The following is a 57,503-nucleotide window of genomic DNA, read 5'->3' as shown; positions in this document are numbered from 1 at the left end:
CTCACTACAATTACGTGAAAAACAAAAAGTACGTCGTATGTACGGTGTTTTAGAGCGTCAATTTAGTAACTACTACAAAGAAGCTGCTCGTGTTAAAGGCGCAACAGGTGAAAACTTGTTGAAACTTCTTGAAAGCCGTCTAGATAACGTTGTTTATCGCATGGGTTTTGGTTCTACACGTGCAGAAGCTCGTCAGCTTGTATCTCACCGTTCAATCACTTTAAATGGTCGTCGTGTTAACATCGCGTCTATCCAAGTTAAAGCTGGTGACGTTGTTGCAGTTCACGAAGGTGCTAAACAACAATTGCGTATCAAAAACGCAGTTGAGTTAGCGACTCAACGTGGCATTCCAGCTTGGATTGAAATTGATCATTCTAAATTGGAAGGTACGTTCAAAGCTGCACCAGATCGTTCTGATTTACCTGCTGAAATCAACGAAAGCTTGATTGTAGAATTGTATTCTAAATAATCCTTGAGGTAGCAATAATGACGCGTACTGCAAATGAGTTTCTAACTCCGCAAGCGATCAAGGTCGAAGCGGCAAGCGGGACCTCGGCAAAAGTTATTCTAGAACCATTAGAGCGTGGCTTTGGTCATACTCTTGGTAATGCTTTACGTCGTATCCTTTTGTCTTCTTTACCTGGCGCAGCCGTGGTTGAAGTAGAGATTGAAGGTGTCGAGCACGAGTACAGTACTTTGGAAGGCTTGCAGCAGGACATCGTCGAGCTCTTGCTGAACCTAAAAGGATTGTCTATTAAGCTGTTCGATCAAAATGAAGCTTATCTGACATTGGAAAAACAAGGTCCTGGCGACGTTACAGCCGCTGACCTTCGTTTACCACACAATGTTGAAGTGGTTAACCCTGAACACTTGATCGGTACTTTAAGTGCTTCTGGCTCATTAAAAATGCGCCTGAAAGTTTCTCAAGGTCGTGGTTATGAGACTTCTGATTCACGCTTCCCTGAAGGCGAAACTCGCCCAGTGGGTCGTTTACAATTAGATGCTTCTTACAGCCCAATCAAACGTGTGTCTTACACAGTGGAAAACGCTCGTGTAGAACAACGTACTGACCTTGATAAATTGATCATTGATCTTGAAACCAACGGTACTGTTGATCCTGAAGAAGCAATCCGCAAAGCGGCAACAATCTTGCAACAACAAATTGCAATTTTTGTTGATCTTCAGAAAGATCAAGCACCAGTTGCTCAAGAACCTCGTGAAGAAGTTGATCCGATTTTGCTTCGTCCAGTAGATGATCTAGAGCTTACTGTTCGTTCTGCTAACTGTTTGAAAGCAGAAAATATTTACTACATTGGCGATCTTGTTCAACGTACTGAAGTTGAGTTGCTTAAAACTCCTAACTTAGGTAAAAAATCGTTGACTGAGATTAAAGATGTTCTGGCATCGAAAGGCTTGCAATTGGGCATGCGTTTAGAGAACTGGCCACCGGCTAGCCTCCGCATGGACGATCGCTTTGCTTATCGTAGCCGTTAATTAAGTAGGACTATCACCATGCGTCATCGTAATAGTGGTGTGAAATTAGGCCGTACAAGCAGTCATCGTAAAGCGATGTTCCAAAACATGGCTAATTCTTTGTTCGAACACGAGTTAATTAAAACTACTGTTCCTAAAGCAAAAGAATTACGTCGTGTTGCTGAGCCTTTAATCACTTTAGCTAAAGTCGATTCTGTAGCAAACCGTCGTTTAGCGTTTGCTCGTACTCGTTCAGCTGCAACTGTTGGTAAATTATTTACCGTTCTTGGCCCTCGTTACAAAGAACGTAACGGCGGTTATCTACGTGTTCTTAAAGCGGGCTTCCGTGCAGGTGATGCTGCACCGATGGCTTACGTTGAGCTAGTAGATCGCGAAGTTAACTAATTTCGTGAAGAGCAGCGTACGTTGTTCTAAAAAAGGTCGGTTTTTAACCGACCTTTTTTAATGCCTGCAGTTTTGTATTGGCTGTATATTGTTAGACAATAATTCAATTTGTCCTTAAAAGATAAAAATAAATCGCCTTTTGCTTAAACTTGACATTGTGCATTGTCAAAAATGTGATTTAATAAATATAAATCTAAGATAGGTTAAAAGAACAACATGGAAAAACAAGTTGATATTCTCATTGTAGGTGCAGGGATCTCTGGTGTAGGTTTGGCTGCTCATCTTTCAAAAAATTGTCCAAATCGTTCATTTGAAATTATTGAACGACGTGAAAGTTTCGGTGGTACATGGGATCTTTTTAAATATCCGGGTATTCGTTCTGATTCGGATATGTCAACTTTTGGCTTCAATTTTAAGCCGTGGAAAAAATCTAGTGTGCTTGCTGATGGGTCTTCGATTAAAGGCTATCTTTCTGAAGTGATTGATGAATATAAGATCAAAGAAAAAATTCATTTTCAACATCGTGTTGTGAGTGCAAATTACGACTCACTGACTCGTAAATGGTCTGTTGTTATTGAAGATGCGAAGAAGAAACAACAAACCTGGGTTGCAAATTTCGTCTTTGGCTGTACGGGTTATTATAATTATGACCAAGGTTTCCAACCTGAGTTTAAAGGGCAGAAAAACTTTAAAGGTACCTTCATTCATCCACAACATTGGCCTGAAAATTTTAATTATGCAGGCAAAAAAGTGGTGATTATTGGCAGTGGAGCAACAGCGATTACATTGGTACCAGCTATGGCAAAAGGCGGTGCAGGGCATGTGACCATGCTACAGCGTTCTCCAACCTATATTGCCTCAGTACCTTCTATTGACATCATTTATGACAAGATGCGTAAAGTATTGCCTGAAGATGTTGCTTATAAACTGACCCGTGCACGAAATATCGGTGTCCAACGGGCTGTTTATGCTGTTGCACAAAAGCAACCTAAATTACTCCGTAAATTTTTATTAAAATCAATTGAGTTGCAGTTGAAAGGTAAAGTGGATATGAAGCACTTTACCCCAGATTACAATCCTTGGGATCAGCGCCTTTGTGTGGTGCCAGATGGTGATTTGTTTAAAATTTTACGCGATGGCCGTGCATCTGTTGAAACCGATCAAATTGAAAGTTTTACTGAAAATGGCATTCAATTGAAATCAGGTAAACATCTTGATGCAGATGTAGTAATTTCTGCTACAGGTCTCAACATTCAAATTTTAGGCGGCATTAGTGCCACAATCGATGGACAGCCACTGAATACCTCAAAACATATGTTATATCGTGGTGTTATGGTCAGTGATGTACCCAATATGGCGATGATTATTGGCTATATTAATGCTTCATGGACTTTAAAAGTGGATATTGCTTCTGAATACATCTGTAAATTGATTAACTATATGGATCAAAATGGTTATAACCAAGTGATTCCACAAGGCGATGCGACCGAGTTGTTAGAAGATACAGTAATGGGAAGCTTGACTTCAGGCTATATTGCACGTGCAGCAGATGTGATGCCAAAACAGGGTAAACATGCACCGTGGAAAGTCAGCAATAACTATTTGGCAGATCGTAAAGAATTAAAGCATGCTTCATTTGAAGATGGGGTGCTGAAATTTGAAAAAAAGTCTGATCAACTAGCGGCTAAACCCAGATTAGTTTCTTAAGTCAGTTACATAAAAAAGGAGCATCATGCTCCTTTTTTTGCTTTAGATATGTGACTTTAGGGTTTTATTTGATGCGTATTATTTGTTGAAAAATATATCATGTTGAAATAAGGAAAAGCACACAGGGTTAATGTGAATATTCAAGAACATTCAGAATTTATAAAATTAAATGCTTATGAGCTATATACCAAAGCTTGGCAGCCTGAAACTACAGATAAAGATGCAACTTTGGCTCCGATTATATTGATGCATGATTCACTAGGCAGTGTTGATTTGTGGCGTGATTTTCCTGCGCAATTGGCTGCTGAGTCTTGCAGAACGGTGATTGCTTATGATCGCTTCGGCTTCGGGAAATCATCAGCGAACTCTGATGCATTAAGTACAGATTTTGTCTATGCCGAAGCACAGCAGGGCTTTAAGGCGCTACTTCAACATTATTCCATTCAACAGTTTATTGTGTTGGGGCATAGTGTCGGCGGGGGAATGTCAGTCGTCATTGCCAGTGAATATACTGAACAATGTCGAGGTCTGATCACCATAGCCGCACAGTACGAAGTGGAAGAACTGACATTATCGGGTATACGTGAAGCTAAAACAGGGTTTGCGCAGCCTGGACAGCTTGAACGCTTGGCTAAATACCATGGGGATAAAGCCCAATGGGTTTTGGATGCTTGGACTGAAACTTGGCTCTCACCGAGTTTTCGTCAATGGAACCTCGAGCATTATGTTGGAAAAGTACAGTGTCCAAGCTTGATCATCCATGGAGAACTGGATGAATACGGGACGACAGCACAAGCTCAGAAACTTTTTTCGGGGATTCAAGGTGATGCTGAACTAGAGATTTTGGAAGGGCTTCATCACATGCCGCACAAAGAGCAACCCGCATTGGTCACTGCAATGATCTGTGATTTTGTGAATGATTTAAGTTGATATCGAAAGAATGTAAAAAGCCCATCATCTGATGGGCTTGTTTGTTATAAAGAACGGGAAATCAGCTCTTTCATAATTTCATTGGTACCGGCATAGATACGATTGGCGCGGTTGTCGATATAAGCCCGTGCAATTGGATATTCAAGCATATAGCCATAGCCGCCATGCAACTGCAGACATTCATCTACGACTTTGGAGAACATCTCTGAAATTTTGTATTTAGCAGCTGCGGCTGCGTCAATACCGAGCTGTTCCTCAAGTTGCAGCTCCATACATCGGTCTAGATAAGTTCGACAAAAATCGATTTCAGTGCGTAGCTCTGCCAATTTAAAACGGGTGTTTTGGAAACTAGATACGGTCTTGCCAAATGCCTTACGCTCTTTGGTGTATTGAACAGTGTGCGCAAAGGCTGCTTCTGCACCGGCTTGGCAAATAATCGCGACCAACATACGTTCCCAAGCCAATTCCTTCATCAGCATCATAAAGCCCATACCTTGCATGCCGAGTAAGTTGCTTTTAGGGACGCGGACATTGTCAAAGAACAGTTCACAGGTATCCTGACCTTTCATGCCAATTTTGTTTAAAGGTTTGCCTTTACTAAAACCGACGCGATCTGCCTCGACGATAATTAGCGATAAATTGGCTGAACCTTTTTCACTATTACCTGTCTTGCAGACCACAATTGCCATGTCAGATAAATAGCCATTGGTGATAAAGATTTTTGAACCATTAATAATATAGTCATCACCATCTTCTGTAGCGGTTGTGCGAACTGCCTGTAGGTCTGAACCTGTGCCCGGTTCGGTCATTGCAATGGCAGTCACAGTTTCGCCAGACGCCATTTTCGGCAGCCAATGCAGCTTTTGTTCTTCATTGCCAAAGTTATGAATATAATTGGCCACAATGTCGGAATGCAGTGAAAAGCCGGTAGAGGAGTCCATGGCATAGGCCTGCTCTTCAATCAGAATCATGCTATAGAGTCGGTCTACACCATAGCCGCCATAAGCTTCGGGCATGGTCGGGCAAAGCAAGCCCATGGCACCAGCTTTATTCCATAAGTCACGGTCTACATGTTGTTGTTTTTCATACTTTTCGATATTGGGCACAACTTCTTTTTCATAAAATTTTCGTACTGTTTCACGAAATGCATCATGTTCTGCATTAAATAATTGACGTGGCAGCATGTTGTTGAGTGGGCGAATCGCTCCAGATTGCATTTTGAATATCCTATTCATTTTTATGGCTTTGTCTCAACTTATAAGATGCAGCGTGTGACTGCAATGTGCAGAACATTCAAAAGCAGTAAATGCGATGAAGCATTCGGTCAATCTTTGAAAACACTCCACTTCAATGCGGTGGATGAGTTACACTAGACGGGTTCAACGATTGGGGAAGACAATGACTGATGAAATCAGCTTAGAAGAGCGTAAAGTGATCTACCGCGCACGTCGTGGTTTAAAAGAGATTGATGTTTATTTTGATCCCTACGTCAAAAATTACTATTTACAAGCCGATGCAGCTGAAAAAGACATGTTTGCAGAACTCGTTGCTGCAGAAGATCCAGATTTGTTGGATTGGTTTATGGAAGTTAGTGAACCGCCACGTCCTGAATTAAAAACGTTTATTCAAAAATTAAAACATTACGTTCATGGATAATCGGCAATTCAAACTGAAACGCAGTTTTTTATCGCATGCGTTTCAGTTTTTTATTTTTGCGGTATTGATGACGCTGCTTTATCAGTTACTAACACCTATGCTTTGGGGGGTATTTTTCCTCATTGGACTAGTGGTTTATGTACTGTTTTTCCGTAAGCATTTACACGTCACCAGTCTAGATTATTTGGATGGAACTGATTGGTCTTTGCAACGGCTCAACCGTCCAGTGCAACGCGTTCAAATTAGCCATATTTTGGATCATCAAATGTATATCGTGGTGTATTTTATGCATGCGCGTGCAAAACCAGTGATTATTTGGCGCGATCAATTGTCATTGAAACAGTGGAAATCACTCAAAGTATTGGCCAAAATGATCTAATTGTTAGACAGCCTTAATTTTTAAAATTCAATAAAATGAAAATATTTCATTATCTTATATTGCAGGTAAAATAATCTTGTCTGACAGGATTGGATTTTATTGGCAAAATATTTAAATTGTCTGACAATTTTAAGCTGTGCGGTGATTCTCTGCCTATATATTAGCCTTACCAACAGCCGTTAAAGGAAATCATCATGATGATGCCAACTTGGATGTTTCTGGTAATAGCGATTGTGTTAGCAATTGTTATAGGACGACTAGGAACAGTGCTGAAGGAACAGTTAACTCAAAAATAAGCAGTCAAACGCTTTCACAGTTAATAAGTAGCATGTGCCGAACCGTCGCTATGCTACTTTTTTTTTGCCTAAAATTTAGTCTTTCTAAAAAATCAGTCAATTGCATTCAGCGTGATTCATGGCACAGTGTGTCGTTCAAATTAGAGCAAATACTCTTTTATTCATTTTTTGCTTCTGATATGTTTGTCGTGATGGACATAAACACAATTATAGAGGACAGGAAAATGTCGAGCGTCCAAAAAATATGCCAGGGTGTGGCAGTTGTAGCAATAACAAGTACATTATTCGCGGGTTGTTCACAGGTTGTAAAAACCGGTGCTAATGTTGCACTCGGATTTACCGAAAAACATATTGTGCCACCAATTTTAGCCATGGAAGATGCTGAAATGGTGTGTAATTCAGGTAATTCATTAACCCCAGCCATTATGGCCACCAAAGATATGGGCGCAGACCCAACACGTGTGGCTGTGTTGATGTATTCAGCAGCAGGGATTTGTGCAGAACAAAAAGCCTTGGATGCAGAGTTACGTTATTTACGTGCATCTAAAGCTAGCCAAGTAACCGAAGCACAGGATGCCCGTGTTGAGCAAAAGCGTTGGGCGGCACTTGCGGCACAGCGTCAATATACCGGCTATCAATTATTTCAAGATCGTTTTGAAAAGAAGTATAAGAAAAGTCTAGGTGAAGGCTGTCCAAAAATGAACAGCGACATTGACCAAACAGTGTATATGTTGGGAATGTTAAGTGGCTTACAGGCCATGACCAATGATATTAACTCAGGTGGGGCGGTAAACGTTCCTAAAGACATTGCTGCGATTGTTGAACGCGGTATGGTGTGTCTGAATAATGAAAAATTCTGGGGCGCACCAAATGCAACCCGCGCTGTGATCTGGACTTTACTGCCGGGTGCTGGAGATGGAAAACCTGATCCATACCAAACCTTAAAACAATCCGCGCAAATTGGTGAGCAAAAAGGCGTGAGACTATCTCATGCGTTATATGCCGTTGCTGCACAGGCCAGTGGCGATGATGCGAAAATCCGTGATGCCTTACGTACCTTTGCACAAGCGCGTAGTGATGAAAAACCTGTTAACCCACAATTTAAACTCATCGATAGTATGGCTGAAAGCATGGTGAAAGGGATTTCAGATCGTTATTGGACTGAACATACAGGCGTTCGTACGGCTGATGATGGTATGGAACATTTCTGGGATGAAAGTGCCAATAGTTCTGAACTCGATGATTTGTTTAGTGGTGATATTGAAACCAGTGGCACAGCTGCAAATTAATCTTTGCAATAGCGTTTAAAAGTGAGGTACAGGAGGAGCGAAAATGAAACTACAATTTTTAATACCGAAAATTGTCTTTCTTGCCGTATTCGTTTCGATCTGTGCCTCGCTACAGGTATTTAAAGATTATTTTATCTATTGGCAAGATGACTTATTTCATGATTTTTGGCGCTTATGGACCGCACATTGGGTTCACGTCGGTTGGATTCATTTTGTTTTAAATATATTGGCCTTTATTTGCTTACCGTTTATTTTCCCACGAGTTTCGACATGGCATTTTGTTGCCATTTTATTGATTTTATCTCCTTTAATCAGTCTAAGTTTCTATTTTTTCTTACCCGATATTGAAGCCTATGCCGGATTATCTGGTGTCTTGCATGGTGCCTATGTCGCGGTCGCTTGTGTGCATTTGATGTATCGACGGGAGCGAAATTTTGCAGCCTTTGTATTGTTGCTGATTTTGGCAAAATTGGTGTGGGAAAATACCGTGGGCAATACGGGAACGGCTGAATTAATTGGAAGCCCCATTTTAGTCGAAGCACATTTATTGGGGGTGATTTGGGGCATTATCATCGCCTTGTTCTATCTTGTTGGCAATTATTTCTGGGATCGTTAGCTCACTTTAGGTGATTGGGTTGACAAAAAAAACCGAAAAGAAAATACATATTGTCATTTTAATGTTTTGAATATTGATGCAAATTTAAACGTAATAATAAAACAGTTAGGTCAGGGAAAGGATCTTCTCGAGCCGCTAAGGAAAAGGATGCTTGGCTCCGCTAGGCTCCAAAATAAAAAATAGGAAGACTCATGCAAAATGATGCACAAAACAGATCCGGCATCGTCGGGCTGTTAAGGTATGTCTGGACAGAATGGATTTCGACTCTAGTCGTGTTGATCTTGCTTCTGCTTACATTGATTATCGGTACAGGGGAGATGATTCATGGTCAGCTTCTGCGTACTGGTGAGCGTTTGTATGGTAATGAAAGCATTGGGATGCAGTATTCATTTTTACGTGCAGAACCGACCAAGCCTGAATGTGACCGTAACCCGAATGTCGATGCGTTGGTGAAAACTCAAATGCAAGCCAATGCAGCAGATGAGTTTGCTGATTTTTTTGGTACGGCATCTGAGAATGACGTTCGTTCGTCTATTTTAGCGAGTGTGCAGCAGTGTGAAGAAAAGTATCAATTTTATGATAAAGCCATGCAACATATGGAGAAGCATCCGAGTATTCGCGCCTATCGTAATTTTGAAACAAGCTTCTTCGGTATCTTTAAATTTGGTACTGAAAATCGCGCCATTTTGTTGATTTTTATGGTGGTTATAGCTGCGATTAGTGCGACATTGAAAATTCATCATATTGGTCTACGCGGTCCTGCAACCAAGAAGGATTATCGTGTTTATAGCCTGATGATGAGCTTCGGTAATGGACTGTTAACCTACTCAAGTATCAGCCAATTCAATTCAGTGAAAAATTCGGGAGTTCCAATGACCACCGAAACTGAACTGATTTATTGGATGTGGATGACGCTGTTCTCAATCCTGACATTGATCAGTGTTTTGCAATTGTTTAGTCCGCCAAAAGATGCCAAAGAGGGCGGTAGTCTTAGTTTCGCGTTCCTAAGCGTGCCTTTATATGCGTATATGGCGTTGATTACAGGTATCGCCTTTATCTTCTTTATGGACTACCCGATGGGGCAAGGCATCTATTTAGGGCAATTGGTCGAGTTTTCAAGTATTTTCCTGAATCTAGCGTTATTCATTTGGGCGGGTATGTTGTTGAAGCAAACCCGTGTCGTAGATTTATTCTTGAATATTTTACGCCCATGGAACTTAGCTCCTGAGACTTTAACATGGCTGATTTTAATCGCAGCAGCATTGCCTACAGCCTATACTGGCGCATCGGGGATCTTTGTCATTGCGGCAGGCGCGATTATTTATAAGGAAGTGTGGAACGCTGGCGGACGCCGTCAATTTGCCTTGGCTGCAACAGCAATGTCCGGTTCGCTTGGGGTGGTTTTACGTCCATGCTTATTGATTGTGGTTGTTGCATCGCTAAATAAAGAAGTGACCACGGATCTGCTTTATCAATATGGTATTTATACGTTCTTGCTGACATCTACGATGTTTTTAATTGTGTCGTTATTTTTTGCAGAACATAAGTTCCGTATTGCTCAAGCCAATGTGGCAGCGCCGCAGTCAGGACGTGCCTTCTTAGCCGTTATTCCTTATATTGTGATTTTCGTGCTGATCTGGATGTTCTATAAATATTTATTGAATACAGATTTAAATGAATTTACTGCACCAGTCATGATGCCTGTTATTCTGCTGATGATCGTTTTAGTGGATAAATTACGTCATCAGCCAGCACCATTGTCAGCAGTTGGGCATTGGGATGAAACACTAACAGCAAATTATAGTGCGAATGCTGAACCTGCTTTAGCCGGCGCACAGGTTGCACATGCAGAATACCGTGAAGGATTACATGGCAATAGCACAGATGATGGGCAGGCTGCGAATCATACAGTGGCTCAATCCAGCTCTATGCAGATTCTACGTCAAGTTGGTTTTTGGAAGTCGATGCATATTTCGACCAGTGAAACCGTTGGACATATCGGTGCTTTGGTTATTTTGATGGCGCTTTCGGTAAGCGTTGGTGGATTGCTAGAGCGTACTGAAGTCATGAGTTTATTCCCAACTGATATCAGCAGTACTTTTTTGGTTATCACATTGATTGTCGGATTGATGGTCTTTGTGGGTATGATTATGGATCCGTTTGGCGCAGTCATTTTAATTTCTGCAACTATTGCTCCTGTAGCCTATCAATACGGTATTCATCCTGTGCATTTTTGGATGATTACACTCATTGGTTTTGAGCTAGGTTATGTTACGCCTCCAGTTGCATTGAACCACCTCTTGGCCCGACAGTCGATAGGGGATGCTGAAGTCAATGAAGCGGATGCTGAAGTTCGTCACTTGTCGTTTTATTACCGTTATGAACGTTGGATTTTTCCGCTGATTGTGCTGTTCCCTGCAATGTTGATTATTGCGTATCTGCCGTATTTCTTTAAGCTGTTTGGTTGGTATCAATAAATTAATTTTGAAGCATTAAAAAAGCACCTTCGGGTGCTTTTTTATTGAATAAGGGGCTGTGCATTTGATGGTAAATGGTTTGAATCTTTATGACTTTTTAAACTTATTTTGTAGGATTGGACTACAGAGCAAAATCGCTAAAAATATAAAAGCAAAGCCGAATAGGCTGTAAATGTCTGGCAGTTCCTGCCAAAGAACAAAGCCCCAAATACCTGCAAAAATAATCGTGATATAGTTCACGGGGCCAATTTGACCTGCGGGTGCGAGCTTATAGGCATTGGACATAAAAATTTGACTGATATTGGCCAAAAGTCCCGCTGTAATCAGAAAAGCTAACTCTTTTAAACTATAGGGACGCCAGAGCCAAAACATTGGGATCATGGAAATAAGTGTGCCAAAAAAGCAGAAATAAAACACAATGCGTTCAGGCGGTTCTGTTGCTGTAAGCGCACGGACAGTGACAAATGCCATGGCTGCCAAGAAGCTTGCGCTCAGTCCGATGAGTGATAACTGATTGAACATTCCTGCATCGGGCTTTGCGACGAAGAGCACGCCGATTAAACCAATGACTGCGGCAATGAGCATACTCAGGGTCATTTTTTCTTTTAAAAATAACCATGCAATTAAGGGGATAAAGATCGGTGAGGAATAGGTGAAGACCATGGCATTGGAGAGTTTTAAGTGTGCAATGGCATAAAAAAAGCCATACATTGCCACCAAGCCTACGATTGAACGCCATGTATGCATCCACAGTTTTTCAGTTCTAAAAAATGTGCTCCCTTTTTGCAGGATCAAAGGGAGAAAGATCAATAAGCCAACCGCATTTCGAAAAAATACGATGGTGGCATTATCTACCGTGTGAGATGCGTAGCGTATACAAACCCCCATGATGGAAAAAAGCAGCGCTGACAGCATGAGAAAGCCAATTGCTTTGGGGATATTCTGTGGTGTAGTAGTGGACATAACAAAAAGGCTAAAAAATCTGATGATATTCTAGCCTATAAGTACGCAGGGTGTAGCAGAAGTCGGTTATTTTGCTTGTTGTGCTAACTGGGCTTCGAGTAATTTAATTTGTTCTTCTTTCAGTTTAATCAGCTCATCTGCATCTGAATGCTGCTGTTTTAAGCTTTGTTCCTGATCATTCAATTGCTGTTGAATGTCATCTAATTTGGCAATTTCTTCTTTGGCTAAAGAGGCATTTTCAGGCACAGCTGCATCTAAAATGTCTTCTTCGACCAATTTAATGGTGTCAGTCTCTGCGGTAGGGACTGATGCTTCAGTTTCAGATTGGACAGGGACTGCAACAGGCGGTTTAGCCGGTGCAGCGACCATTTCTTCTTGAAGTACAGATTTATCAGCTGTACTGCTGCTTAACCATTGATATGCAAAAAAGATAGCAATCAATAACGTTAAGCCCCCAATGATTCCAACTAACAGTTTTGGATTATTTCTTTGATCTACTAGCATTATGTGACCTTAATTTTTATTTAGGCTGACGTGGCTTAAATTGGATCACACCGATATCGTCTGGCACGGCAGGTTGTTCAGGTTGATCGACATGAGTCGGTCGATTTTCACTGTAACCACAATCAATGCATTCGATCCATTCGTCTTCGCCAGAGGTCAGCATGACAACCCGGTCCATCGCTTGGCATTTTGGACATTTTGCACCTGCAATGAAGCGTCGTTTAATGGTCATCATACTTACCTTGAATCTAACTAAGGTCCCTAGTTTAAGCGTTTTTAGATGCGTTCGTCCAACCTTGATGACGCAGCAAAGCATCTATTTTTGGCTCGCGTCCGCGGAAATTGATAAATGCGTCAAGTGCCGTATCTTTTCCGCCAACTGCTAGAATAAATTGTCTAAACGACTTGCCAGTCGAAGTATTAAAAATTCCTTCATTTTCGAATCGGTCGAAGGCATCACTTGCCAAAACCTCTGCCCATTTGTATGAATAATAACCAGCAGCGTAACCACCTGCAAAGATATGACTGAAACCATGTTGGAAACGGTTGTACGAAGTAGTGGGTGCAACTGCATATTTTTGACGAATATCATCTAAGGTTTGTTGGATGCCTGCAGCGTCCAAAGCAGGGTTGGCCTTATGGATATTTAAGTCAAACATGGCAAATTCAATTTGACGTAAAGTTTGCATCCCAGACTGGAAGAAACGTGCATCTTGCAGTGCTTTTAGCAGATCGGCTGGTAAAGTTTGTTTTGATTCGATATGTTCACTGAGTAAATCTAAACTTTCTTGATCCCAAGTCCAAAATTCCATGAATTGACTTGGTAGCTCTACTGCATCCCACGCCACGCCATGGGTACCAGCCACAGCAATATTATCGACTTCAGTGAGCATGTGATGTAAGCCATGACCAAATTCGTGGAACAACGTCGTTACTTCATCATGGGTAAGTAAAGCAGCTTGCTCACCGACAGGTGGGGTAAAGTTGCAGACCATGTAGCAAATTGGTTTTTGCAGACCATTTTCAGTTTGCATGCGTGAACGGAAGCCGCTCATCCATGCGCCGCCACGTTTACCGCTTCGTGCATACAGGTCAAAGTAAAAACCGCCAATCACGCTGCCTTGATCTTCAAGTTCAAAGTAACGTGCATCGGGATGCCAAACAGGCGCTTCACGCTCGATTACATTGATGCCATAGAGACGATTTACAATGCTGAACAAGCCTTGAATAATTTTAGGTGCAGGGAAGTAGGGCTTCAGGTCTTCTTGTGACAAATTAAACTGTTGAACTTTGAGTTTTTCTGAATAGAAAGTGGCATCCCACGGTTGCAACTCAGTGATACCGTCTTGCGCTGCAATGGCTTTCAGTTCAGCGATTTCTTTCTCTGCTGGCGCACGCGCATGTTCTGCCAGTTCAATCAGGAACTGATCTACAGTTGCCACATCGGGTGCCATTTTGCTTGCTAAAGACAATTCGGCATAGTTGTTAAAACCAAGCAGGCTAGCCATTTCCTGACGTAGTTTCAAGATTTCTTCCATGACCGCTGTATTATCAAATTCAGCAGAGTCTGCCTGATCAGAAGCACGTGTGGTATAGGCTTTATAGAGTGCTTCACGCACTTCGCGGTCTTCTGCATAGGTCATAATGGCAATATAAGACGGGAAGTCGAGTGTGGCTACAGCCTGTTCGAGTTCGCGTTGCTGACCATATTGTTTCAGAAGTTCAATACTGCCTTGAGGTAGTCCTTTGAGCTGCGCTTCAGTTAAAGGTTTGAAGTAGGCTTGGGTGGCATCCAATACGTGATTGGAAAAGTCTGATGATAACTGTGAAAGTCGTGCAGATATTTCTGCATAGCGTTTTTTCGCTTCACCTTCTAAGGCTACGCCTGAAAGTTTAAAATCTCGTAACGCAAGTTTAATCGCGCTTTGCTGTGCTGCAGGAAGCGTGTCGAATACACTGTTGTCATGTACATGCTGATACGTTTGATACAACACTGTATGTTGACCTAGCTGCGTATAGTACTCACTCAGGCTGGGTAATAAAGATTGGTAGAGCTCTCGAGTTTCAGCATTATTCATCACGGCGTTCAGATGCGACAGCACGCCCCATGCTTCACTCATGTTATTTTCAAGGGTATCGACGTGTTCGAGTACTTGTAGTTGTGCTTGTACGGATTCGGGTACATCCGTTAATTCTTTTAAAAATGCCTGACCTTGGGCAATGCTCTGTTCAATCTTTTGTTTTAAGTCTGCAAGGGTAATTTGGTCAAATTGTGGAACAGGCAAAGTTGCCTTTTCTAAAGTCATATTTTCTACTTCATATAAATCCTGAGTTATTTATAGATGTAGGGTTTGTTGCGGGTTAAATCAAGACTAAATCAGGAATTATTCATCTTCTGCAGAGGGCGCGAAGTCTTCACTGATCTTAAGAATCAAAAAAGAGCGCCGAAGCGCTCTTGATTTAAACCTTAATCCGCAGATGATTTTGCATTGGATTTTTTCTTTTTCGGTTTAGATTTTTTCTTCACTTTATCTTTAGCCTTCGCTTCAGATTTGCTTGCAGATTTTTTAGCAGGCTTTTTACCGAATGAACTGGGCTTAGATTTCGACTTTTTGCGTCGTATGGGCTGTTCTCCATCTTCAGCAACGTTGGTTTTACGCTCTGAAAAGACTTCTTCTTTGGCTGTGGGTTTTGCAACACGAGGGGCACGCGCGCGAATAGCACGGCCTGCATGGCTCAATTGTTGAATCAATTCAAAGTCGATTTTGCGCTCTTCTAGATTTACACCAGCAACTTTAATTTTCACTTCATCGCCGAGACTGAAAACTTGACCGCGAGATTGACCAATTAAGCTCTGACTTGGTTGGTCATAGACAAAGAAGTCATCACCCAATTGGCTGACGTGGATCATGCCATCAACATATAAGTCTTTGAGCGTTACAAACAGGCCAAATTCAGCAGTTGCACTGATGGTACCGACAAACTCTTCACCCAAATGCTGCTGCATGTAATGGCACTTCAACCATGTAGTGACAGAACGAGAAGCTTCATCTGCACGGCGCTCAGTCGCAGAGAAGTGTTCACCTGCATCATCCAGCGAAGCACCAGAAATTGGGTAAGGCTTTTTCTTCAATTGTGCTTTGATGGCACGGTGAAGTAACAAGTCTGGATAACGACGGATTGGAGATGTGAAATGCGTATACGCTTCATAAGCCAAGCCAAAGTGACCTGCATTGTTCGCGCCATAATAAGCTTGCATCATTGAGCGGAGTAAAACGGCATGAATGCTTGGAGCATCAATACGGTCTTTAGTGGCATCAATCACGGCTTGATAGTCAGCTTGAGTCGGCTGTTCAGGGAATGGCAGCCCCAATAACTTCACAAAATCACGAACCTTTTGAATACGTGAAAACTCAGGTGGCTCATGCACACGGTACAGCATCGGAATTTCATTTTTTAATGCATATTCTGCCGCTGCGACGTTTGCCAACAACATGCATTCTTCAATTAACTTATGTGCATCATTACGGCTACGCGGTAAGATTTCATTAATACCGCCAAGCTCATCAAAAGTCATATAAGTTTCAACGGTTTCAAATTCCATCGCGTGGCGTTCAGCACGTAAGCCTTTCAACACTTGATACAATTGGAATAGGGTATTGACCGATTTACGCACATCACGGTCTTCAGGAATGGCTTGACTATTACCCTCAAAATATTCGGCAACTTGGGTATAGGTCAAACGAGCTTTTGAATGCATCACACCCGGATAGAATTCAAACTTGGTAACACGACCCGCGCGAGATAAGTTTAAATCACAGACCATACATAAGCGGTCTAGGTGTGGGTTCAAAGAACATAAACCATTCGACAGCGCTTCAGGCAACATCGGCAATACAAAATGAGGGAAGTACACCGATGTACCGCGCTCTTGAGCTTCGTCATCGAGTGGTTTACCCGGACGTACATAATGGCTGACATCGGCAATTGCCACCACAACACGATAACCACCACCTGGACGTTTTTCCGCATACACGGCATCATCGAAGTCGCGGGCATCTTCACCATCAATGGTGACAAGCGCTAAATCACGTAAATCGACACGACCTTCACGGTCTTGTTCTGAGGGTTCTTTAAAGCTGTCAGCTTCTTGTTGTACCGCTTCAGGGAATTCGTAAGGTAAACCAAACTCTAAAATGGTTTGCGGAATAATAATTTCAGTGTCTGCTTTATCAGCCATCGACTGAACAATATGGCCTGTCGCAAATTCTTCTTTGGTTGGGTAGCTGTCAATCGCAATACGCACAGAGTCACCGAGTTTGACTTTGGCATGTTCGATTAATTCTTTTTCTAAAGTAATCGGTTGGTGTGCATTGGGATTTGCCGGCTGAATAAAATATTCACCTTCATACTCAGACACTTTACCAATAATTTCTTTGACACGATGCTGTAGAACTTCAGTAATAAAGCCCCATGCCTTGCCTTTACGGTCTACCGACGTTTGGCGGACTTTAACACGGTCACCATTAAACACCTGACGCAACTCACGTTCAGGAAGTAAAAGGTCATCTTCACCACTAATATTGGCTGTGCCTAAACCTTTTGAGTTGATATAAACCGTTGCTTCATGAGTCGGTTGCTCAGCTGCAAGCTGGAACTTAAATCCATCTTTCATCAACTGACCATCTCGAACCATCGCAATCAGACGATGACTCAGTGCATCAATACTTTTTTGATCGGCAATTTCAAAATGTTCTACAAGATCGGCATGCGACATTGCAGTTTTCAGTTGTTCAATCGTCTCTTGAATTAGAGTACGGCTTGGAATTGGATTGTCATAACGTTCGGCTTCAGCTTTTGCTTCAGGGTCGACCCAGTTTTTCATATGTATTTGGCTTCAAATCAGAAGATTAGGATTAGCATAAGTCATGCAAGCAGATACTGCACGCAATTGATTGCAATAAAGTGTTTTATGCCGATATTTTATAATGTTTAAAGCTGAAAAGTAGGGGACAGCAGCGCGTGCTGAACTAATTTTGCACTAATTTTTTGAAAATCGTTTAAAAAATATCTAATTGAGTAAAAAAATGAAAAAAATATAACGACTGTGCTTGCAGTCGTATCATGATCTTTGTATTATGGCGGCACGTTACGGTGAGATGGGTGAGTGGCTGAAACCACATCCCTGCTAAGGATGCATACGGGCAACTGTATCGAGGGTTCGAATCCCTCTCTCACCGCCACGATTTACTTATGTCGCGCTCATAGCTCAGCTGGATAGAGCACTTGGCTACGAACTAAGGGGTCGGGAGTTCGAATCTCTCTGAGCGCACCAATAAGTAAATCTGAAAACGTAGTCTTTTAAGACGACACAAGTTACGCGCTCATAGCTCAGCTGGATAGAGCACTTGGCTACGAACTAAGGGGTCGGGAGTTCGAATCTCTCTGAGCGCACCAACTTGAACAAATTACCGCACATGTTGCGGTTTTTTTGTGCCTGTGATTTATCGTTTTGATGCAGCCTGTCTTTTGTCTTTTGTCTTTTGTCTTTTGTCTTTTGTCTTTTGTCTTTTGTCTTTTGTCTTTTGTCTTTTGTCTTTTGTCTTTTGTCTTTTGTCTTTTGCTTTTATAAAGCGTTCTATTCCATTTGCTTTCTTCAACAGATTAACGCTTATTTCAGATATTCATAGTGATGCAATTTTTTTAAATCAAAGTTTAAAAAAGAATTGAGTGAGTTAAAGCAGTGATTCAATGATGGCGATAGATTTATTATCTATCTTGAGCATTTATACGTGAGTATTGCTAAGTTTAAATTCCAAACTTGTGATGCAAAAGCCATTAAAAAAGTAAATCTAGCTGATTTTTAGCGTGTTTAAAGGGTAATTGTTTATTTGCTGTGCGTTTGGTTAAATTTATATGAAAAAGCTCTTAACAAAAAATAAAAATCACGTATAATGAGCCTCATCAAGACGTCGCGCTCATAGCTCAGCTGGATAGAGCACTTGGCTACGAACTAAGGGGTCGGGAGTTCGAATCTCTCTGAGCGCACCAACTTGATCAAGATTGAAAAAACCGCATATGTTGCGGTTTTTTTGTGTCTGAAATATAGCTAAAAACAATAAATTCAGCTCATCAATCAAGGTTCTAACTTAACTTCTGTTTAACTTTAAGTGCAAAGACCGTATTTCCGCCTAAAGCCGGCAACATGTCGTGATACGGCATACTGCGCATAGCACGAAGTAAAAACGGTGCTTTGTCATCAATCTTCATCGCACTGGTCAATTGTAATAACGACCCTTGTTGTAAGGGGCGAATATGCATGGCACCTCGGACAAACTTTAAGTCCCCACCTGTCGCGGTGTATTGATTTTGCAGTAAGTCTGGGTAGTTAAAACGCATTTTAAAATCAAAGGGAATATTGATCACGCCTAAACCCACCGAAATTTTATAGTCGGCATCCATGAGGTGCGGATTAATTTTCTGCACTTGCATATGTTTAACTTGTCTTGGAAATAAGTGCTTGAACGAAGACACATTAATCCAGCGCTGTAAGCTCGAAGGCTCTTGTGCATAATATTGAAAACTGGTGCTAAAGCGCATCAATTCATAATTTTGCCCAAAGGGAACGCGTTGCGCTGTCAAAATAAAGGACACAGGTTCTTTCGAGCTTTGACTTAATTGAGTGACCTTGTCGATTTGAGAGGCATTTAATTTGAGTTCAGGCAATTGATTTGCAGCGAGAGTTTCACTGCTAAAGGCTTTAAATCGGCGCTGTAATGATTCGAGTAAAAAACCATTGGTTCCCGCAGGAATCCCTAACTTGGCATCGGGTAAGGCATTTAATATTTTGCTAAACAAAAAACCTTTGGGCTGATTTAAATCGCCCCATTGGGTCACACTAATCAAGGTGTGTTGTGCATCGATCTCAAACCATTCAATTTTTCCTGCACCAAAGGGCACCGGTGCTTGCAGAACCAAACTATTAATGCTGTTGTGATCAATTTGGTGCTGCATCACCACGGTTTCTTTAAAGTTTAAAACTGGAATCGGCGTCGGGATGTGGATGCGATATTCAACTTGGCTGGTTGAACCTTGCTGTTGCAAAACCTCAGCAGATTTTAGTGTGGGAAATAAGCCAGCATAGTTTGGATAATTACTGAGTAATCTCGCCACATTTTTGCTGTTGGTTGGGACAACCACGGCGGCACTTTGAAATTTACCAATGACTTTTTGACCTGCTTTCATCGTAGGTAGACTAATTTGCTGTGAGGGATGTGCAAAAATCACGATGTGATCACCGGCAAGATTTGCCAAGGCTTTGGCATTGCCATTAAATAAGTCCAAACTGCTCGGGATCTGGGGTTGCCATTGAACGAATTTGGCCCAACTGGTCGATATGCTCAGTCCACTCAGAAACACTAGCATCATAATTATTTTTGTTATCTGCATGTCACATCCTGCGTATGCAATCTTTTATTTGTTGCTGTTTTTAACGTATTTCTAGATGGAAGGGAAGTAGTGATGTGTTACAACCGACCATTAAAAAGCATGAAGCAAGTTTGAATTGTGGTGTAGTATTTAGCGCAATTCATTTTTAAATATTCATACGCTTATGTCTGAAAATCTACCTGCATTATCGCTGCGCTATTTTTTAAATCTAGAAGAATCACAGGATGGTTTTGCACTAGCAACTTTTGGCAAAAAGCAATTTACGCGTTTTTTAACGCCAGCCATTAGCCTTGGGATTATCATCTGGGGTTTTTACTTAGGTGTAAATGGTGTCGGTGCCTACTATGTTGGTCTGGGTGCTTTCTTTTTACTCCTTCAAGGCATCATGCGTTATTGGTTTTTACCGATGATGTTTAAACGCCAGTTTGTAAAATACCAATTAGGCAAAAGTGAACAAGGTATTGATTTATTTCAAGACTATGCAGAAATTCATGCCAATGGTCGTAAGAATGTCTTTCATTATGCTGAAGTGGCAAATTTTGCTGAAGGCAAATTGACCTATATGCTTGAACTGAAAAATAAAACCGTGATTATTGTGCCGAAAAGTGCATTTAAAAATACTGCGGACCAAGCGATTTTTACCAATACTTTTCAGCACTAAGACAATCTATTCATAACAAAAGAGGGAGTAGTATGCAGTCACGTCCATCTAAAATTGTTTGCGTCGGTCGTAGTTATGCAGATCATGCCAAAGAATTAGGCAATGCAATTCCTGACCGTCCTGTACTTTTTATGAAGCCGCCAAGTGCATTAACCGCATTAGAGCAAGGCATCTCATGGAATCCTGCATGGGGCAGTTGCCACTATGAGTGCGAATTAAGTTTACGTATTGATCGTCCTTTATCGGCTGAAACTGATCCACGCAAAGCCTTAGAAGCAGTCGGAGCTGTGACTTTAGGGCTAGACCTGACCTTGCGTGATCTACAAGATGACTTAAAGAAAAAAGGTCAGCCGTGGGAACGTGCCAAAGCTTATGATGGTTCTTGCATCCTTGCGGATTGGATCGATGTCCAAGAAGTGGTTCAAGATTGGAAAGATGTGCATTACACCTTGCATGTCAATGATGAACTGCGTCAGAACGGTGATACTGCATTGCTGATTTTTGATGTGGGTACATTACTGGCCGATATTAGCCAAGTGTTTAGTCTTGAAGCGGGTGATGTGGTCATGACAGGTACGCCTGCAGGTGTCGCGGCACTACAGTCAGGTGAGCAGTTGAAAATGACCCTAAAAGGAAAAAATCAGGATTATATCTGGACAACCTTTGTCAAATAAACTGTGAACGAAATACAAAAAAGGCTGCTTAATGCAGCCTTTTTTGATTGATCTATTCAGTGCTACTTGATGGCGGTGGCTCATTGGGTTGTAAAGGACCAGTGTCTTTCCATGTTTCATAGGTGTCGGCCATATGCTGTGAGTCGGTGTCTCCCAATGCACCTGCTTTGGCATACCATTGTCGCGCTTTTTCACCATCTCGAATATCATAATGATAATAATGTGCCATTTTCATCGCCGCGTCAGCATCTTGCCCTTGTTCTGCGGCATAGCTTAAATATTCAGCTGCTTTGTCGGGTGTTGACGAAGGATGTTCAGAAAAATAATGTTGATTTCCCAAGACTTTGATCGCTTCGACATTCTTTTGTTTGGCTGCTTTTTCATACCAAATTTGCGCTTGGTGCTTATCTTGAATTAAGCCTTTTCCAGTGTCGTACATCCAACCAACGGTATATTCAGCAGCAGGATCATGAGTCTTTTTTGCAAGGTCTAGCACCCAGTGTGCAAGGAAAATATTGCCATCTTGCTGCATCTTTCGAATCACTTGATCTGCATGTGGGTTGCCTTGATAGGCTTGAGTCATTAACCATGCGAATGCGTCCGTAGTGCCTTGATCCGCAGCAGCTTTGTACCAATGTACACTTTGTTCGATGTTTTGTTCTGTGCCCGTTCCACTGAGGTATAAATCACCCACTTTCATTTGTGCGGTCGCATCGCCCGTTTGAGCGGTTTTGAGTGCAGATTTAAATTCACGCTGTTCTTTGGAACTACAAGCCGTTAAAAATACGGCAGATAAACACAGCGCTAAAATGGTTTTTTTATTCATTCGAAATGGAGTCATTATCATTCTTTGTGGATTTTTTGATCTTAGCGGATTGTTGAATCACTTTATAGAGATACTGTGGGCTAAATTTAAACACATTTAGGGCTTTAAGGTAGATTTCCTAAACTGATCTGGGGTGCAAAGCATCCATTTTTTAAACATATTTATAAACGCCGAGGCATTGGCATAACCAAGTTCTAAGGCAATATTTTCGACGGTTTGGCCTGCGTTGAGCATCGACATGGCTTTCATGACTTTAAGACGTTGTCGCCATTCATGCAGCGACATCCCAAGTTCTTTTTGACAATAACGCGCAAGAGTACGTTCCGTCATATTTATCCGCTGTGCCAATTGCTCAAGCGCGCTCTGATCTGCAGGATGTTGATGTAAATAATCAAGCAGCTGTTTGAGGGCAGGGTGATCCGAATGCGGTAAATAACTACTGACCAGTTTGGCTTGATGCAGTTGATCTAAGATCACATGGAGTAAGCGTTGATATTCGGCCGTATTTTCCATGAGGTCGGCTTGTTGATGCAACAGACGCAAATGGCTGAATATCGCTGTAACTAAAGGTGAGCTGAGTAAAATCCCCGGTTGTTTCGGCAAGTGGGTGCATAGAGATTCATGTACATATAAGGTGCCATGTGAAACTGCAGTACGATTTAAACCACTATGTTCTAAGTGTGGGGGAAGCCAAATGCCATAAGGTGGTGGGGTAATATAGTCTATCTGGTTGATGTTCACTTCCATTACGCCATTAAAGGCATAGACAAACTCGCCCCAAGCATGTCCATGAACGGGATAAACAGACAGTGCAGGATCGTCACGAAAACTGATCCACAGTGCTGCTTGAATTTCATCGTTGGTGGGAAGTTGTTGCAACTGCGTATGATCTGCACGAGCTTTATGACGCATGAGAAATTTTGCCTGAATAAGAAGATCACTTGTCTATTTTGAAGTATATATTTTATTTCTGACAGTTCTATAGTGTTGCTTATCGTATTGTCGAGTAAATAGTGTGGAACAGCGTAAGGCGCTAGATGCAAAAGCTTCTGGTTTGATGATTATTTTGTGCATGATTTTAGGGATTCAACAGGTCATTTTGAAATTGGCCGCGGTTGATATTGCGCCGATCATGCAAATTGCCATCCGATCGGGTTTGGCTGCGCTGTTGGTCTTTCCACTGATTCGTCTTAAGCCGGGGACACATTTATATACTCGAGAATACTTGCTGCCGGGTATCTGGTTGGCGTTTTTATTTTCAGCCGAATTTATTTTAGTGGCAGAATCCCTGCGCTATACCTCTGCATCACATACCGTTGTCTTGCTCTATACCGCACCGATATTCGTGGCACTAGGTTTACATTGGAAGTTGCCTGAAGAAAAGCTTACAGCGATCCAATGGGTCGGTATTTTTATTGCCTTTTCAGGAATAGTACTGTCGTTTATGGGACGTGAAAGTAGTACTACAGTCAACACTCAAGCCCTGTTGGGTGATGCGATGGCATTACTTGCTGGGGTGATGTGGGCCTTGACCACCATTTCATTAAGACTCACCAAACTCTCTGATGCACCTCCGACTCAGACCTTGTTTTATCAGTTGGTTGGTGGTTGCGTGTTTTTATTACCCGTGGCGTGGCTGACAGGACAAATGACCGTGCATTGGACGGTGTTGTCCATCAGCAGTATGATTTTTCATGTGCTCATTATTTCATTTTTTAGCCTGATGCTTTGGTTTTGGCTGTTAAGTAAATATCTGGCCAATGGTCTGGGCGTTTTTTCATTCCTTACCCCAATCTTTGGACTGGTCTTTGGCGTATTGATCTTAAACGAAACGATTGAACTGAATTTTATCTTGGGGACGGCCTTAGTAATGGTCGGAGTGATGACGGTAACCTTGCATCGATGGTTAGCTAAATTGATGGGACGTCAGTGCACAGCGATCTAAGATTATGTATAAATAAAAAAGGAGAGCTACGGCTCTCCTTTTTTATTTACGGTTATTTTTCTTCAAAAATAGTTGCAAGTGGTATCGAGAGTTTGGCCGCGAGATAATCATCCGATTCGACCAGTTGCGGCCCAATTTTTTCCATCCAAACATCATCTGGATCGACGCGACCTAAATCTTGCCGTTTAGGGAGCGGATAGGGCAGCTTACTGTAAAAACTCCAAAAGTCCACTTGGGTTAAATTACGAACTAAAACATAATGATCATCATCTGTACGTTTAATCAGGTGTTGCTCTTCAAACAATAAAATATAGCTTGGCAGGCGGCCGATTTCATCACGCCCTAAGACCTCAAGCGCTTCTTTTTCTGTCACGCTCTGACCGAGTTTTTGCTTTTTATAAAATAATTCAAGCAAATCCATCAACATAATAACAGGATGACGTTTTTGGTCGTTGCCCGAATTGAAAGCTGTCAGTGCATAACTAATTTCTACCCCAATCAGCACGATATTCCATGAAAGGAATATCCAAAGCAGGAAAATTGGCACCGCAGCAAATGCACCATAAACGATTTGATAACTGGTGAAATTTGACATGACAAAGCCAAAGAGGTTTTTGAGCAGTTCAAAGACCACCGCACTAAAGACACCCGCGATCAGCGCCGCCTTAATCGGCACACTGCGGTTGGGAATCGTCCAATACAGAATGAAAAAACCTAAAATGGTCAATGAAAAAGACAAGATCCACAGTAGAAAAGCTCCATCCAGTTCATAGCCGGCAAAATTATTGCTGAGGACATTCATAGAGGCCAAGGTGGATGACACAACAAATGCGCTACCCAGTAAGATTGGGCCTAATGAGATAATAGTCCAATAGCGCATAAAGCCAATAATGCCGCCACGTGTCTCACGCACCCGCCAAATTCGGTTAAATACTGTCTCAATGCTGGTCAGCATCATAACTGTGGTAATGAATAAAAACAGCACACCTATCACGGTCAAGTTACTGGATTTATCGGTGAAGGCATTCAGTGCTTTATCAAAAGCAATTGTCGTTTTTGGTAGGAAATTACTATAAATCAATTGTTGAAGCTGTTGACGAGCAGGTTCTAAAGCTTTAATTGAGGAGATGATGACCAAGAATACGGTCAACATGGGTACCACTGCAAACAAGGTAGTATAGGTTAATGATCCTGCTTGTTCACGGCAGCGATCGGCTTCAAAACGTCGAATGACAAATAAAACAAACTGAAACCATTTCTTGTCGTAAAAGGGAAGTTTTTTTAAAAATGCTTCGATCATGCTTTCAAGTCTCGAGTTATTTTAGTCATGTTTATGCAATTTTCATCACTTAGCTTAACCAAAAAATAGGAAAAATACCGTATAGTTTTCTTTTTTCATTGAATTTATAAAAATGACGCAAGCTTATGTACTGGTGCTGTATTACAGCAAATATGGTTCAACACGTGAGATGGCACATTTGATTGCCAATGGAATTGAAGCTTCTGGGATGGCGGTAAAAATACGTACCGTTCCAAATTTATCCACCGTGGTGACTGACGTACAGCCCAGTATTCCTGCCGAAGGCGATATTTACTGTAGCTTAGATGACTTAGCGCATTGTTCAGGTTTAGCCCTTGGTTCACCGACACGTTTTGGCAATATGGCGTCGGAAATGAAATATTTCTGGGATCAAACCACAGCGCTTTGGCTCAATGGCGCATTACATGGCAAACCTGCCTGTGTGTTTACCAGTTCAGGTTCAATGCATGGGGGACAGGAAAGTACTTTGCTGACCATGCTGCCACCTTTGTTTCATCACGGAATGATGGTTATGGGTTTAAGTAATGCCCATCCTGCATTATCGAATACCAAAACGGGTGGTACACCTTATGGTGCAAGCCATGTCAGTGGTCCGCGCCATGATCAGTCATTGAGTCAAGATGAGCGTAATTTGTGTGAAGAGCTGGGTAAACGCCTAGGCGAAGTCGTCAAAAAGTTGATTTGATACTTACTTGCTCTAGGAAGTTGCGCTAACTTTGTAGCGAGCGGGCAAGAAAAGGCTTAAATATTGCACTTTTCTTGCTTTATTTACGTGTGACGTCTTTTTATTTATGACGTTGTATACCGACCAAAATATAAAAATAAATCTGTCGAACTATTCCTGAAATATTAAAAATAAATGATATCAACAATATATTGAAAGTTTTTAAATACAGCCTGCTCAGTGATGGTTTCGAGTCGAATATTGCTCTCTCTTTGGGCGTTATTTTTATTTTTTGATTATATGATTTGTATTTAAATTTCTTCTTTAGGGTGTGTGATGTCTATTGTTAATTTTCTAATGACTTTCCTGTGTTCCGTATTGGCTGCATCTTCCTTGTGTACGGCAATGCCAGTTTATACAGTATGGATTTCCCGCAAAAGAAAAAGCCGAAGAAAAAGAATTTTTAGCGAAACAAGATCAAGTTAAAGTGGACTCAAAATCTTTAACTGATGTTTCAAAATAATTGATTCGCCATGGTTTCGAATAGCATTTCAATAGACTAGAAATACATATTAGAAAAACAATAACCTATTAAAAAAGAGCGTAGAAACGCTCTTATTTAATTTAGCAGCAATCAAAATTAGTCTTGATCTTCAGTTTTTGCTGCATCTTCAGGTTGAGATTCAACTTCAAAGCGTTGTTTGCAGGCCTTGCATTGGTAATCTAAAAATATATTTTGATCTACAATCACACCTGCTTTTTTACCAAAGCGATGGCCTAAAAAGCCGCCTGTGATGCCAACGCTAATCGCCCCGACAAAAGTCCCAATGGTTCCGCCCATAATCACGCCAAGTGGGCCAGCAGTCACGCCACCAATCGCAGCACCAATAGATGCGCCAGATGCCGCACCACCGACAGTCCCTGCAGCAGTTCCTGCACCACTGAGTAAGACCCCACCAATTTTTTGTAAGTTTTGTTCATGGTTACGCTTTTCAATATGGGTTGATCCACATTTTGGACATTTAATTGTCGGTTCCATGTTTTGATCTTCTGTATTCATAACTTTCCATAGCCTTAAAAAATAAAGTGGCCGAATTTATGGTGCAGCATAATGTAATTTGACAGATGAGTAGTTGACCCATTCGATCAAATGTGACGATTTTCCTGAATTTTATCGAGTTTTGCACACCGATGTTTTGTCTGCTTGTAACTAAGGCGTTAAAAAGTGCGCTTTATGTCATCTTAATGGCAAATTTTTAGAAAAAAAAAGAACACCTGATGTGTTCTTTTTTCTTTTGAACGCAAACTAGTCACGAACAAATTCAACTGTACCATTCGCCAGCGATTTCACACGTGCCAATGATTCAACGCGATAGCCTTTTTCAAGCAAAATATCACGACCAGGTTGGAATGATTTTTCAATCACGATACCGATACCCAATACTTCAGCACTTGCTTGATGAATAAGATCTGCAAGACCTAAAGCCGCTTGACCATTGGCCAAGAAGTCATCAATCACTAAAACTTTATCTTCAGCATTGATGTGCTTTTTAGAAATCGCGATCGTGCTTTCAGTTTGTTTCGTAAAAGAAAACACTTTTGAGCGATACAAATCATCTTTTAAGGTTAAAGATTGATATTTACGTGCAAAAATCACAGGAACACCAAGTTCAAGACCAGCCATTACTGCAGGTGCAATACCTGATGCTTCAATCGTAATGATTTTTGTGATGCTAGCATCTTTAAAAAGACGGGCAAATTCTTGACCAATTTGCTGCATCATCACAGGGTCAATTTGGTGGTTCAGGAAAGAATCGACTTTCAGAACTTCTTCAGAGAGAACGATACCTTCAGCTAAGATTTTCTGTTCCAGAGCGTGCACGGGAGAATCCTCGAGGGGCAGGTGCTTTTTAAAGCAAAAGCGTATTTTAAAAAGCACCGTGAAAAATGCAAGCGAAATTGATCAAATCAATTAATTTGTTGCACCTTTATAGCCCGTTAACAATAAACCGTAAGAGGTTTTATTGTCTTGGTGGGAAACTTTGACAGGTAGGTAATCTAGTTTTGGTGCTAACCAGAAAGTCGTTTGACGGCCTGGTTTATCATGACGCATCACGACTTTCACGGTGTCAAAAGTTCCATAAGTGGTTTTCACTTTTTCAGTGCCTTGTTTCACGAACTTACGAGCTTCAACCTCTTTGGCATCGGCAATGTAGTAATTCGATTTCAAACCACCATTTTTTAAATCTTCACGAATTTGCAATTCAGCATTGAGTTCATCTAACACACCTGATTTCCACGCAAATGAACGCGCTTTATCATCTTTTTTGGTATTAATGGTTTTTGCGCCAGCATTAAAATTAATATTCATGGTGTTGTTGTGCACCAAAATTTTGCTGCTGCGGCTAAAGCTGTTCGAGTGAATTTGGCTGCCATTTAAACTAAAACGACTGGTTTCAGTTGCAGAGGCCATCGCACCAGCTTTTGCTGCGAAAACATACGTCCAGTTATTCCCAGATTGTTTTAGGGTACGTGTTGCAGAACCCAAGTTTTTGCCGTTGTAATTAAACTGGTAGCTTGCTTGGAATGGACTCATGGCAAATGACTGACTTGAGAAACCAGTCAAAAGCAGTGTAGTCGATACCCCAGCAACAAGACCTAAATTTTTCAAAACTGAATGTGCCATAAGTATGGTTTTCCTATTCAATAGAAGTGCGGTGGGCTAAACCACCTGATATGTTTATTATGCGGCTGGATTGTGGAGAATCACGTCACAAATCCGTGCCTAATGTATATATTGTGTAGCGTTTTTATAGGTTCAAGATGCCTAAGTACAGGATAAGTCTAGCTTTCCTTTTGCTTTATAGGCGTGACTTCATCGTCTTTTAAATTTGAATCATCCCAGTCTTCCATCCGTTCTTGCGACATTTTGGTGAACAATGCTGTTAAATTAACATTACCAATCACCACCAATTCGGCCTCACGTAAAACAGCATGGTTGACATGGACTTTGCCCAGTGTGTCGATAATCGATCGACTTTTACCGAGCCAGCGATTCAGGTCTAAATACAGTAAATCATCTTTAACTTTGATCACATTGAGCTTTTCCAAAATCATACCCAATGGATCTTGGTTGAGTACTTTTTGATAGAACCATAACGCCATGCGCACGCCCATCTTATACAGAACATTTGGATACTTTGCTTCAATCACTTGTGTATCACTAATTTGTTCAAATACGATCAATTGGGTTTGTTTGTTGAGTTCCATTTGTACCAGTTTTAAATCAACAGAGAGTGTTATGATCAGCCCGTTATAATCCAATGTGGCATACAGTCGAAGCCAGTCATCATGCAGGTCAGCATGCAAGTCTTTGAGCATTTTCACATTATCGGTGACAAAGCGCTGAAATGTCGCATTTAAAAACACTTGAGACATTGGGAATTCACGCTCATCTTCAATAAATCCTTCAGCTTTTTGGTACACTTGGCGTATACGTTTAGCGATATTGGAAACTAGCGTTTGCATAAGAAGTGCATCCTGACAAATTATGTTTTTTAACGATGTTTATCTTGTCGATTTCTATAAAAACACAAGGTTTTGATCTTGCAGTTTAGCAAAATAAATTGCACCATTTTCATGATTTTAATTGTGCATTATCGATGTGTTGATGGATTTCTCGTTTTCATCAAAAAATGAATACGAGTTTTATTTTATATTGTTTTAAGCAGTTTGGGGAATGCGGCAAATTGTCGGTTTAATGTGATGCTGAAAAAAATAACGTTCATGCCCTTGATGAAAGAGTGGTGGAAAGATCCCATATTTGCAACTGCATTGGCGTTTGCTGCTGTGTTGCATTTGGCTTTTTTAACCATGCAATTTTCCATGCCCCAAGAGGCGGATTACAACACCAAAGAAATTGCAGTTTCTTTACGTTCTACGACGGAAAAAATTGAACATGCAGACTTTTTAGCACAAACCGATCAGCAGGGCTCGGGGACATTCCGTGAGTCGCATCGTATGTCGAGTGACATGCCTGCACCGATGATCGAACAAAAAGCCGGGGAGCAAAAAAGCGAAGCTTTAGAACAACTGCAACAAAAGAAAGAGCTGAGCTTTGAAGACAAAGTGTTGATGACAACTTTGAGTTGGCAAAAACAAGCTGAAGAAAACAGTCGCAAAAAAGCCGTTGAGGAGTTGAATAGTCAGTTTCAGGCCAAGGCTGCGATGGTGGCGAGTATCGAAGCTCAATATTTACAACGCCAGCAAAACTTTAGCCGTCAGCAAAAAATTAAAACCATTGATGGTATTCAAGCCAAGCAAGATGTTTCTGCTGCTTACATGGAAAAATTTCGCGAAAAAGTCGAATTTTACGGTAACCGTTATTATCCTGAAGCAGCAAAACAGCAGCAGCTACGCGGTGAAGTACGCTTAATGGTTATTTTGAACAGTAATGGCGGGATTCGTGCCATTCGTTTGATCGAAAGTTCAGGTTCAAACTTATTGGACGAAGCTGCAAAAACCTCTGTACGTAAGGCGGCACCTTTTGGTTTGTTTGATGCCAAAATGAAAGACATCTCAGAACTTCGTATTGTGCGTACTTGGCGCTTCGATCCTGCAGAAGCAGAGTTTGAGGTGCGTTAATCAGTCGCGATAGCGTCGCAAAACTTCGCAGATTTCGACGCTAAAATTCGTATACCATTGGTTTTTTCCCAATTGCTGCGCCACTAGATGTTGTGCATCTTGTTGCCAAGCTCGAATGTCTTCTAATGTATTCCAGTAGGAAAGGGCGATTTCATGCTTACCCTCTGTCAGCGCTTCAAAATGTTGACAGTTAAAGTGTGCCAAGGCTTTGTCTCTAAGCTGCTGTGCAGTCGAAAAATACAGCTCATCAAGCGTACAAATGCGTGCTTTAAAAATCACGACATATTGCATATCTTTCCTTCCTTGGTTTTTATGACGATAAAAAAAGCGAGCCGTAGCTCGCTTTTTTTGTTCTTAATCTCTTTCCAGATAAGGGTTATCAAACCCCAATTTGGCTAAAATCTCGATTTCCAACGCTTCCATTTCTTCAGCATCTTTATCAGAGGTTTCATGGTCATAGCCCATGAGGTGCAACGTACCGTGTACCAGCATATGCGTAAAGTGGGTCAGGGGTGCTTTGCTTTGTTCTTGTGCTTCACGAAGAACCACAGGAATACAAATCACCAAGTCGCCAATCGGAAATGAGTCTAAAACTGCCGCCATTTCATCCGGGAGATCGCTCGGAAAAGACAACACATTGGTCGGTTTGTCTTTACCACGATATTCCAAGTTCAATTTGTGGCTTTCATCATTGTCCACACATGCAATACCGATCTCACAATCACTTTGTGTATCGATATGACGTAAAGCCGTTTCCACGACTTTTTTGATATGCGCACGTTTCACCACCAATTCAGGTGACTGAAAATTTTGCTGCAAAGAGAGATTAAGTTTCAAAATGAATCCTTAAATGTTTTCGTCTTGATGCTGCCCATCAGCTTTAGCATCATTGTCCGCCACCAAGGCTTCCTGACGTACTTTACGTTCCGCACGTTGTTCAGCTGTGAGGCGATGTTGTTCGCTGTCCCATCCCTCATAGGCTTCAACAATTTTTTGAACCAATTGATGACGTACCACGTCACGAGAGTGGAAGCGAGTAATATGAATTTCTTTGATTTTTTCAATCACACGTAAGGCATGTGCCAAACCAGATTGTTGACCACGAGGTAAATCGACCTGTGTAATGTCGCCCGTGATCACCGCTCGAGAACCAAAGCCTAAACGGGTGAGGAACATTTTCATCTGTTCAGGGGTAGTGTTCTGTGCTTCATCTAAAATCACAAAAGAATGATTTAAGGTACGACCACGCATGTAGGCCAGTGGTGCAACTTCAATCACTTGACGTTCAATCAGTTTTGCGACTTTTTCAAAACCGAGCATTTCATACAAAGCGTCGTATAGCGGACGTAAGTAAGGGTCAATTTTTTGGCTCAAATCACCGGGTAAAAAACCCAATTTTTCACCTGCTTCAACCGCAGGGCGAACCAATAAAATGCGTTGAATTTCGTTGCGTTCTAGCATATCTACAGCAGCGGCGACCGCGAGATAGGTTTTACCTGTACCCGCTGGGCCAATACCGAAAGAAATATCACTTTGTAAAATACGTTGCACGTAGCGCTTTTGATTGGCACCACGTGGGTTGATCCGACCTTTACGGGTTTGTAGATAAACATTATCTAAACCGGTGTGCTCATTTTCAGAAAAGTCTTCCTGAATTTCGCGGTCAGTCTGACTGCCTTGAATCATCATGTGTAAAATGTCCGCACTAATCTGTGGATTGGTTTCGGACTCTTCATAAAGACGGTGAAGGAGACTTTCGGCTCTCTCTACCGCATCGATTTCCCCATCGACAAAAAAAGCATCTGCACGATGAGAAATTTTGACATCTAAACGTTGTTCAATTTGTTTGAGATGACCGTTATAGGCACCGAGCATGCTTTGTAAACGGTCAAGTGGAATACCAGCAAAAGTTACAGTACGTCGAATCGCTGCAGTCAAGAGAATTCCTTTAAATTGGTCTGACGATTAAGCTTACATTACGCCACGTCAGGCTCAAGATTCAAGAGTTCACCGTAAACAAACTTCAAAGTTTTAATATCGGTCACTTCAATCTCTGCAAAACGCCCAACCCATGCAGGATCACCGATAAAGCTAACCAAACGTGTATTGTCTGCAGTACCAATCAGCAAATTCGGATCTTTGTCTGAAACAGACTCAATCAAGACACGTTGAATGGTCCCAAGCATTGCATCAGTTTTATCGATACTGGATTGTTTAATCCATTGTTGAACTTTTGCAAGACGTTCTTTTTTCACATCTTCAGGGGTTGTGTCTTCAAGTTCTGAGGCAGGAGTACCCGGACGTTTTGAGTAGATGAAACTGTATGAATGATCGAAGTCCATATCTTGGATAAATTGATAAGTTTCTTCGAAGTTTTCGTCAGTCTCACCCGGAAAGCCAATAATAAAGTCGCTAGATAAATGCATATCAGGGCGAACTTGACGTAATTTAGCAATTTTATCGATATATACATCAATCGTGTGGTTACGTTTCATGGCTTGTAGAACGTCATTCGAACCACTTTGAACCGGTAGATGCAAGTGAGAAACCATTTGCGGTAAGTCACGGTAGCATTGAATCAAGTCATCGTTAAATTCAAGCGGGTGCGATGTGGTGTAACGAATACGTCCAATGCCCGGAATTTCGGCCACTAAACGCAGTAACTCTGCAAAGGTGCAAATATTACCTTCGAAGGTTTCACCACGGTAGCCATTCACGTTTTGGCCGAGTAATGAAATTTCACGTACGCCTTTTTCAGCTAAAGTGGCAATTTCAGCCAATACATCATCCAGTGGACGTGATACTTCTTCTCCACGTGTGTAAGGAACCACACAGAAAGAACAGTATTTTGAGCAGCCTTCCATAATCGAGACAAAGGCTTTAAAACCTTCTACACGCGGTTCCGGCAAAAAGTCGAATTTTTCAATGTCAGGGAATGAAATATCCACCAACTGAATTTTTTCTTTTTTTGGTTTGACCACTTGCTCAGTATGTTGATCAAGCATTTGCGGTAAACGGTGTAAGGTTTGTGGACCAAACACCATATCTACATACGGTGCGCGTTTTTGAATGTTGTCACCTTCCTGAGAAGCAACACAGCCACCAACACCAATCACCAAGTCAGGATTTTTTTCTTTCAGCTTGCGCCAGCGGCCTAACTCAGAAAATACTTTTTCTTGTGCTTTTTCACGGATAGAGCAGGTATTCATCAGGAGAATATCCGCTTCTTTTGGATCGCTTGTCAGCACATAGCCGTGAGAATCACCTAAAAGGTCGCCCATACGTTGACTGTCATACTCATTCATCTGACACCCTTGCGTTTCGATGTACAGTTTTTTCACTGCTCCATCTTGAGCTGGGGTGTGCTGTGGCTGGGTAACAGTGTTATCTGGGGCAGCTTGGGCACTATTCGGGATGAAGGTTTGAACCGTCATGTAGGCTCCTAAAGGAATTTTATGAAAATCAATAACCATACGTGGCTGACAGACAATTCAATCAATTGAATTGTGCAGCTGCGGAGGTCAAAAAGGGGATTTTAAGAATGAGCAATATTTTAGCAGTAATTTACTAGAAACTTACAGCCTAAAATTACAACTCTGCCATATTGATTTATGAAGCAAAAATGTTTGAAAATTAATATTGGCTAATCATAAGGTTACATAACAGAACACAATGCAGAGTTTAGAATTATTAAACTAATTCCTAAACAAAGTTCGATGTGCTGTAACTGAGCAGAATGACATGAAAGAAGGCAAGTGGATGTTAAAACATAATTTTAAACAGAAAAATTACGCTAAATTACTTGCTTTGAGTGTCGGGCTCTCCGGAATTTCTGCGTTTGCCCAAGCCGCAGATGAGCAGTTTAACGATGCTTTACGTGCTGCGAATGCAGGCAATATTAGTTTATTACAACAATACCAATCATCCATGCAAAATGACGTTTTGGGCTATTATCCAGAATATTGGTTACTGAATAACAATTTGGCTTCACAGCCAGCAAGTGCCATTATTAATTTTGCACAGCGCTATCCAAATTCGGCAATGGCAGAAAAATTAGCCGCAGATTATGTTGAAGAAAAAGTCAAACAAGCTGATTTCGCTACAGCACAGCCTGTCTTGCAATATGTGACTAATGCTGACCGTGCTGAAACATGTGCCATGGCTCAAGTCCGCGCAAAGTCGGGCGACCCTCTGGTCTACGCAGAATTTAAAGATGTATGGTTGACCACAAACTCACAACCTGACTCGTGTACGGGCTTGGGCCGTATGATGCTGTCGAGTCCTTTAATGACTCAAGATGACCGCCATCAACGGATGTGGGGACAGTTAAGAGCGGGTCAGTCAGGACAAGCGATTGCGACTGCGCAAACCATTGGCGTAAATATTAATTTGTCACAACTCAACACCATTCAAGCCAATCCACTGAATTATTTATGGTCTGCACCCAAAGCCACAGCTGAAGATCATGCATACCTGATCTATGCGATGGGTCGCTTGGCAGATAGCGACTTAAATGGCGCGATTTCTTCGGTGAAACGTGCAGCAGAAGGCACACCAGCCGATGTGCAAAAAGCCCTATACCGTAGTGTCGGGTATATCGGTGGTACAACGGTAATGAAAAATAATTTCAACCGTGAAGTTCTAAATTATCTTGATTTGAGTTATGGACTGCCTTTTAGTGCAGAAGAAGCCGAGATTTATGCGCGACAAGCCATTCGTTTTGGCGCATGGGAAAGTGTCATTCGTGCAATTGATGCGATGAGCGTTTCGCAAAAGCAGGAAGACCGTTGGCAATATTGGTTAGCACGAGCATCTGAACAACGTGGAGATGCCTCATCTAAACGTGCGGCAAAAGAAATTTATCGCAAGCTTGCCGTTGGCGATGATTACCATAATTTGTTAGCACGTGACAAAATTGGTCAGTCTTATAACAATATTCCGTCAAATGTGCAGCCTTCGTCACAAGATGCGCAGCGTCTCAGTCAGGATATTCACTTCCGTCGTGCCTTTGCATTGCGCAATATTAATGCATCTGACAGCTATATTAACCGTGAATGGAACTGGGCAGTGCGTCAAGCCTATTTAAAGCATGATGATGGCATGATTCTTGCCGCAGCTAAACGTGCAACCGATATGGGGTGGTATGATCGGGCGATTTATGCGGCAGATCGAACCACCAAACAGCATAATTATGCTTTACGTTATGCTATGCCGCATCAAAATTATGTGGTGAGTCATAGTCGTAATGCCGGCATTGACCCTGCATGGGCTTATGGTTTGATGCGTCAAGAAAGTCGGTTTGTCACTAGCGCACGTTCACATGTCGGTGCCGGTGGTTTAATGCAAATTATGCCAGACACCGCAAAATTGGTGGCTCGTCAGATGGGGGAGAGTTATAACCCTGCTGCATTAACGGATATGAATACCAATATCCGTTATGGCACTTTCTATTTATCGATGATTCAACGTCAATTGAGTAATAGTCCAGTATTAGCGACTGCAGGCTACAATGCGGGTCCAAATCGTGCTCGACGCTGGCAGCCTGAATATCAAGCGATTGCAGCGGATCAATATACCGAATCGATTCCATTAACGGAAACGCGAGACTATGTAAAACATGTGATGACCAATGCAACCCATTACGGCCTTTTATTAGGTCAAGGGCCGCAATCGATTGAAAAACGAATGCAAATGATTCCATTACGGAATGCGCAATAAACCTTAAAGCAAGATGCGCCTGCTTTTAGGTGCAATATGGGTAAATAATGAATGCCGAACATGGACATTAGACCTGCTTATCGAATACTGACATCACTGCTCATCGGCAGTGGTGCAGGCTTTAGTATGTCTGTGCTTTCGGCAGCACCCGTGGTCAATGGTTATGTGATGGATGTGCAAATGGTGCCTGCTGTTTGCGCTTATGACCCATTAAAAAGTAAAAAGCGTAAATGTCTGGAAGGGTATTCACTCAATATCACGGGTCTATATCCAGAAACTTCTACCCGTGATTGCACCACCAATAGTTCCGCTAAACTTTCTCCGCTGCAAGCCAAAGTGGTTGCACGGATTATGCCTGATGAAAATGCTCGCGTGGCGCTTTGGCACAATACCGGCGGCTGTGTCCCAATGAATGCCAGCCAGTATTTCAGAACCATTATTAATCATGCAGATAAGCTAAAAATTCCAGATGAATTGACTAGCCAAGAAACCCAGTCCATTCAAGCCAATGTCTTGCGTAATAAAATGTTGCGTATGAACAGCGGATTGGTATCACAAAGTATTGAATTTAACTGTATGCAAACCCGTGGTGGTAGCCTACTGACTGAGATTAAAATCTGCTATAAAAACAATGGTCAGTACAAAAGTTGCCCTACGACTATCGTCGGAAATTGTCCTGCAACTTTCATAATTAAAGGTTCTTTCTAAGCTTTTTTCGGCATTTTATTTATATTTCCTATCATACTTTTGTTGAAAAGCATTCTCTTTTACATGCAAGCGTCAAAAGATTGGAGTACAATCTTTGCCGTTTATGATTATTAAGATTAGATAGAACAGCTATTTAATCATTATGACCTTCCTCAATTGGAGATAATTACATGAAGCAAGCAGTTCGTGTTGCCGTTACTGGCGCAGCTGGTCAAATCGGTTATAGCTTATTATTCCGTATCGCAAGCGGTGAAATGTTGGGTAAAGACCAACCAGTTATCCTTCAATTATTAGAAATTCCAGTTGAGAAAGCTCAACAAGCGCTTAAAGGCGTAATGATGGAACTTGATGACTGCGCATTCCCTCTTTTAGAAGGTATGATCGGTACTGATGATCCTAAAGTTGCATTCAAAGATGCTGACTACGCTCTTCTTGTAGGTTCACGTCCACGTGGTCCTGGTATGGAACGTGCTGACCTTCTTAAAGTAAACGGTGAAATCTTCATCGGTCAAGGCCAAGCGCTTAACGAAGTTGCTAGCCGTGACGTTAAAGTTCTTGTTGTAGGTAACCCTGCAAACACTAACGCTTACATCGCAATGAAATCTGCTCCAGATCTTCCAGCGAAAAACTTCACAGCAATGTTACGTCTTGACCACAACCGTGCGTTAACTCAACTTGCTCAAAAAGCGGGTGTTGCAGTTTCTGACATCAAAAACATGACAGTTTGGGGTAACCACTCTCCAACAATGTATGCTGACTACCGTTTTGCAAATGTAAACGGCGAAAGCTTAAAAGACAAAATCAACGATGCTGCTTGGAACAAAGACGTGTTCCTTCCAACTGTTGGTAAACGTGGTGCTGCGATCATCGAAGCGCGTGGTCTTTCTTCTGCTGCTTCTGCTGCAAACGCTGCAATCGACCATATGCGCGATTGGGCTCTTGGCACAAACGGCAAATGGGTAACTATGGGTATTCCTTCTGACGGTTCTTATGGTATCCCTGAAGGCGTAATGTTCGGTTTCCCTGTAACAACTGAAAACGGCGAATACAAAATCGTTCAAGGTCTTGAAATCGACGAATTCAGCCGTGAACGTATCAACGTCACTCTAAACGAGCTTGAAGAAGAACGTGCAGCAGTTGCTGACATGGTTAAATAATTTAATTTTTTAAATTAAATTATAAAAAAAGCACTCCATTTGGGGTGCTTTTTTATGGCCTGCGAAAAATACCACGCTTAAGTTTTGAACAAAAAATAACACGTTGAGATGTAGTTGCAACTGACAAAGTCAATTAAACAGATAACTATGAAGATGGAAGAAATGTTTTTGGCTTGAGGAGAACGGCAATGTTTGATCAACAACCGACGTTGGAACTATTTTTTGAACAATTGGGGTTGGATGCAAGTCCGGAAGGCATCGATCAATTTATCGAAACGCATCAAATCACCATGGATGTTCCATTGCATGAAGCGCCATTTTGGACAAAGTCACAGCGTGACTTTATTATTAGTCATTGGAAAAAAGATGATGACTGGGCCATGGTGGTCGATATTTTAAATGAACAATTGCATACAGAACATAAGCTTTCCGGATCATGCAAAATCTAAATACAATTTGAAACAACAAACCTAGTTTTATCGCTAGGTTTTTTTAGCTTCATCATATAAGTTAATTAAATAATAAATGACAGATTAGTTGATAAGGAGGGCGAGATGCTCAATCAAAATAAACCATCCTTAGCTTTATTGTTTTCTCAATTGGGGTTAGCCAGCAGTCCAGCTGCGATCGAGTTATACGTACGTACGCATCAGCTTGCCGCAAGTGAAAATTTACATGATGCGCCGTTTTGGAATAAAGCGCAGCGTGATTTTCTAATCAGTCATTTAGTACAAGATGATGATTGGGCTATTTGGATTGATGAGCTGAATCAACAGTTACATATGGATGCATATAAGCTGCAGCCGGCATAGATTTCATTTCTCCACAAATAAAAAAACACCTCTTCGGAGGTGTTTTTTTATTTAGTGCAGTTTGCTTTGGCGTAATTCTGCAAACCAATCTTCTTGGCGATAAGGATTAAATGCAGGATGCTCAAGTAAAGTTGTGAGTTTGAATTCTTGAGATTTGCAGTATTTATTTAACCAGTGGCGGGTTAACGCAGGTTCCTGTTTTACCGCAGAGGCATAGGCCAAGTAGAAGTAGATGTCGCCATGCTCAGCTTTGGACATCGGTTTCATAATCTGCTGGGTAATCAGGGCATAGCGCTGCTCTTGGGTGATTTCAAAAAATACCATATAAGCTTTGGCTAAATGCACAGACAGATTGATGTATAGCTCTATCGGCATTTCTTCAAATTCAATCCGGCTTTGTTCAAGCAGAACAATGGCTTCTTGCAGAAAATACACTTGTTCTTGATGGTTCTTGCTTAAGCCAACCAATTGCAGACGTAAGTCAGCACGCTCAAGGGCAAGTTCAGGGCTGTTGCCTTGTAGAAATAATTGATCAGTTTCGCCAATACGCTGAATGATTTGTTGACTGTTTTGACGCATCGGGTACATCCTCATCTATGAATGACTCATATATGAGGATAATTTAAGGGATTTAAAGGATGAATCTCGAATTACCACATCGTGTTGTCATTACGTAGCCAAGCCGTAATGGATAAACGTTGATGTTTGGCTTCGAGTACTTCGTGCAACAGGTCACTTTGGAATAAAGCAATGCGATTCGGTTTAGGTTCTAAAATATGCCAAACATCATTCTTATCTTGTAAGCGCAATTCACCGCCCCAGTCGGCTTGCCAATGTTCATGCAAATAATAAACCGCTGAAATGACACGTCCATTTTTGCCTTGAGGATTATCTTTATGCAGGGCATAAAATTCACCTGCGTTATAACAGGCAAAATGTGCTTCGACTTCGTGAATGCCAGAAAAAAATGCGCGATTAAATTGTTCTGATAAATGTTGTAACGCTTGAACGTGTTCTTGTGCGACATCTAAGGTGTCGTTAATCCATAAAATATGATCACTTCTAATTTTACTGATGACCCCATTTTGTACGGCTGCATCCCTAAATTTATTTAAATTTGACATACATTCTTCAACAAGTGCATGTATATATTCAGCAGGATAAGCGTCATCAATAATGCTAAACCCGTGTTGATCTAAATCATCGAGGATTTGATCAACGGGCCAAGACTTTGGGAGAAAGGCTGTTTCCATATACGATCCATAAAGTTGTGGAAAAAAAGGTGACGTATTCTAGAGCAAGAATAGCATCGGAATGAAACTATTTTTCATGCTAAAATGTCCGTTGATATCAGGAATTAAAGAAACATGAATTACCGTCACCATTTCCATGCAGGCAACTTTGCCGACGTGATGAAGCACGTTTTGCTGCTTCAGTTATTAAGTCGACTGAATGCAAAAGATAAACCTTATCGCTATGTAGATACACATGGTGGTGCAGGTAAATATGATCTTTCGACCTCTGAAGCACAGAAATCAGGTGAGTTTTTAAATGGTATTCATCGTTTAGTTAAGCTCGATGATTCGATTAAACGCAATGCGCCTGAAGGTGTTCAACAATATTTAAAAGTTGTTGAAAAAATGCGTGAAAACTTTGGTAAAGGCGCTTATCCAGGCTCTCCGTGGTTCGCACTTGAAGGCATGCGTGAAACTGATAAAGCCACGATTTTTGAAATGCAGCGCGATGTATTCCAACAATTGCGCCACAATATTTTTGATAAACGTGCAGGCTTGCATGAACGTGATGCTTACGAAGGTTTACTGGGTGTAATTCCACCAAAAGAAAAACGTGGTTTAGTCATGATTGACCCGCCTTACGAATTAGAACGTAAAGATTTTCCACAGCTTGTAGAATTATTGGTGGCTGCTTATAAAAAATGGCCGACAGGCGTTTTTGCGGTATGGTATCCAATTAAAGACCGCGCGATGATTGAACGTTTTGAAAAGAAAATGTACAAAACCGGCATTCGTCGTCAGTTGGTTTGCGAAATTTGTGTATGGCCAGATGACACTCCAGTCGGTCTAAATGGTTGTGGTTTATTGGTGATTAACCCACCTTGGAAATTCTCTCAGGATGCGGATGAAGCATTACAATGGTTGTTCCCACATCTTCGTATGAATGAAAATGGTGGTCATGCAGCCGTACGTTGGTTAGTTGGCGAATAATTTTAAACTTGAAAAAGAAAGGTCACAGTTAGGATCGAACAATGACAAATACAAATAAACCTGAGCGGGAAATTTCTTCGAAGGATGAAAATGCATTTGATGGCATTACATTTGAAGTTGAAGAAGAGGAGCACACCCATGAAGGGCATAAAGTGAAACGTCGTGGGATCTATCTGTGGCCAAACTTGATTACAACCGCAGCGTTGTTATCCGGCTTTTATTCAATAATTGCCAGTATGAATGGTGAATTTCAACAAGCCATTTATGCTATTTTTCTTGCAGCATTATTTGATGGTTTGGATGGACGTGTCGCACGTGCTATCGGCGCACAAAGTCCATTTGGTGAACAGTTTGACTCCTTATCAGACTTGCTAGCATTTGGTGTTGCACCTGCCATTTTAATGTATAGCTGGAGTCTAAATGACTTAGGCCGTATTGGCCTGGCAGCATGTTTTGTTTACACCGCATGTGCAGCCTTCCGTTTGGCACGTTTTAACGTACAAATTGGGGTCGTCGATAAACGTTACTTTATTGGTGTTGCAAGTCCACTCGCAGCCGTTATGATTATTTCATTGGTATGGGTAGGTATGGATATCCCTGCGGTCTTCGACTTACGCGAAATAGGTATTCAGATTTTTAATGCGGTAGTGATTATTGCAGTGGGTCTATTGATGATCTCAAATGTAAAATACTATTCATTTAAAACGGTGGATCGTCGCCGTGTTCCATTTGCCGTGTTACCAATAATCGTCTTTGTTTTAGCAGCTGTAACGTATAATATTCCAATGGGTATTTTAATTATTTCAGTGATTTATGCATTGTCTGGTTTTGTCACCACCTTAATGGCAAAAAAGGCAGAAGCATGAGTTAAAGCATGAAATAAAAAAATGAAAAGGAGCTTGATATGCAGATATTTCAAGATTTCTTGGATCAATCAAGGCGACTGAATCAAGCTCCAGATTTACAACATAAAAAAATAAATCTACATGCGCCGAATACGCCATATCCTTCAGTCCATTATGGACTTTGTCTACCGAATCTTCCTGCGCCCTTACATTATCTTAACTTTATGAGTTGGCTGGGGCAGCCTCAGATTCCCGCTTTTCAAAATCCTGTGTCCATTCAACAAGACGAACTCAATACAGCCACAGTATTGACCAGTGTGAGCGGTCATATGGTTGGGCAATTACAATCATATTCCATCAAAGACGACTGTAGTCTGAGTGATACCGTCTTTAAATTTAGAGATAAAGAGCAGATTGGTTGGGATGGAGCGGTATTTCAAATCCATCGAGAAGATACTGAACTCAGTTTAGATTTGTCCGTGCAAACTACCGATATTTCCTCGTGTTTAATTAAATTAAGATTAGGTCTTGCTGAATATTGGTCAGTGATGTGTCAATGTGAAGGTCAAATCAAATTTCAGGGCCAGATGTATGATGTAAATCAGTTGGCTGTTTTGTCTTATGCACAAATACGCAAGTTTCCATATTTACCTTTAGCGTTTTATACCCATCAGGTGATTAACCTTAGTCGACAACGTCAAATTATCTTTATGCAAACGCGAGACCGCTATAACAATATTTTGAGCTCACGTTTATATCTAAGAGATTTAAATCAGAAGCAAGTGTTTATGGCAGACCAAGGCGTGTTCTTTAAAGTCATGCGCGTTTATCCTGTGGTTAAAACCCCCAATTTGCAAAAAATGTATTTACCACGTGAATTTGAATGGATTTACCAAAATGACAAACTAAAAATACATATACAGGCGCAGAGCCGTGGGGATTTTAAATTTGGACTCGGCGCTGGCTATGCAGGAAGCTTTAACTATCAAATTAAAATTAACGACGAAATCGAGTGTGGGGAGGGTGGCTACTGTGAATATGTCGATTGTCGAGCTTTAAAATGGCAAGAAAAGAATGAAAAAGATAAATTAACGGACAAATATGGAAATATTGTCCCTTTTATGCTCAAAAAATAGTAAAAAAACTCAATTTAGTAGAATAAATAAACAAACGTAATGAAAAACTAAAAATAAATGGAAAAGGGTGTTGCGTTGGGTGTGAAATGCTGTAGAATGCACATCCATCGGCGGTGATGAAGATTAAAACTTCTGATAAAACAATGACTTGGTTGAGTTGATTAAGTTGGGTTTTATTTGATAAGTTTAAAAATAATTTGAATTACCGGTTGACTCTTTAGAAATAAAGAGTAATATAGCCGACCTAGCTTGCTGGTGACGAACCAACAAGAAGATCATTAAGAGATTATGAAGAACAACTTGTGTGGATTTTTACTGGTTGATCGATCGAAATTATTTTCATTGATTGATGGTAGAAATTACTCGAAGTTTATTTGAGCAAATTTTTGTCAGTAATTGATGAGCCAAGATTGGTACACTATATGTACTATTGATTTTAAACTGAAGAGTTTGATCATGGCTCAGATTGAACGCTGGCGGCAGGCTTAACACATGCAAGTCGAGCGGGGGAAGGTAGCTTGCTACTGGACCTAGCGGCGGACGGGTGAGTAATGCTTAGGAATCTGCCTATTAGTGGGGGACAACATTTCGAAAGGGATGCTAATACCGCATACGTCCTACGGGAGAAAGCAGGGGATCTTCGGACCTTGCGCTAATAGATGAGCCTAAGTCGGATTAGCTAGTTGGTGGGGTAAAGGCCTACCAAGGCGACGATCTGTAGCGGGTCTGAGAGGATGATCCGCCACACTGGGACTGAGACACGGCCCAGACTCCTACGGGAGGCAGCAGTGGGGAATATTGGACAATGGGGGGAACCCTGATCCAGCCATGCCGCGTGTGTGAAGAAGGCCTTTTGGTTGTAAAGCACTTTAAGCGAGGAGGAGGCTACTTTGGTTAATACCTAAAGATAGTGGACGTTACTCGCAGAATAAGCACCGGCTAACTCTGTGCCAGCAGCCGCGGTAATACAGAGGGTGCGAGCGTTAATCGGATTTACTGGGCGTAAAGCGTGCGTAGGCGGCTTTTTAAGTCGGATGTGAAATCCCCGAGCTTAACTTGGGAATTGCATTCGATACTGGGAAGCTAGAGTATGGGAGAGGATGGTAGAATTCCAGGTGTAGCGGTGAAATGCGTAGAGATCTGGAGGAATACCGATGGCGAAGGCAGCCATCTGGCCTAATACTGACGCTGAGGCACGAAAGCATGGGGAGCAAACAGGATTAGATACCCTGGTAGTCCATGCCGTAAACGATGTCTACTAGCCGTTGGGGCCTTTGAGGCTTTAGTGGCGCAGCTAACGCGATAAGTAGACCGCCTGGGGAGTACGGTCGCAAGACTAAAACTCAAATGAATTGACGGGGGCCCGCACAAGCGGTGGAGCATGTGGTTTAATTCGATGCAACGCGAAGAACCTTACCTGGTCTTGACATAGTAAGAACTTTCCAGAGATGGATTGGTGCCTTCGGGAACTTACATACAGGTGCTGCATGGCTGTCGTCAGCTCGTGTCGTGAGATGTTGGGTTAAGTCCCGCAACGAGCGCAACCCTTTTCCTTATTTGCCATCGGGTTAAGCCGGGAACTTTAAGGATACTGCCAGTGACAAACTGGAGGAAGGCGGGGACGACGTCAAGTCATCATGGCCCTTACGACCAGGGCTACACACGTGCTACAATGGTCGGTACAAAGGGTTGCTACTCCGCGAGGAGATGCTAATCTCAAAAAGCCGATCGTAGTCCGGATTGGAGTCTGCAACTCGACTCCATGAAGTCGGAATCGCTAGTAATCGCGGATCAGAATGCCGCGGTGAATACGTTCCCGGGCCTTGTACACACCGCCCGTCACACCATGGGAGTTTGTTGCACCAGAAGTAGGTAGTCTAACCGTAAGGAGGACGCTTACCACGGTGTGGCCGATGACTGGGGTGAAGTCGTAACAAGGTAGCCGTAGGGGAACCTGCGGCTGGATCACCTCCTTAACGAAAGATTGACGATTGGTAAGAATCCACAACAAGTTGTTCTTCATGACGATGTATCTGAGGGTCTGTAGCTCAGTTGGTTAGAGCACACGCTTGATAAGCGTGGGGTCACAAGTTCAAGTCTTGTCAGACCCACCATTCTGACTAACGAAGTATTTGAATAAAATACGGAAGCAAACAGAAAATCAGAGACATTGACTTATTGATAAGCTGGGGACTTAGCTTAGTTGGTAGAGCGCCTGCTTTGCACGCAGGAGGTCAGGAGTTCGACTCTCCTAGTCTCCACCATACATTGCTACGCAATGTATAGAGAACGAAGCTAAAATAAACAATCAAACGATTGTTAGCTTAGTCCTTAAGCGATCAAGTGTTTAGGTTATAGAGCTTAGCAACAAAGTGGCGTATGATTCGCTCCATTGTTATTAAGCTCTGTGATTTATCACAGTTTCCTGACCTGACGAAGGCTGGAAAAATCATTAACAGAATATATTTGAGTTGAAATAATTTGTTCATACTCATAACTGACATTAACACTAACAGTGATTTATTACTGTGATGTGAAGATAAAAGCTATGAGTTACTAGCGAAATTAACTGAATCAAGCGTTTTGGTATATGAATCTAATTGAAGCTGTACAGTGATTAAGTTCACGAGACTCTAACTGTGGCGATTAAGTTCGCAACGCAACATCTTCACTTGTAGGAGATGGGCGACTGTTTGGGGTTGTATAGTCAAGTAATTAAGTGCATGTGGTGGATGCCTTGGCAGTCAGAGGCGATGAAAGACGTAATAGCCTGCGATAAGCTCCGGGGAGGCGGCAAATATCCTGTGATCCGGAGATTTCTGAATGGGGAAACCCACCCGCTATAAGGCGGGTATCATAAACTGAATACATAGGTTTATGAGGCGAACGAGGGGAAGTGAAACATCTCAGTACCCTTAGGAAAAGAAATCAATTGAGATTCCCTCAGTAGCGGCGAGCGAACGGGGAAAAGCCCATTAAGTTATCTAAGCTTTAGTGGAACGCTCTGGGAAGTGCGACCATAGTAGGTGATAGTCCTGTACGCGAAAGGGCTTAGATAATGATGTCGAGTAGGGCGAGGCACGTGAAACCTTGTCTGAATATGGGGGGACCATCCTCCAAGGCTAAATACTCCTGACTGACCGATAGTGAACCAGTACCGTGAGGGAAAGGCGAAAAGAACCCCTGTGAGGGGAGTGAAATAGATCCTGAAACCGCATGCATACAAGCAGTGGGAGCCAACTTGTTTGGTGACTGCGTACCTTTTGTATAATGGGTCAGCGACTTACATTCAGTAGCAAGGTTAACCGATTAGGGGAGCCGTAGAGAAATCGAGTCTTAATAGGGCGTTTAGTTGCTGGGTGTAGACCCGAAACCGGGTGATCTATCCATGAGCAGGTTGAAGGTTGGGTAACACTAACTGGAGGACCGAACCCACTGTCGTTGAAAAGCCAGGGGATGACTTGTGGATAGGGGTGAAAGGCTAATCAAACTCGGTGATAGCTGGTTCTCCCCGAAAGCTATTTAGGTAGCGCCTCGGACGAATACCATTGGGGGTAGAGCACTGTTTCGGCTAGGGGGTCATCCCGACTTACCAAACCGATGCAAACTCCGAATACCAATGAGTACTATCCGGGAGACAGACTGCGGGTGCTAACGTCCGTAGTCAAGAGGAAAACAATCCAGACCGCCAGCTAAGGCCCCAAAATTATAGTTAAGTGGGAAACGATGTGGGAAGGCATAGACAGCTAGGAGGTTGGCTTAGAAGCAGCCACCCTTTAAAGAAAGCGTAATAGCTCACTAGTCGAGTCGGCCTGCGCGGAAGATGTAACGGGGCTAAAACTATATGCCGAAGCTGCGGATTTACACATTAGTGTAAGTGGTAGGGGAGCGTTCTGTAAGCCGATGAAGGTGGATTGAGAAGTCCGCTGGAGGTATCAGAAGTGCGAATGCTGACGTGAGTAACGACAAAACGGGTGAAAAACCCGTTCGCTGAAAGACCAAGGGTTCCAGTCCAACGTTAATCGGGGCTGGGTGAGTCGACCCCTAAGGCGAGGCCGAGAGGCGTAGTCGATGGGAAATTGGTTAATATTCCAATACTTCAGTGTAATGCGATGAGAGGACGGAGAAGGTTAAGTCAGCCTGGCGTTGGTTGTCCAGGTGAAAGGAAGTAGGCATGTATCTTAGGCAAATCCGGGGTACTCTATGCTGAGATCTGACAGCAAGCTGTACTTGTACAGTGAAGTGGCTGATACCATACTTCCAGGAAAAGTCTCTAAGCTTCAGTTACACTGGAATCGTACCCGAAACCGACACAGGTGGTCAGGTCGAGTAGACCAAAGCGCTTGAGAGAACTCTGCTGAAGGAACTAGGCAAAATGGTACCGTAACTTCGGGAGAAGGTACGCTGCTTTTGGTGATGGAACTTGCTTCCTGAGCTGAGAGCAGCCACAGAAACCAGGCCCCTGCAACTGTTTATTAAAAACATAGCACTCTGCAAACACGAAAGTGGACGTATAGGGTGTGATGCCTGCCCGGTGCTGGAAGGTTAATTGATGGGGTTAGCGTAAGCGAAGCTCTTGATCGAAGCCCCAGTAAACGGCGGCCGTAACTATAACGGTCCTAAGGTAGCGAAATTCCTTGTCGGGTAAGTTCCGACCTGCACGAATGGCATAATGATGGGGGCGCTGTCTCCAGCAGAGGCTCAGTGAAATCGAAATCGCCGTGAAGATGCGGTGTACCCGCGGCTAGACGGAAAGACCCCGTGAACCTTTACTGCAGCTTGACATTGAACTTTGATCTTACTTGTGTAGGATAGGTGGGAGGCTTTGAAACCGAGACGCTAGTTTCGGTGGAGCCAATCTTGAAATACCACCCTGGTAATATTGAGGTTCTAACTCTGTCCCGTTATCCGGGACGAGGACCATGTCTGGTGGGTAGTTTGACTGGGGCGGTCTCCTCCTAAAGAGTAACGGAGGAGTACGAAGGTGCGCTCAGCGTGGTCGGAAATCACGCGTAGAGTATAAAGGCAAAAGCGCGCTTAACTGCGAGACCCACAAGTCGAGCAGGTACGAAAGTAGGTCTTAGTGATCCGGTGGTTCTGTATGGAAGGGCCATCGCTCAACGGATAAAAGGTACTCTGGGGATAACAGGCTGATACCGCCCAAGAGTTCATATCGACGGCGGTGTTTGGCACCTCGATGTCGGCTCATCTCATCCTGGGGCTGAAGCAGGTCCCAAGGGTATGGCTGTTCGCCATTTAAAGAGGTACGCGAGCTGGGTTTAGAACGTCGTGAGACAGTTCGGTCCCTATCTACCGTGGGCGCTGGAAATTTGAGAGGATCTGCTCCTAGTACGAGAGGACCAGAGTGGACGAACCTCTGGTGTACCGGTTGTGACGCCAGTCGCATCGCCGGGTAGCTATGTTCGGAAGGGATAACCGCTGAAAGCATCTAAGCGGGAAGCCTACCTCAAGATAAGATTTCCCTTGGACTTTATGTCCACTAAAGAGCCGTTGAAGACTACGACGTTGATAGGTTGGATGTGGAAGTGCGGTGACGCATGAAGCTGACCAATACTAATTGCTCGTGAGGCTTGACTATACAACACCCAAACAGTTGTATGTAAAGCATCAATTGATTCGATATTAAGCAAAATAACTTGATTTAGTTAACGCTTAAGAACAAAATATGCAACTTAGATATGATCTGTTAATAACTCATTTGACCAAGCAACGGCACTGAAAAGATAAGACCAAATGCAAAGTCATAACAGTTGTGCTGGCGACAATAGCAAGAGTGAACCACCTGATCCCTTCCCGAACTCAGAAGTGAAACCTCTTAGCGCTGATGGTAGTGTGGGGTTACCCATGTGAGAGTAAGTCATCGCCAGCTCATTATTCAAAACACCCCCTGATATCTCAGGGGGTGTTTTTTTATGTGCGAAGAAAAAGGGAAAGGAAAAAGATAGAGGGGGATACGGAAATTAAGCGTTGGATATCCAACGCTATAAGTTTACATAGAACGATAAAATTATCTTAACTGACGTCGTGCATGCTTTAATGCTGTTCTTAACCCTTCTTCTAAAGTTGGATGATAGAAAGGTTTATCCAAAATTTCATGTATGCTTAGTTCTTCTGAAATCATCCAAGCTAGTAAATGTGCTAAATGTTCAGCTTCTGCACAGAATAGCTCAGCTCCTAATAGTGTATGGTTAATTGTATCCACATATACTTCGGCAGCCCCTTTATTTTTAGCAGCAACAATCGCACGACCTTGTTTTTCGTAAGAAACGAAACCAATGACGAATTCTGTGTTTTTATCTTGTAGTTGCTTATAGCTTTGACCAATAGTTGCCATTTGTGGTGTAGAAAATAAGATGCCTAGAGGGGTTAGCGTCTTGATGGATTTAATTTGTGGAAAGTTTAAACAGTTTTGTACTGTAAATTTACCTTCATGAGCTGCTTCGTGTTGGATAGGGGTATTGGTATGTGCATCACCGACAATAAAAATTGGATAATCAGCTAGTTGCTTTGTATCTGGGTTAATTGGCAAATTTTTAATATCTTTAAATTCTGCATTTATGAGTTCTAAACCTAAGGTATTTAATAATGTACGTCTGCCAGTTGCAACTAATACATAGTCAACTTGTATTGTCTTTTGTCCGTTTTCTTCAGTGTAGGTTAGATGAACTAGATCGCCTTCAACAGAGTAATGTTCAGGTAAAATTTCAAACTTTAGCTTTAACTCTTTACTTAATTCTTCCTGTGCGAGCTTTTGCAATATAGGGCTACTCAGTGAACCAATTTTTCGACTACGTGCAAAAACGGTTGTGTTTATATTAAGCCGTGTTAAAGCCTGAGCTAATTCCAAAGCGATCACGCCACTTCCAATAACTGCGACAGATTTAGGGAGTTGTTCTAATTCGAATATTTGATCGGATGTAATTAATTTGTCGCCTAATATTTGTTTTTGTTCAGTATCTATAGCAGGAGTAGTACCTACTGCAAGGATAAATGACTTGGCTTGATATGTTTGGTTATTTACTTGAATTGTATTTGAATCAATAAATTCAGCTTTACCTGAAATTTTATGTTGGCTTGGCCAATTTTCAACATCTTTTAAAGTGGCTCGTGTAAAACGATCACGTAAAGTTTGAACATGTTGCATGACTCTAGATGTATCAATTTCACTTTTGACATCAAGGCCTAAATTATCTGCATTTCCAATTTCGTGCATACGGTTGGCAGTAGAGATGAGTATTTTACTTGGCATGCAACCGACGCGTGCACAGGTGGTGTCCCAAGGACCATCATTAATGATAAGAATATTCTGTGTTTTTTTGATTGCTTCTTTATAGGCTGAAATGCCTGCTGTTCCTGCACCGATAATGATGATGTCGTACATTTGCTAAATTTCATTTTAAATAATTATAATTAAATATATAAAAAAACCCTCAGTCTAGAGGGTTTAATTGCATTTCTTTACACTTAAAATTTAAGAGCAGAAGGTAATGTTAAACTTGTACTTACAGTTCCTGCATTATTAGTAGATGAACCTTTGAATGTAATTCCATTAATAGCATGTTCAAAACTAAGACTCCCACTTGTAGCTTGCTTAAATTTCAAAATGTTTGTCCCTGTTAATTTAATGCTTCCAGTAAATGTCTGGCTATTTAAATTAGAGGCTTCATTCTCAACTCGAGTACCATCAATTGTTGTGATGCTGGGTAAAATTAGTTCTTATTCTCCTGAAGCTTTCACACGATAACTTGCTGAACTTGTGGTACCTGGTGTTGAGTTTAATACGAATGAAATTGGTTCTGCAAAAGGAATATTTGGGTTATCGTTAATTAATACATTAAATCCTGATCCAGATTGAATATTGTATAAATCTCCATCGAGAGAAGAGAGATCTTTGTAAATACTAATTGCACCTGTTGTAACTTCACGTTCAATATCTTCACCAGTTGATGGATCCGTAACTATTGCTGTTGTGGTAATTTTATAGTCGCTTGTATTACCATTTATTAAAACAAACCTTTTTTGTTGAGTTTGTTGTATTCCCCAAGACTGTTGAAATGGATAAGCAAATGCACCAGTAATAGTTACATCATGGAAATTTTTATCTCCATTTTCATTTTCAAATACGTAAATGCGAGTATTTGATTCATATTCTTCTAAGTTTGGTGTCACTTCATCATGCTGTAATTTGATGTTTTTTTAGATCATTAGCTGTAATGTCGAAATCCCAGTTGTCATAACCCGGTAAGATATCTTTAATATCTTCGCCAATAAAAACATAACATGCTCTATAGTCAGTCTTACTTAAATAGAAACATTTATCTCTGTAGTGATAGGTATTTTAAATGAGTTTAAATTTATTTTCCTAATATCTAAACTTAATTGTAATGGGCCTTGTGCAAATGTATCCATTGAATGATCAATATAGCCTTTTGCTGTTGATGCATCGTTAGGATCATAATTACCGAATAAATATTGCCCTTCACGTTTTAGAATATTTAATTGTGCATTTGCAGTTTCAGCTGGGGTTGTTGTACCACCACTGTTATTGTTTTGATTAGAGGAATCTGTTCCTTCGTTATTAAAATATCCATCACTACCACCACCACAAGCTGTAAGTATAGCGGCTAAAGTAAGTACAAGTGTCCCTTGAACGAATTTCATGAAGTACCCCAAAATAGTTATTTATGTATAGAAAAAGTTATATTGCGTCAAGATACCACACATAAAAAATGGCGCAAATAGCGCCATCTTTATATTCGTCATTTTATAGTACAGTCCCGACACTTACACCAACGGTTGGACGTACATTCATAGAATTACACCCTGTTAGCAACAACGTTGTAAATAAAACGGTAAACACGAATTTAGTCATTGAGCAAACCTTGAGCCTTAGCTTGATTGAAAAGAGATGTCGAACGAGAGCCGCTGCGACAAATCATCAAAATGGGTTTAGGAAGCTCATTATAATATTTGGCAAATTCTTTCACGTCTGTTTGAGAAATTTTACCGCTTTGCACAGGTTGATACACAACACTCACATGAGACTTTTCCGCAATGCCTCGTAACTGTAAAACAGTCACTTCATTGCCCGCCTCACTATCTGGTCGATTCACAATTACAGATTTAAATTTAAGTTGTTTGAGTAAACTTGAAAACTTATCTGTGGTCATTTGTCCAGAGACACTTAAATTTGCATTTAAGGGCTGACTGTTATTATCTGCATATGTAGGTGCTGAAAAGACGCAAGTTGCGATCAATAAAGCTTTTTGAATGAAAGCCTTAGTCATCCAAAAGATCCATCTGTTTTGCTAGTTGATATAGGTTATTTGAACGATTACCTGTACGGCAGAACATGAGCACTGGCTTTGGCAATTCATTAAAATGATTAGCAAAGTTACGGACATCTAGCTCAGAAATTTGACCTGCAACAACAGGTTGATGAACATAGTCTAAACCAGCGCTACGAGCTGCTTCTTCAATTTGAGCACTGGTTGGTTGCTCCGGACCACCTTCCATGTCAGGGCGGTTATTGATAATCGATTTAAAGCCTTTTTCAACCACTTGCGCTACATGTTCTGGGCCGATTTGACCTGCAAAACCAACATTTTCGCTCATTGAGTCACTCCATAATTTAATTCATAGATTTATGCTTTATGATAGCATTAAGCACAAACTTGAGCAGAATGTTCTTAAATTTTTATAAGCGATTACAACCATAAAATAACGCAATGGAGCGCGTATGCACGCCTATACAGTCGAACCACTGTATGTCAAAAGCGGACAAGATGTTATAGCTGCTGACTTTTATCGTCCAAAATCTGTTGAAAAACCTGCAGTCATTCTCATGGCACATGGTTTAGCGGCATTACGCCAATTTAAATTAGTGCAATATGCAAAACGCTTTGTACAAGCGGGTTATGCTGTCGTGTTGTTTGATTATCGCTATTGGGGTGGCAGTACAGGGCGTCCGAGAGAGTTGGTGAATCTTAAAGCTCAACTTGAAGATTGGCGGACCATGATCGATCATTTACAGCAGCGTAAATCGATTGATTCGAGACGCATTGTATTATGGGGAACATCGCTGAGTGGTGGCTATGTACTTAGTTTGGCGGCAGAGCTTAAAAATATTAAAGCGGTGATGGTACAAGTCCCATTTGTCGACGGCGCTGAAAGTGCAAAATTGTATCCCTTACAGCAATTACCTAAAGCGTTAAAATTATCGAGTCAGGACTATATGGGGTCTAAAGTTGGGATGAGTCCAACGACTTTACCTGTAGTTCATCCACATCGATTGTGTTTTTTACAGTCTGAAGATAGTTATGCCGGCTATTTATCGCTTGTCAATCCTGATTTTTATTGGAGTGGCGAAATTCCAGCTCGGGCCTTTTTTAAGTTAATCCGTTATCGCCCAATATTAGATGTACGTAAAATTAGTATACCAGTACTTTTTATTGCAGCCAAAGAAGATAGTTTGATTCCCATCGAATCAAGCCGTGAAACTGCGACCAATATTGCACCGTATGTGCAGTATTATGAGTGGGAAATGCAACATTTTGATATTTATCATGGGCAATGGTTTGAAAAAGCCATGGCAACCCAATTAGAATTTTTACATCAACATGTTGGAGTCAGCTAAATGATCGTTGTGTGTCCTGAATGTGGTGCAAAAAACCGTGTACCTGAAGAAAAACTCGAAGTTGGACCTGCATGTGGTCAATGTCACCAAGCATTGATTCCATTGGCGCCCATCGAGTTGAATGAAAAGAACTTTGCAAATTTTATTAGCAATAGTGATTTACCTGTGCTGATCGATTTATGGGCTGAGTGGTGTGGACCATGTAAGATGATGGCGCCACACTTTGCACAAGTTGCAAAATCAAATCCGAAGGTGGTTTTTGCCAAAATTGATACCGAAGCAAACCCTCGATTGAGCGGTGCATTTAATGTTCGTAGTATTCCTACACTGGTTTTGATGAATAAAACCAACGAAATTGCTAGAATAAGTGGTGCAATGCGTGCTGGTGAGTTACAACAATGGCTCAACCAGCAGTTAAATCTACCTCAATAAATGTCAGCGCCAGGAGCTAAAGTGTCAGAAACTCATGTAAAACCTGAAGGAACGCTTTCCCTACAAACCATCGCGATGCCTGCAGACACCAACTGGAGTGGTGATGTTTTCGGTGGTTGGATCGTGTCACAAATGGACTTGGCCGGTGCAATTCACGCAGAGCGTTTCAGTCAAGGACGCTGTGCAACGATTTCAATTAACCAAATGACCTTCCTCGTTCCAGTGAAAGTCGGGGATGTCATCAGTGTATATACCAAAATTTTAAAAGTGGGTAATACCTCTATCCAAATGCAGATTGAAGTTTGGGATAGTCATGACAGCTCACGCGATCCAATTCGTGTGACTGAAGGTGTGTTTACATTTGTCGCTGTCGATGTGAAAGGTGCTAAGCGTCAAATTCCTGCGGATGCAAAAGCTAAATTTGCTGCAGATCAAGCTTAATTAAAGTTAGACGCAATAAAAAAGCCGCTCAATCGAGTGGCTTTTTTATGAATAGTGACCAAGAAATTAGAACATCGTGTTTGAGTTGGCACTGGTTTCAGGAATGCTTTGTTGCACATCCCAATGTTCGACGATCTTGCCATTTTCAACACGGAAGATATCAATAATCGCTTCTCCACGGTCTTGATTATTCTGCGTAGAGTGCACATGTAAATAGACCAAATCACCTTCGGCAGCGGCACGTTTGATCTGGTTTTTTGCTTCAGGATTTTGTTTAAAATACTGGATGAAATAACCGACAAAAGGCGCTTTGCCATCAGGTACATGCGGATTATGTTGAATATATTGATTGCCAATATATCGGTCAGCATATGTCTTAACCTGATGTTTAAGAAAGACACCTTCATAAAAATCAATCACGATTTTCTTATTTTCCGCTGCTTGGCTGGTTTGAATATTGCTTTCAGCTGTTTGTGTTGGAGTCGTTGGCGTTGCAGGAATAGTACTTTGACATGCAGTTAAAAACACCACCAGGCTGATGAGTGAAAGGGGAATGATTTTTTTCATAAAGTGCTCAATATATTTGTGTCGTGCAAGCATATTGAGCGGAATTACTGCGTATAAATAGTAAAAAACAGTCTTGATTTTGCTGAAATTTGGTAAAACTTATACTTACCTAAAAGTAAGTTTTATTTACATTTATTTATTTTTCAGAGCGGATTTTGCCACCCACGCCCAAAGCATTTCACATTGAATCGGTGCTTCACCAGATTCATCGGTGACTAAGACCTGTACTAAGGTTTCACCTTTTTCTGTGCTTTGCATTTGTCGTTGCTGTTCGGGTGTAAGCGTTGCGATGGCTTTCATCCCACCTTGGGTTGGACGTTTAAAATCAACTTTGAAACTTTTAATTAGGACAATGGCGCTATCAGGGACGTTCATTGCTGTGACAAAACCTGTGGCTGTTTCTGCGATCAGCGCCATGGCACAGGCATGTACTTGCCCGATATGGTTTTGCATCGCCTTATGATTGGCGATGCTCACCTCAACACGCTCAGGGCTGACATGTTGATATTGGATTTTAGCCGTTCCAACCATGGGCACGACACGACCAAAAGCTCGACTGAGCAAACGACTTTGAATACCTTTGGGTAATTTAGAGCTTGCTTTGACCAGTTTATTTAGACGATTTGGACGTGCCATATTGACCTCAATGGCAGTTGTGCTGCCTTAATCTTTAAAGTTGTTAAATTGAAGCGGCACACCAAACTGTTGCTCTTTTAAGAACGCCATCACTTGTTGCAAAGTGTCACGTTTCTTGTCAGTCACACGAATTTTGTCGCCTTGAATAGAAGATTGCACTTTAATGCCGCTTTCTTTAATGGCTTTATTGATTTTTTTTGCAGTATCAGAGTCAAGACCGTCTTTTAGTTTGATCACTTGAATGACGTTTTTACCAGAAGCGGTCATTTTTTGTGGATCGAGCGCTTGAATGTCGACTTTACGTTTGAAGAAATGATTTTCGAGCATGGTATACACTTGCTCACATTGGAAATCGCTTTCTGTTGAGATTTTGATTTCCTTATTTTTCTCATTTAACTCAATTGAAACGTCATGACCGCGGAAGTCAAAACGCGTCGCAATTTCTTTTTGCGTGTTTTGAACTGCATGATTTACTTCAAAAACTTCTAATTCGGAAACAATATCAAAAGAAGGCATAGATTAGACCTTTACAAAGGGAAAGAATATCTGAGATGCTAGGGATGTTTTCTTCATTTGCCAAGTGTTGTTTACATCAAAAGGAGTGCGCAATGATCCGTAAACAAGAAATTACAACATTTGAGTTCCCAGAAGACTCGATTATCTGGGATGTTCGCGATGCAAGTGCTTATGCTGAGGCACATGTGAAAGGTGCGGTTAACCAACCGATCACCGCATTGTCATCAGATGCACTGACTCAGGTGTCAACGGATCAACCCATTTACATTTTATGTGGTGGCGGAAGTAAAGCTCCACGTGCAGCAGAGTTACTAGAGGGTTTTGACAGCTCACGTGAATATGTAATCTTAATGGGCGGCACGCGTGCTGCTCGTGATGCTGGTCTTCCTTTGGAACAAGGGAAATAAGATCGAATCAAAAAAAGCGCCGAAAGGCGCTTTTTTATTGCGCGTTATTTTTCTGGAAGAGGAGTTGAGGGTACATGACCTTGAAAATAAGGCTTCTTGGTTTTTTGTTTGGCTTTGGCGCGTCTTATAAAACGTGCTGCATGAATTTTATCGAGTAGCTGTGTTGGAATAGGGCAGGCTTCTTTTAAGACTAGCGCGGCAATGATTTCACTACAGAGCGGTGCATACAGGAAACCTTTAGAACCGAGTCCACTACAGCTATAAATGTGCTGATCTTCATGGACTGCACCAATTACCGGGAAAAAGTCTTTTGTCTGTGCGCGAATCGCGGCACGCCCTTGCCATTGCTCAATCGGTGCTAAGGTTT

The 57,503-nt window shown here is 41.7% G+C and carries 55 protein-coding genes, 6 tRNA genes, 3 rRNA genes and 1 pseudogene (2 of these 65 running past the window's edge); 36 read left to right on the top strand and 29 right to left on the bottom strand.

Features of this window, described 5'->3' with window-relative positions:
- The 5 genes from rpsD to MST16_RS14420 form a co-directional block, all read left to right on the top strand.
- On the top strand, positions 1-469 hold the 3' portion of the coding sequence (rpsD, locus tag MST16_RS14440) for a 30S ribosomal protein S4 (protein WP_078189268.1). Its footprint begins 158 nt before the window's first position; only the last 469 of its 627 coding nucleotides appear in the window; the start codon falls outside the window, past its left edge; it ends in the stop codon at positions 467-469.
- 17 nt (positions 470-486) lie between these two features.
- Positions 487-1,494 carry a DNA-directed RNA polymerase subunit alpha gene (locus MST16_RS14435; protein WP_004650465.1) on the top strand — a complete coding sequence of 336 codons (1,008 nt, stop codon included), beginning with the start codon at positions 487-489 and terminating at the stop codon, positions 1,492-1,494.
- A gap of 18 nt (positions 1,495-1,512) precedes the next feature.
- Positions 1,513-1,878 (top strand): 50S ribosomal protein L17, encoded by a 366-nt coding sequence (rplQ, locus tag MST16_RS14430; protein WP_005012953.1) that lies wholly within the window; start codon positions 1,513-1,515, stop codon positions 1,876-1,878.
- Positions 1,879-2,094: 216 nt separating this feature from the next.
- Positions 2,095-3,585, top strand: coding sequence for an NAD(P)/FAD-dependent oxidoreductase (locus MST16_RS14425; RefSeq protein WP_180092099.1), 1,491 nt, complete (start codon positions 2,095-2,097; stop codon positions 3,583-3,585).
- A gap of 132 nt (positions 3,586-3,717) precedes the next feature.
- Entirely contained in the window at positions 3,718-4,515 is a 798-nt protein-coding gene (locus MST16_RS14420; protein WP_257245657.1) for an alpha/beta fold hydrolase, read from the top strand.
- A 44-nt stretch (positions 4,516-4,559) separates the two neighbouring features.
- Here the strand turns inward: MST16_RS14420 and MST16_RS14415 are convergent, their stop codons facing one another.
- Entirely contained in the window at positions 4,560-5,732 is a 1,173-nt protein-coding gene (locus tag MST16_RS14415; RefSeq protein ID WP_180092097.1) for an acyl-CoA dehydrogenase family protein, read from the bottom strand.
- Between the two features lie 181 nt (positions 5,733-5,913).
- On the opposite strand from MST16_RS14415, the gene MST16_RS14410 reads away from it, so the two are divergent.
- The 5 genes from MST16_RS14410 to MST16_RS14390 all read left to right on the top strand — a co-directional run bounded on the left by MST16_RS14410 (position 5,914) and on the right by MST16_RS14390 (position 11,228).
- Positions 5,914-6,171: a succinate dehydrogenase assembly factor 2 gene (locus tag MST16_RS14410; protein WP_078189264.1), complete on the top strand. Its 258-nt coding sequence runs from the start codon at positions 5,914-5,916 to the stop codon at positions 6,169-6,171.
- Positions 6,164-6,550 (top strand): hypothetical protein, encoded by a 387-nt coding sequence (locus tag MST16_RS14405; protein ID WP_180089580.1) that lies wholly within the window; start codon positions 6,164-6,166, stop codon positions 6,548-6,550. Before MST16_RS14410 ends, MST16_RS14405 begins: the two co-directional genes overlap by 8 nt.
- 520 nt (positions 6,551-7,070) lie before the next feature.
- The gene (locus tag MST16_RS14400; RefSeq protein ID WP_180092095.1) at positions 7,071-8,135 is read left to right on the top strand and encodes a hypothetical protein; all 1,065 of its coding nucleotides are present in this window, start codon (positions 7,071-7,073) and stop codon (positions 8,133-8,135) included.
- Positions 8,136-8,178: 43 nt separating this feature from the next.
- The gene (gene rrtA / locus MST16_RS14395) at positions 8,179-8,751 is read left to right on the top strand and encodes a rhombosortase (RefSeq protein WP_168379122.1); all 573 of its coding nucleotides are present in this window, start codon (positions 8,179-8,181) and stop codon (positions 8,749-8,751) included.
- A 191-nt stretch (positions 8,752-8,942) separates the two neighbouring features.
- Positions 8,943-11,228: a TRAP transporter large permease subunit gene (locus MST16_RS14390; RefSeq protein WP_180092093.1), complete on the top strand. Its 2,286-nt coding sequence runs from the start codon at positions 8,943-8,945 to the stop codon at positions 11,226-11,228.
- Between the two features lie 87 nt (positions 11,229-11,315).
- Here MST16_RS14390 and MST16_RS14385 read toward each other — a convergent pair whose 3' ends face one another.
- The 5 genes from MST16_RS14385 to rnr all read right to left on the bottom strand — a co-directional run bounded on the left by MST16_RS14385 (position 11,316) and on the right by rnr (position 17,580).
- Positions 11,316-12,191 carry a DMT family transporter gene (locus MST16_RS14385; protein WP_180008432.1) on the bottom strand — a complete coding sequence of 292 codons (876 nt, stop codon included), beginning with the start codon at positions 12,189-12,191 and terminating at the stop codon, positions 11,316-11,318.
- A gap of 66 nt (positions 12,192-12,257) precedes the next feature.
- Positions 12,258-12,695, bottom strand: a complete 438-nt coding sequence (locus MST16_RS14380) for a hypothetical protein (protein WP_111885422.1) — start codon at positions 12,693-12,695, stop codon at positions 12,258-12,260.
- 16 nt (positions 12,696-12,711) lie between these two features.
- Positions 12,712-12,921, bottom strand: a complete 210-nt coding sequence (locus MST16_RS14375) for a YheV family putative zinc ribbon protein (protein ID WP_171256675.1) — start codon at positions 12,919-12,921, stop codon at positions 12,712-12,714.
- A gap of 40 nt (positions 12,922-12,961) precedes the next feature.
- Positions 12,962-15,001 carry a M3 family metallopeptidase gene (locus MST16_RS14370; protein ID WP_180064810.1) on the bottom strand — a complete coding sequence of 680 codons (2,040 nt, stop codon included), beginning with the start codon at positions 14,999-15,001 and terminating at the stop codon, positions 12,962-12,964.
- A gap of 161 nt (positions 15,002-15,162) precedes the next feature.
- Positions 15,163-17,580: a ribonuclease R gene (gene rnr, locus MST16_RS14365; RefSeq protein WP_180064809.1), complete on the bottom strand. Its 2,418-nt coding sequence runs from the start codon at positions 17,578-17,580 to the stop codon at positions 15,163-15,165.
- A gap of 268 nt (positions 17,581-17,848) precedes the next feature.
- Here rnr and MST16_RS14360 point away from each other — a divergent pair.
- The 3 genes from MST16_RS14360 (at position 17,849) to MST16_RS14350 (ending at position 18,152) form a co-directional block, all read left to right on the top strand.
- Positions 17,849-17,938 (top strand) — tRNA-Ser (locus tag MST16_RS14360).
- Between the two features lie 15 nt (positions 17,939-17,953).
- Positions 17,954-18,030, top strand: a tRNA-Arg gene (locus tag MST16_RS14355).
- A 45-nt stretch (positions 18,031-18,075) separates the two neighbouring features.
- Positions 18,076-18,152, top strand: a tRNA-Arg gene (locus tag MST16_RS14350).
- Between the two features lie 47 nt (positions 18,153-18,199).
- Here the strand turns inward: MST16_RS14350 and MST16_RS14345 are convergent.
- Positions 18,200-18,355 carry a hypothetical protein gene (locus MST16_RS14345; protein WP_180092091.1) on the bottom strand — a complete coding sequence of 52 codons (156 nt, stop codon included), beginning with the start codon at positions 18,353-18,355 and terminating at the stop codon, positions 18,200-18,202.
- 314 nt (positions 18,356-18,669) lie between these two features.
- On the opposite strand from MST16_RS14345, the gene MST16_RS14340 reads away from it, so the two are divergent.
- Positions 18,670-18,746, top strand: a tRNA-Arg gene (locus tag MST16_RS14340).
- Positions 18,747-18,839: 93 nt separating this feature from the next.
- On the opposite strand, the gene MST16_RS14335 is transcribed toward MST16_RS14340, so the two are convergent.
- The gene (locus MST16_RS14335) at positions 18,840-20,123 is read right to left on the bottom strand and encodes an SRPBCC family protein (protein ID WP_257222547.1); all 1,284 of its coding nucleotides are present in this window, start codon (positions 20,121-20,123) and stop codon (positions 18,840-18,842) included.
- Positions 20,124-20,307: 184 nt separating this feature from the next.
- Here MST16_RS14335 and MST16_RS14330 point away from each other — a divergent pair, with 184 nt between their 5' ends.
- On the top strand, positions 20,308-20,805 hold the full coding sequence (locus MST16_RS14330) for a YcxB family protein (RefSeq protein ID WP_111885932.1): 498 nt from the start codon (positions 20,308-20,310) through the stop codon (positions 20,803-20,805).
- A 32-nt stretch (positions 20,806-20,837) separates the two neighbouring features.
- Positions 20,838-21,479, top strand: coding sequence for a fumarylacetoacetate hydrolase family protein (locus MST16_RS14325; RefSeq protein ID WP_180010535.1), 642 nt, complete (start codon positions 20,838-20,840; stop codon positions 21,477-21,479).
- Between the two features lie 52 nt (positions 21,480-21,531).
- Here MST16_RS14325 and MST16_RS14320 read toward each other — a convergent pair whose 3' ends face one another.
- Together MST16_RS14320 and MST16_RS14315 are read right to left on the bottom strand one after the other, a co-directional pair.
- Complete coding sequence (locus MST16_RS14320; RefSeq protein ID WP_180010536.1) at positions 21,532-22,320, bottom strand: tetratricopeptide repeat protein; 789 nt, start codon at positions 22,318-22,320, stop codon at positions 21,532-21,534.
- Positions 22,321-22,401: 81 nt separating this feature from the next.
- Positions 22,402-23,217, bottom strand: coding sequence for a helix-turn-helix domain-containing protein (locus tag MST16_RS14315; RefSeq protein ID WP_180010537.1), 816 nt, complete (start codon positions 23,215-23,217; stop codon positions 22,402-22,404).
- Positions 23,218-23,320: 103 nt separating this feature from the next.
- Between MST16_RS14315 and MST16_RS14310 the strand changes: the two genes are divergently transcribed.
- Entirely contained in the window at positions 23,321-24,250 is a 930-nt protein-coding gene (locus MST16_RS14310; protein WP_249680097.1) for a DMT family transporter, read from the top strand.
- A gap of 52 nt (positions 24,251-24,302) precedes the next feature.
- Here the strand turns inward: MST16_RS14310 and MST16_RS14305 are convergent, their stop codons facing one another.
- Complete coding sequence (locus tag MST16_RS14305) at positions 24,303-25,550, bottom strand: YihY family inner membrane protein (protein ID WP_078192438.1); 1,248 nt, start codon at positions 25,548-25,550, stop codon at positions 24,303-24,305.
- 112 nt (positions 25,551-25,662) lie between these two features.
- On the opposite strand from MST16_RS14305, the gene wrbA reads away from it, so the two are divergent.
- Positions 25,663-26,256 (top strand): NAD(P)H:quinone oxidoreductase, encoded by a 594-nt coding sequence (wrbA, locus tag MST16_RS14300; RefSeq protein ID WP_180010538.1) that lies wholly within the window; start codon positions 25,663-25,665, stop codon positions 26,254-26,256.
- Positions 26,257-26,875: 619 nt separating this feature from the next.
- On the opposite strand, the gene MST16_RS14295 is transcribed toward wrbA, so the two are convergent.
- From MST16_RS14295 to MST16_RS14280, 4 genes are all read right to left on the bottom strand, one after another.
- Entirely contained in the window at positions 26,876-27,274 is a 399-nt protein-coding gene (locus tag MST16_RS14295) for a hypothetical protein (RefSeq protein ID WP_180010554.1), read from the bottom strand.
- Positions 27,275-27,541: 267 nt separating this feature from the next.
- A complete protein-coding gene (locus MST16_RS14290; protein WP_180010539.1) occupies positions 27,542-28,117 on the bottom strand; it encodes a xanthine phosphoribosyltransferase in 576 nt (191 codons plus the stop codon).
- A gap of 90 nt (positions 28,118-28,207) precedes the next feature.
- Positions 28,208-28,921, bottom strand: a complete 714-nt coding sequence (locus MST16_RS14285; protein WP_180010540.1) for a DUF3108 domain-containing protein — start codon at positions 28,919-28,921, stop codon at positions 28,208-28,210.
- A gap of 158 nt (positions 28,922-29,079) precedes the next feature.
- Complete coding sequence (locus tag MST16_RS14280; RefSeq protein WP_111885941.1) at positions 29,080-29,763, bottom strand: hypothetical protein; 684 nt, start codon at positions 29,761-29,763, stop codon at positions 29,080-29,082.
- Positions 29,764-30,021: 258 nt separating this feature from the next.
- On the opposite strand from MST16_RS14280, the gene MST16_RS14275 reads away from it, so the two are divergent.
- On the top strand, positions 30,022-30,879 hold the full coding sequence (locus MST16_RS14275) for an energy transducer TonB (protein ID WP_218946155.1): 858 nt from the start codon (positions 30,022-30,024) through the stop codon (positions 30,877-30,879).
- Here MST16_RS14275 and MST16_RS14270 read toward each other — a convergent pair whose 3' ends face one another.
- The 4 genes from MST16_RS14270 to miaB all read right to left on the bottom strand — a co-directional run bounded on the left by MST16_RS14270 (position 30,880) and on the right by miaB (position 34,313).
- On the bottom strand, positions 30,880-31,170 hold the full coding sequence (locus tag MST16_RS14270; protein WP_180010542.1) for an antibiotic biosynthesis monooxygenase: 291 nt from the start codon (positions 31,168-31,170) through the stop codon (positions 30,880-30,882).
- Positions 31,171-31,233: 63 nt separating this feature from the next.
- Positions 31,234-31,716 carry an rRNA maturation RNase YbeY gene (gene ybeY / locus MST16_RS14265; RefSeq protein WP_180010543.1) on the bottom strand — a complete coding sequence of 161 codons (483 nt, stop codon included), beginning with the start codon at positions 31,714-31,716 and terminating at the stop codon, positions 31,234-31,236.
- Between the two features lie 9 nt (positions 31,717-31,725).
- A complete protein-coding gene (locus MST16_RS14260; protein WP_180010544.1) occupies positions 31,726-32,817 on the bottom strand; it encodes a PhoH family protein in 1,092 nt (363 codons plus the stop codon).
- 38 nt (positions 32,818-32,855) lie between these two features.
- Complete coding sequence (miaB, locus tag MST16_RS14255) at positions 32,856-34,313, bottom strand: tRNA (N6-isopentenyl adenosine(37)-C2)-methylthiotransferase MiaB (RefSeq protein WP_180010545.1); 1,458 nt, start codon at positions 34,311-34,313, stop codon at positions 32,856-32,858.
- A gap of 307 nt (positions 34,314-34,620) precedes the next feature.
- Between miaB and MST16_RS14250 the strand changes: the two genes are divergently transcribed.
- The 5 genes from MST16_RS14250 to MST16_RS14230 all read left to right on the top strand — a co-directional run bounded on the left by MST16_RS14250 (position 34,621) and on the right by MST16_RS14230 (position 39,274).
- On the top strand, positions 34,621-36,597 hold the full coding sequence (locus MST16_RS14250; protein ID WP_180010546.1) for a lytic transglycosylase domain-containing protein: 1,977 nt from the start codon (positions 34,621-34,623) through the stop codon (positions 36,595-36,597).
- 126 nt (positions 36,598-36,723) lie between these two features.
- Positions 36,724-37,305 carry a ribonuclease I gene (locus tag MST16_RS14245; RefSeq protein ID WP_171262588.1) on the top strand — a complete coding sequence of 194 codons (582 nt, stop codon included), beginning with the start codon at positions 36,724-36,726 and terminating at the stop codon, positions 37,303-37,305.
- A gap of 170 nt (positions 37,306-37,475) precedes the next feature.
- On the top strand, positions 37,476-38,462 hold the full coding sequence (locus MST16_RS14240) for a malate dehydrogenase (protein WP_180010548.1): 987 nt from the start codon (positions 37,476-37,478) through the stop codon (positions 38,460-38,462).
- A gap of 188 nt (positions 38,463-38,650) precedes the next feature.
- Positions 38,651-38,911 carry a DUF2789 family protein gene (locus MST16_RS14235; RefSeq protein WP_078189235.1) on the top strand — a complete coding sequence of 87 codons (261 nt, stop codon included), beginning with the start codon at positions 38,651-38,653 and terminating at the stop codon, positions 38,909-38,911.
- A gap of 105 nt (positions 38,912-39,016) precedes the next feature.
- Positions 39,017-39,274: a DUF2789 family protein gene (locus MST16_RS14230; RefSeq protein ID WP_078189234.1), complete on the top strand. Its 258-nt coding sequence runs from the start codon at positions 39,017-39,019 to the stop codon at positions 39,272-39,274.
- A 51-nt stretch (positions 39,275-39,325) separates the two neighbouring features.
- Here MST16_RS14230 and MST16_RS14225 read toward each other — a convergent pair whose 3' ends face one another.
- Both MST16_RS14225 and MST16_RS14220 read right to left on the bottom strand, forming a co-directional pair.
- Positions 39,326-39,853 carry a hypothetical protein gene (locus MST16_RS14225; RefSeq protein WP_180008394.1) on the bottom strand — a complete coding sequence of 176 codons (528 nt, stop codon included), beginning with the start codon at positions 39,851-39,853 and terminating at the stop codon, positions 39,326-39,328.
- A gap of 71 nt (positions 39,854-39,924) precedes the next feature.
- A complete protein-coding gene (locus MST16_RS14220) occupies positions 39,925-40,527 on the bottom strand; it encodes a 2OG-Fe(II) oxygenase (RefSeq protein ID WP_180008392.1) in 603 nt (200 codons plus the stop codon).
- 114 nt (positions 40,528-40,641) lie between these two features.
- Between MST16_RS14220 and MST16_RS14215 the strand changes: the two genes are divergently transcribed.
- The 8 genes from MST16_RS14215 to rrf all read left to right on the top strand — a co-directional run bounded on the left by MST16_RS14215 (position 40,642) and on the right by rrf (position 49,370).
- The gene (locus MST16_RS14215) at positions 40,642-41,499 is read left to right on the top strand and encodes a 23S rRNA (adenine(2030)-N(6))-methyltransferase RlmJ (protein ID WP_168379141.1); all 858 of its coding nucleotides are present in this window, start codon (positions 40,642-40,644) and stop codon (positions 41,497-41,499) included.
- A gap of 41 nt (positions 41,500-41,540) precedes the next feature.
- Positions 41,541-42,365, top strand: coding sequence for a CDP-diacylglycerol--serine O-phosphatidyltransferase (gene pssA, locus MST16_RS14210; protein ID WP_180010549.1), 825 nt, complete (start codon positions 41,541-41,543; stop codon positions 42,363-42,365).
- Between the two features lie 38 nt (positions 42,366-42,403).
- Positions 42,404-43,480 carry a DUF6670 family protein gene (locus MST16_RS14205; protein WP_180010550.1) on the top strand — a complete coding sequence of 359 codons (1,077 nt, stop codon included), beginning with the start codon at positions 42,404-42,406 and terminating at the stop codon, positions 43,478-43,480.
- Between the two features lie 438 nt (positions 43,481-43,918).
- A 16S ribosomal RNA gene (locus MST16_RS14200) occupies positions 43,919-45,456 on the top strand.
- A gap of 61 nt (positions 45,457-45,517) precedes the next feature.
- Positions 45,518-45,594 (top strand) — tRNA-Ile (locus tag MST16_RS14195).
- 74 nt (positions 45,595-45,668) lie between these two features.
- Positions 45,669-45,744: transfer RNA gene (locus tag MST16_RS14190), tRNA-Ala, on the top strand.
- A gap of 441 nt (positions 45,745-46,185) precedes the next feature.
- Positions 46,186-49,079, top strand: a 23S ribosomal RNA gene (locus MST16_RS14185).
- Between the two features lie 176 nt (positions 49,080-49,255).
- A 5S ribosomal RNA gene (rrf, locus tag MST16_RS14180) occupies positions 49,256-49,370 on the top strand.
- The 16S, 23S and 5S rRNA genes sit together here with 2 tRNA genes alongside, the layout of an rRNA operon.
- 138 nt (positions 49,371-49,508) lie before the next feature.
- Here rrf and MST16_RS14175 read toward each other — a convergent pair.
- The 4 genes and pseudogenes from MST16_RS14175 to MST16_RS14160 all read right to left on the bottom strand — a co-directional run bounded on the left by MST16_RS14175 (position 49,509) and on the right by MST16_RS14160 (position 53,116).
- The gene (locus tag MST16_RS14175) at positions 49,509-50,882 is read right to left on the bottom strand and encodes a dihydrolipoyl dehydrogenase (protein ID WP_180012073.1); all 1,374 of its coding nucleotides are present in this window, start codon (positions 50,880-50,882) and stop codon (positions 49,509-49,511) included.
- An 83-nt stretch (positions 50,883-50,965) separates the two neighbouring features.
- Positions 50,966-52,162: pseudogene (locus MST16_RS14170) on the bottom strand (hypothetical protein).
- Positions 52,163-52,365: 203 nt separating this feature from the next.
- Entirely contained in the window at positions 52,366-52,788 is a 423-nt protein-coding gene (locus tag MST16_RS14165) for a beta-lactamase hydrolase domain-containing protein (RefSeq protein WP_180012071.1), read from the bottom strand.
- A complete protein-coding gene (locus MST16_RS14160; RefSeq protein ID WP_078191321.1) occupies positions 52,781-53,116 on the bottom strand; it encodes a TIGR01244 family sulfur transferase in 336 nt (111 codons plus the stop codon). Before MST16_RS14160 ends, MST16_RS14165 begins: the two co-directional genes overlap by 8 nt.
- Before the next feature lie 124 nt (positions 53,117-53,240).
- On the opposite strand from MST16_RS14160, the gene MST16_RS14155 reads away from it, so the two are divergent.
- Genes MST16_RS14155 through MST16_RS14145 form a run of 3 tightly spaced genes read left to right on the top strand, consistent with a single transcriptional unit; the run spans position 53,241 to position 55,010 of the window.
- Positions 53,241-54,137, top strand: coding sequence for an alpha/beta hydrolase (locus MST16_RS14155; protein ID WP_180012069.1), 897 nt, complete (start codon positions 53,241-53,243; stop codon positions 54,135-54,137).
- Positions 54,138-54,569 (top strand): thioredoxin TrxC, encoded by a 432-nt coding sequence (trxC, locus tag MST16_RS14150; RefSeq protein ID WP_078191319.1) that lies wholly within the window; start codon positions 54,138-54,140, stop codon positions 54,567-54,569.
- A 21-nt stretch (positions 54,570-54,590) separates the two neighbouring features.
- Positions 54,591-55,010, top strand: coding sequence for an acyl-CoA thioesterase (locus MST16_RS14145; RefSeq protein ID WP_078191328.1), 420 nt, complete (start codon positions 54,591-54,593; stop codon positions 55,008-55,010).
- 66 nt (positions 55,011-55,076) lie between these two features.
- Here the strand turns inward: MST16_RS14145 and MST16_RS14140 are convergent, their stop codons facing one another.
- From MST16_RS14140 to MST16_RS14130, 3 genes are all read right to left on the bottom strand, one after another.
- The gene (locus MST16_RS14140) at positions 55,077-55,577 is read right to left on the bottom strand and encodes an ester cyclase (RefSeq protein ID WP_180012067.1); all 501 of its coding nucleotides are present in this window, start codon (positions 55,575-55,577) and stop codon (positions 55,077-55,079) included.
- Positions 55,578-55,709: 132 nt separating this feature from the next.
- Positions 55,710-56,213: a DUF4442 domain-containing protein gene (locus MST16_RS14135; protein ID WP_180012065.1), complete on the bottom strand. Its 504-nt coding sequence runs from the start codon at positions 56,211-56,213 to the stop codon at positions 55,710-55,712.
- Between the two features lie 27 nt (positions 56,214-56,240).
- A complete protein-coding gene (locus tag MST16_RS14130; RefSeq protein WP_078191316.1) occupies positions 56,241-56,729 on the bottom strand; it encodes a YajQ family cyclic di-GMP-binding protein in 489 nt (162 codons plus the stop codon).
- A gap of 92 nt (positions 56,730-56,821) precedes the next feature.
- Here MST16_RS14130 and MST16_RS14125 point away from each other — a divergent pair, with 92 nt between their 5' ends.
- Positions 56,822-57,136: a rhodanese-like domain-containing protein gene (locus MST16_RS14125; protein WP_078191315.1), complete on the top strand. Its 315-nt coding sequence runs from the start codon at positions 56,822-56,824 to the stop codon at positions 57,134-57,136.
- 44 nt (positions 57,137-57,180) lie between these two features.
- On the opposite strand, the gene mnmC is transcribed toward MST16_RS14125, so the two are convergent.
- On the bottom strand, positions 57,181-57,503 hold the 3' portion of the coding sequence (gene mnmC / locus MST16_RS14120; protein WP_180012063.1) for an FAD-dependent 5-carboxymethylaminomethyl-2-thiouridine(34) oxidoreductase MnmC. Its footprint extends 1,624 nt past the window's final position; the window shows 323 of its 1,947 coding nt (coding positions 1,625-1,947); its start codon lies beyond the right edge, outside the window; its stop codon occupies positions 57,181-57,183.

The organism is Acinetobacter sp. YH16040_T (assembly GCF_024605785.1).
GTDB lineage: Bacteria > Pseudomonadota > Gammaproteobacteria > Pseudomonadales > Moraxellaceae > Acinetobacter > Acinetobacter amyesii.
This window is presented reverse-complemented; position numbering and strand designations above follow the sequence as displayed.

Excerpts from the sequence above, each read along its gene's own strand:
- MST16_RS14390 (WP_180092093.1), top strand. The coding sequence starts at position 8,943 with ATGCAAAATGATGCACAAAACAGATCCGGCATCGTCGGGCTGTTAAGG.
- MST16_RS14130 (WP_078191316.1), bottom strand. The coding sequence starts at position 56,729 with ATGCCTTCTTTTGATATTGTTTCCGAATTAGAAGTTTTTGAAGTAAAT.
- MST16_RS14225 (WP_180008394.1), bottom strand. The coding sequence starts at position 39,853 with ATGCGTCAAAACAGTCAACAAATCATTCAGCGTATTGGCGAAACTGAT.
- MST16_RS14135 (WP_180012065.1), bottom strand. The coding sequence starts at position 56,213 with ATGGCACGTCCAAATCGTCTAAATAAACTGGTCAAAGCAAGCTCTAAA.
- MST16_RS14285 (WP_180010540.1), bottom strand. The coding sequence starts at position 28,921 with ATGGCACATTCAGTTTTGAAAAATTTAGGTCTTGTTGCTGGGGTATCG.
- MST16_RS14425 (WP_180092099.1), top strand. The coding sequence starts at position 2,095 with ATGGAAAAACAAGTTGATATTCTCATTGTAGGTGCAGGGATCTCTGGT.
- MST16_RS14320 (WP_180010536.1), bottom strand. The coding sequence starts at position 22,320 with ATGACTCCATTTCGAATGAATAAAAAAACCATTTTAGCGCTGTGTTTA.
- MST16_RS14230 (WP_078189234.1), top strand. The coding sequence starts at position 39,017 with ATGCTCAATCAAAATAAACCATCCTTAGCTTTATTGTTTTCTCAATTG.
- MST16_RS14205 (WP_180010550.1), top strand. The coding sequence starts at position 42,404 with ATGCAGATATTTCAAGATTTCTTGGATCAATCAAGGCGACTGAATCAA.
- MST16_RS14155 (WP_180012069.1), top strand. The coding sequence starts at position 53,241 with ATGCACGCCTATACAGTCGAACCACTGTATGTCAAAAGCGGACAAGAT.
- MST16_RS14140 (WP_180012067.1), bottom strand. The coding sequence starts at position 55,577 with ATGAAAAAAATCATTCCCCTTTCACTCATCAGCCTGGTGGTGTTTTTA.
- MST16_RS14410 (WP_078189264.1), top strand. The coding sequence starts at position 5,914 with ATGACTGATGAAATCAGCTTAGAAGAGCGTAAAGTGATCTACCGCGCA.
- MST16_RS14380 (WP_111885422.1), bottom strand. The coding sequence starts at position 12,695 with ATGCTAGTAGATCAAAGAAATAATCCAAAACTGTTAGTTGGAATCATT.
- MST16_RS14330 (WP_111885932.1), top strand. The coding sequence starts at position 20,308 with ATGTCTGAAAATCTACCTGCATTATCGCTGCGCTATTTTTTAAATCTA.
- MST16_RS14215 (WP_168379141.1), top strand. The coding sequence starts at position 40,642 with ATGAATTACCGTCACCATTTCCATGCAGGCAACTTTGCCGACGTGATG.
- MST16_RS14400 (WP_180092095.1), top strand. The coding sequence starts at position 7,071 with ATGTCGAGCGTCCAAAAAATATGCCAGGGTGTGGCAGTTGTAGCAATA.
- MST16_RS14315 (WP_180010537.1), bottom strand. The coding sequence starts at position 23,217 with ATGCGTCATAAAGCTCGTGCAGATCATACGCAGTTGCAACAACTTCCC.
- trxC (WP_078191319.1), top strand. The coding sequence starts at position 54,138 with ATGATCGTTGTGTGTCCTGAATGTGGTGCAAAAAACCGTGTACCTGAA.
- MST16_RS14280 (WP_111885941.1), bottom strand. The coding sequence starts at position 29,763 with ATGCAAACGCTAGTTTCCAATATCGCTAAACGTATACGCCAAGTGTAC.
- rplQ (WP_005012953.1), top strand. The coding sequence starts at position 1,513 with ATGCGTCATCGTAATAGTGGTGTGAAATTAGGCCGTACAAGCAGTCAT.
- MST16_RS14250 (WP_180010546.1), top strand. The coding sequence starts at position 34,621 with ATGAAAGAAGGCAAGTGGATGTTAAAACATAATTTTAAACAGAAAAAT.
- rrtA (WP_168379122.1), top strand. The coding sequence starts at position 8,179 with ATGAAACTACAATTTTTAATACCGAAAATTGTCTTTCTTGCCGTATTC.
- MST16_RS14220 (WP_180008392.1), bottom strand. The coding sequence starts at position 40,527 with ATGGAAACAGCCTTTCTCCCAAAGTCTTGGCCCGTTGATCAAATCCTC.
- MST16_RS14235 (WP_078189235.1), top strand. The coding sequence starts at position 38,651 with ATGTTTGATCAACAACCGACGTTGGAACTATTTTTTGAACAATTGGGG.
- MST16_RS14385 (WP_180008432.1), bottom strand. The coding sequence starts at position 12,191 with ATGTCCACTACTACACCACAGAATATCCCCAAAGCAATTGGCTTTCTC.
- MST16_RS14305 (WP_078192438.1), bottom strand. The coding sequence starts at position 25,550 with ATGATCGAAGCATTTTTAAAAAAACTTCCCTTTTACGACAAGAAATGG.
- MST16_RS14240 (WP_180010548.1), top strand. The coding sequence starts at position 37,476 with ATGAAGCAAGCAGTTCGTGTTGCCGTTACTGGCGCAGCTGGTCAAATC.
- MST16_RS14270 (WP_180010542.1), bottom strand. The coding sequence starts at position 31,170 with ATGCAATATGTCGTGATTTTTAAAGCACGCATTTGTACGCTTGATGAG.
- MST16_RS14160 (WP_078191321.1), bottom strand. The coding sequence starts at position 53,116 with ATGAGCGAAAATGTTGGTTTTGCAGGTCAAATCGGCCCAGAACATGTA.
- miaB (WP_180010545.1), bottom strand. The coding sequence starts at position 34,313 with ATGACGGTTCAAACCTTCATCCCGAATAGTGCCCAAGCTGCCCCAGAT.
- rnr (WP_180064809.1), bottom strand. The coding sequence starts at position 17,580 with ATGAAAAACTGGGTCGACCCTGAAGCAAAAGCTGAAGCCGAACGTTAT.
- wrbA (WP_180010538.1), top strand. The coding sequence starts at position 25,663 with ATGACGCAAGCTTATGTACTGGTGCTGTATTACAGCAAATATGGTTCA.
- MST16_RS14370 (WP_180064810.1), bottom strand. The coding sequence starts at position 15,001 with ATGACTTTAGAAAAGGCAACTTTGCCTGTTCCACAATTTGACCAAATT.
- MST16_RS14295 (WP_180010554.1), bottom strand. The coding sequence starts at position 27,274 with ATGGAACCGACAATTAAATGTCCAAAATGTGGATCAACCCATATTGAA.
- MST16_RS14275 (WP_218946155.1), top strand. The coding sequence starts at position 30,022 with ATGCCCTTGATGAAAGAGTGGTGGAAAGATCCCATATTTGCAACTGCA.
- MST16_RS14325 (WP_180010535.1), top strand. The coding sequence starts at position 20,838 with ATGCAGTCACGTCCATCTAAAATTGTTTGCGTCGGTCGTAGTTATGCA.
- MST16_RS14335 (WP_257222547.1), bottom strand. The coding sequence starts at position 20,123 with ATGATGCTAGTGTTTCTGAGTGGACTGAGCATATCGACCAGTTGGGCC.
- MST16_RS14435 (WP_004650465.1), top strand. The coding sequence starts at position 487 with ATGACGCGTACTGCAAATGAGTTTCTAACTCCGCAAGCGATCAAGGTC.
- MST16_RS14415 (WP_180092097.1), bottom strand. The coding sequence starts at position 5,732 with ATGCAATCTGGAGCGATTCGCCCACTCAACAACATGCTGCCACGTCAA.
- MST16_RS14175 (WP_180012073.1), bottom strand. The coding sequence starts at position 50,882 with ATGTACGACATCATCATTATCGGTGCAGGAACAGCAGGCATTTCAGCC.
- MST16_RS14125 (WP_078191315.1), top strand. The coding sequence starts at position 56,822 with ATGATCCGTAAACAAGAAATTACAACATTTGAGTTCCCAGAAGACTCG.
- MST16_RS14165 (WP_180012071.1), bottom strand. The coding sequence starts at position 52,788 with ATGACTAAGGCTTTCATTCAAAAAGCTTTATTGATCGCAACTTGCGTC.
- MST16_RS14405 (WP_180089580.1), top strand. The coding sequence starts at position 6,164 with ATGGATAATCGGCAATTCAAACTGAAACGCAGTTTTTTATCGCATGCG.
- MST16_RS14245 (WP_171262588.1), top strand. The coding sequence starts at position 36,724 with ATGTCTGTGCTTTCGGCAGCACCCGTGGTCAATGGTTATGTGATGGAT.
- pssA (WP_180010549.1), top strand. The coding sequence starts at position 41,541 with ATGACAAATACAAATAAACCTGAGCGGGAAATTTCTTCGAAGGATGAA.